This is a genomic window from Jeotgalibacillus campisalis, assembly GCF_000829515.1.
Classification (GTDB): domain Bacteria; phylum Bacillota; class Bacilli; order Bacillales; family Jeotgalibacillaceae; genus Jeotgalibacillus; species Jeotgalibacillus campisalis.
Map to the genome: position 1 here is coordinate 1 of NZ_JXRR01000011.1, position 57,671 is coordinate 57,671.

Consider the following 57,671-nt stretch of genomic DNA (forward strand, 5'->3'; position numbering starts at 1 on the left):
CTCAAGTGAACAAAGGGCGTTCACTTGTTCACCGCGTCTTATGCTTGTCGGGGCAAAGCGGTGCCTTGCGCTTTTCTAGGTTGCGGGGAAGTTGGGACCGTTGTTTTTCTTGTCGCCTTTTACTGATCCCGGTTTTTTATTTGTATTGACCTTATTACGATCAACCGTACCATCTTCGAACATGCCCTGAATTTGGCTATTGATCATTTCATCTGCAAATTCTTCCTTGTATTTTTGATCTTGGTTTTCTTTTTTCTTCATCATGATCCTCTCCATTCTTATAGGAATGTGTTCATTATTATCCTGTGAAGTTTAGATAAAATTATACAGAGACTCATGTGGAAAATAAAAAGTCAGGTTTGTTTAAAAATGGAATTGAAAAAGTGCATTCCGGTTAAGGAATACACTTTATCTGCCTTTATTAAGCTTGCTGAGCTTGTATTTGAAGATTAATTTTGATGTCTTCTCCTACGAGAACTCCGCCTGTTTCAAGCGCCTGGTTCCAAGTTAAGCCGTATTCTTTACGGTTTAATTTGCCGTTTACTGAAAATCCAACTTTTTCATTGCCCCATGGGTCTTTTCCTGAACCTTCATATTCAACCGTAAATGTTTCTTTTTTCGTGACATCTTTAATCGTGACATCGCCTGTCAGTTCATACTCGTTGTCACCAATATTTTTAACATCAGTTGATTTGAATGTAATGGAAGGGAAATTCTCAACATCAAAGAAATCAGCTGAGCGAAGGTGGTTGTCACGATCCTCGCTGCGTGTATCAATGCTATTAACATCGATAGTGAAACTGATTGAAGCTGTTGTCATATCATTGACATCTGCCTCTACTTCTGCAGAAAATTCTTGAAATGAACCTTTCACACGTGAAATCATCATATGTTTTACTGAAAAATCTACACCGGAATGCACACTGTCTACTACCCATTTTTTTGTCATAATAAGTTCCTCCTGTGAAGTTACAATAAGTAACTTAGTTAGTATTTGTAATCATTATAGTAGGTTGAAAATTCTCTGTCAACCTATTTTGAATAAATAATTCTCGAATTAGAGATAATTTTTTTCAACTGTCATGCACAGCATAGGTAATCATCGATTGGCTTGGAAACATGGATTAATTTTTGAAAAGTTTCGTATAAAAAGTTGAAAAGCAAACAGGATAGAGACGGCTTTTCACCCTTTATTTGAAGATCAGTTGGACTTTTATAAAAGAAATAAAACCAAATGGTCGATATAGAGTGAATTGCTTCAAATTAGGGTAATAAAGGGGAAGAGGGGATGATACTATGGATGAAAAAAAGTTACCTCAGCTGGATCATCGTGAAAATCCGCAAAGAAAAAATCCTCCTTTAAAAAGTAAAAATGAGCGCTTTTTTAAAAATAGAGCACCCTTTACTATGCTTCTAATCGTTTTCAGTGTCTGTGCTGTGACGGTTCTTTCCTTCTATATTTATGAAAGATGGCTGAACACCCAACTCCTTGAGTGGAAGTCCGAGGCTGAAAGCAAAGCGTTTAATTATAAGTGGGATGAAGCTGAAAAACAGCTGGAACAGGCTAATGAAACAAGACCTGGCGTAAAAGGGATTGAAGACAGCCTCGCAGCGGTAAGAGATGCTAAAGAATTTGAGAGCAGTGTCGAGGCTCTTTCAGAATTTCTTGAGGAAGATGACCTTTCTAACGCTGAAAACGAAATGAATGCGATTATTGAGAAAATCGAATCCAGTCAAAATGAATTATTTCTCTTATATAAAGATGATTTAAACGAGCTAAGAGATAAGAGTGTCGTTCTGGGTATTCAAAACGACATAGAGCATTCCCTGTCAATGCAGGCATTAGCTGGGAAACTGCTGGAAATCTCGAATTTAGAGAATGAAGAAGCCGAAGAGCTTAAAGTTCAGATTAAAGATGACATTGCAGAAGAAGCCATCATTAAAGCACAAGAAAAAATAGATACATATCAGTTTTCTGAAGCAATCAATATTGTAGAAATTGGACTGGGTTATACATCCGATCATGAGGATCTTCTATCTTTTAAACGTGATATAAATGAGGCCCGATTAGCCTATCAGACAGAAGAGTATGATCGGATGCAGGATGCGATGGAAGAAGCAGAAAGAGAAGAGCATTTTAATCGCACAGAAGCGGTCTCAATTAAAGAATGGGAGGTCATTACTTCAGAGCCTGGTATTATCAAACTGGTTGGGAAAGTGGAAAATAAAGGTTCCAGATTGATAAATGATGTACAGCTTACGTGGGCTATTTTTAATGATGAAGGGCAGTTAGTTTCACAAAGCACCGTCACAATCAATCCATCGACGCTGTTTGTGAATGAAGAAGGAGAGTTTAAGGACATCATCAAATTTAAAGGCGGAGAAACGAATGTAGAAATCACCAATATTACATGGGAAGTAGAATAGAGGGATAAAATGAGAATGAACTGGGCTGCATCTATATTTTTATCCGTTTTCATCGTGACTGGAGCAATCACCTCCATTGTGTGGATTAGGGATTACATGGAAGACCGTGCTCCAGAGCAAAAGTCATTTTTGGTAGATGAACAATCAGGCGCTTATGAGCAGTTGCTGGAAGAGTTAAACCAAAATAAAGTGGAGGCGATTTTTGACGCACAAAACAAAGTCGTTCAAATTGAAACGCCAATTGGATCGATCGGATCCGGTTTTTTATATAATCGAAAGGGAGATTTTATTACAAATGCTCATGTGGTTGCGAATGCAAACGAAGTGACTGTAGTAACGGCTCAGGCAAATCGCCACACTGGAAAAATAATAGGGATCAGTGAATCAGAAGATATAGCGGTAGTAAGGGTGGAGGAACTTGCAGGAAAAGAACCGTTGAAAATGGCAGAAGAAGCGCCAGATTTAGACGCTCCAGTACTTGCTTTAGGCAGTCCTTTGGGATTTCAAAATACCGTTATGATGGGTAAAATTAATGGAGTCGATCAAACATTTACGATTGATCCATTTGTTTATGACAATGTAGATCGAATTACCGCACCAATATCTCCTGGAAATAGCGGAGGCCCTTTATTGCACGGGGAATCTCTGAATGTTATAGGCATCACATCTGCAGAAGAGCCTCAGGAAGGACTGGGCTACAGCATTCCAATTTTGGATATTGTGGATCAAGTGGAAGAGTGGATTGAGAAGCCATTGGAGACGCTTCCAAGCTTTCCGCAATACGCGAAACAGCCGGAAGATCTTTACGTACCCTCAGCAGAAGAAGAAGCGCTTTATTTGGTCGAGTATTTTTACAATAGTCTGCAGTTCGGCGACTACGTTACCGCTTACTCCATGATGGGATCAGAATATAAAAAAGAAAATCATTATGAAGCATTCAGAGGTTTGTTTCATGATACTGCCGCACTTTCGCTAGAAGCGACTGAAACACTAGTGGTGAAAGAAAAAGTGGAAGTTAAAGCTGTGGTGGAAACAGAAGAGATTACAGAGGGGAAGCCAGTTAACCAGACCTATACGTACAGAATCCTGATTGGCCAGGAAGATGGACAATTGAAGATAAAAGATTTTATAAGAAACTGACTGGAAAGGACCACTTCATTTCCTGACGTTGCCAAAATACGTAGCCATTGATCTGAATGACGAAAAAACTCATTCTCAAAAAATATGCCCTCACTGCGACAAGTTTTCTTGTTTTAGTGAAGGCATTTTTCTATTCAATCTTCTATTATGAACAATCCATCCACTTATCAGCCCATTTTTGAACTTCATCGAGAATGGGTGTAAGAGAGATCCCTTTATCTGTCAATCGGTATTCAATAAGGACAGGCGTTTCAGGGTAGACTTCACGAACAATGATTCCTTGTTCCTCAAGCTCTTTTAAACGCTCTGTTAAAATTTTATTACTGATCTGAGGGATCGGCTCTGTAATTTGTGAAAAGCGTTTAGGACCGTTCGCAAGCACACGAATAATGATACCGTTCCATCTTTTTCCAAGAAGCTGGAAAGCTAATTCGAATTTTGGACAAATTGAGATCGTGGCCATACGCATTTCCTCCTTCGTTACACTAAACAGTAAACAAACTGCATTAGTTACTTAAAGTTACTTTGAACAATTATACAGGTTCTACATGTAAATAGCTACCCGAGAGATCGAACGGCAACGATCAGCGCTTTGCTTCATATAGCTTCACATTTGTATAAACGGCATTCAATAATGGAACATTCAGTTCATACTGCTGAGCTTTTTGCAGCAGATATCCCTGCAGATGGTCAGTTTCTGTCAGACTTGATTTTTCCATATCCCGCTGCATAGAAGACTTCATCCCATAATCCATTTCCAGCATTTTCTTAAATTGAACGGATGGCAGACCCTCTATAACGGGGGCATCTAATCTTAACATGACCGCGTAAATTTCCTCGAGGATCATTTGAATTGTCCTGCACCCTGATTCCTGCTCTCTTATGGGACCTATTGCTGAACGCATCAGAGTGGTAACACCAGACATGGCAGTAATAAACGAATATTTATGCCACATATCCTGAATGATCTTGCTGCTCATAGTTATATTCGCTTTAGTCCCGCCTAACACTTTTTCCAGCCGGTTGATTCGTTCGGTTTGCGCACCATTACGCTCCCCGAACTTCAACTCATGAATGGGGCTGGTTTGAACAATGGTGCCGTCTGAATTCAGTGTGGTCTCGATAAAACATAACCCGCCGATTACAGCATCATCACCAAAAACATGAGTAAGCTTAGTAATATGCTCAATGCCATTTAAAAGCGGAAGGATCACAGTTCCTTTTGCTGCATAAGGCTTGATGTCTTCCATAACGTCTTCAAGCTGGTAGGACTTTGTCGAAATAATGATCACATCAAAAGGGTCGCTTTCTTCTCCAGCCGTCAGTAATTTCGGTGTAATACTGACATCTCCGTGAACACTTTGGACATTTAAGCCCGTTCTCATTAATTGTTCCTTTCTTTTGCTTCGAACTAAAAAGGTTATATCTTCACCCTTCTCTGCTAATCTGGCACCAAAATATCCCCCGATTGCGCCTGCACCTGCCATCAATATGTTCATCCTATTCCCTCCATTTTTTGTTTTAATTTGTAACTACATCATAAAGGAACTTCTTCTATTAATCTAAAAAAACGTGAATCTTCTCCAAAAAGTGTTTATAAATACTGATCAATTGAAACCTTTTTAACTGAAGAAGCGTCTTATACATATAGAACATAATTGTTCTGGTAAATAGAAGTGTGAAAGTTAAAATTGAGTTTATAAGAAAAGGAGCATATTCCATGATTAAACGCTTGACTGGTTTAAGTATTGCCTTAATTTTATCACTGCAGCTGGGACTTTCCGGGGCGTCTGCTACAGACGGAAACGGAGAAGAGGGGATTAATGAAAAATTTGGACTTCCGATTCTTGTGCTCGGAGGAAGCTTATCAGATACTCAAAAAGAAGAAGTAAGAAAAATGCTAGGGGTAACCGATCCTGAAATGGCAGAAGAAGTCGTTGTGACAGGGGAAGATCTTGTGCGTTATATAGATGGAGAAGACCGCAATGCCCAAATGTATTCTTCAGCGAAGATTACACGAGAAGAAGAGGGCGAAGGACTTGTGATTGAACGGGTCAATCCTGAAAACATTACTCAGGTAACAGACACCATGTATGCCAATGCTCTTTTAACAGCAGGAATTGAAAATGCGACGGTCGAAGTGGCATCACCGATAAAAGTAAGCGGACACTCGGCTCTGACAGGAATTTATAAAGCCTATGAAGTGAGTGGAGAAGAGCTTGATACCGAACGCCTTGAAGTTGCCAATGATGAATTAAATCTGGCTACAGATCTTGCAAATGAAGAAGGAATTGAAGAAGAAAAAGTAAGTGAACTGCTTGCTGATATCAAACAGGCGATTGCCGATCAAAACCCTGCAACAAGGGAAGAGGTAGAAGCAATTGTTGAAGAGCAGCTTGCAAATTTAAATATTAACTTAAGTGAAGAAGACCGTCAGCGACTAACGGATTTATTTGAACAAATGAGAAACCTGAATATTAATTTTGATAATGTTTCTGAACAGCTCGGCAAGCTTTCTGATACCATCCAGGAAAAACTTGGAGACGTTGTAAACGATGAAGGGTTCTGGCAGGGAGTGAAGGATTTCTTCCAGGGTATTATAGACGCCATATCCGGTATTTTTGGAGGCAGCACGGAAGATGAATCCACTAATTAAGCACCTGAAGCAGCGGAGAGCAAAGCTCTCTGCATTTTCTGCTATTATCTAGTAAAAGTATTGTCAGGGAGGAAGTTAAATGGGTATCAACGCAGGAGATGTTATTTTTCAATTCCTTATGCTGATCTTCTTTGCAGGAATTATGTTCTTCTTTGTGTCGTTTTTAAGGGAAAAAAGGAGAAATAGAAGCCAAAATGATCAGCTCGACCGGATTGAAAAGATGCTGATGGATGAACGAAAGAACAAAAAATAAACCATGGGGGCCTATAAAGGTCCCTCTGGTTTATTTTTTTGATTTCTAGATTTTATAAATCATCAAATCCATTTGCATCAGAGGTTTTCGTATATTGCCGAGATTTTTGTTCAAAGAAATCTGTTTTTCCCTGGTCTACTTCCTGGTAAGCAATGATCCAGCGAAGCGGATTTTTTACCGGAGCGTCCGGAAAAACATCGCGGCCATGTCCCAGTTGATTACAGCGCTTATTTGCCATGTATTGAATATACTGCTCAAGCTCTGACATCGTAATGCCGTCAAATTGGTTTCCGATCACTTCCCTGCCCCAGGCAATTTCGAGTTCTGCTCCTTTTCGAAAGGTGCTTATAACAAATTCATGATGAGCGTCCGTTTTGATTTCAGGATGCTCATGCAGCAGCTCTTTATAGATTTTTTCAAAGAGCCCTACGTGAATCTGTTCGTCCCGATTAATGTAATTAATCATGGTTGAAGTCGAAACCATTTTTTGATTTCGGGCAAGATTGTAGAAAAATGCGAATCCCGAGTAAAAGAACAGCCCCTCCAAAATAACATCGTACACAATGGATTGTGCAAAATGAGAGACAGTCGGTTCTTCAGCAAACGCTTTATAGCCGTTCGTAACAAAGTCATTACGTTCCTGAAGGGTTGGTTCTGTTCTCCAGTAATCAAAAACTTCATTTTGCTGCTGCTGTGAAACGAGACTTGACAGGACATAGGAATAGGAGTGATTGTGAATCACTTCCTGCTGTGCAAGCATAATCATCAGCGCATTTAAAGAGGAATCTGTCAGATAATCTGCGACTTTCCCCGCATAATCCGATTGAATACTATCGAGCAGCGCAAGCAGGCCGATGATCTTTAAAAAGGCATGCTGCTCTGCATCAGAAAGCTTCGGAAATTGCTTGATGTCATTTCCCATATTAATTTCAAAAGGCGTCCAGAAATTAGAAAGCATGGTTTTGTACTTAGGATAAGCCCATGAATAGCGAACATCATCCCAGTTTAAAATATTAGAACTCTTCCCATTAATTAAGCCAGTTGACCGATTCGGTGCATCCGAATCAGTCAGGGCTCTTTTTTGAAGTGTAGTCATGAATCATTCCTCCTTAGCTTGAACAGCTTTCACAGTCCTCGATTGAATCCGTATCTGAAGTGGAACGCACGTAATAGGTTGTTTTTAAACCAGCGTTAAAAGCATGAAGATGCAGATCCAGTAGCTCTTTGGCTTTAATGTCATTTCGAACGTACAAGTTAAACGATACAGCCTGATCAATATGCCGCTGGCGCTTCGCATTCTGCTTGATGCTCCAGTGCTGATCGATCAAATAAACAGATTGATAGTACCAGGTAGTGTCTGGTCCAAGGTCAGGAGCTGTTACAGGAATCCGGTAATCCTTTTTCTCCTCGGAATAGTGCTTTCTGAAAATAGGATCAATACTTGCTGTTGATCCTGCAATAATCGATGTAGAGGAATTAGGTGCAACCGCCATGAGATAGGCGTTCCGTATGCCTGAAGTACTTATAGTGTCTTTAAGCTTTGTCCACCGTTCTGTTGTGTACGACCGTTTTTCAAAGTAAGCGCCCGTCTGCCAATCTGATCCTTTAAAGACAGGATAAGCTCCTTTTTCCTGAGCAATTTCCATACTTGCTTTTACTGTGAAGTAGGCAATGTCTTCATATAAATCCTCGCAATACGTTACAGCTTCTTCACTTTCCCACCGGATGCCTTTGCGAGCCAGAAGATGATGCCAGCCAAATGTGCCAAGTCCAATGCTTCGGTATTTGTGATTCGTCATGCGCGCTTGTAGGACGGGCAGGGTATTTTGATCAATAACGTTATCAAGCATGCGGACCTGAATAGGAATTAACCGTTCAAGAACATCCGCTAAAACGGTTCGGGCAAGTGAGATAGAAGATAAATTACAGACAACAAAGTCACCCGGTTTTTTTACGGTGATAATGGATCCGTCTTTTACAAACTCTTCTGTGACGGTTGTTGCACTCATATTTTGCATGATCTCTGTACACAGATTACTGCAGTAAATCATTCCCTCATGCGGGTTGGGATTCATGCGATTGACCGTGTCCCGGTAAAACATATAAGGTGTACCGGTTTCAAGCTGTGAGATCATAATGGATTTCATAATATCAATAGCCGGAACCGTTCGCCTTAAAAGAAGGGGATTTTTAGTACACTCCCTGTATTTTTCCCGGAAGCTTCCAGCACCTTTTTTCTCATCCCAGAAGTCCTCAAGCGCAAATCCCATCACTTTCTTTACTTCATGAGGATCAAATAGATGCCAGTCCTCGCGGCTTTCGACTGCTTCCATAAATAAATCGGGAATGCACACGCCTGTAAATAAATCATGCGTCCGCAAACGTTCATCCCCATTGTTTAAACGCGCATCTAAAAATGAAAAAATATCTTTATGCCATACGTCCAGGTAAACAGCAACTGCTCCCTTGCGCTGTCCTAATTGATCCACGCTGACAGCCGTGTTATTTAGCTGCTTCATCCACGGGATCACGCCTGAAGAAGTCCCTTTAAATCCTTTTATATCGCTTCCCCTAGAACGTATTTTACCTAAATAGATACCGAGTCCGCCGCCGTTTTTGCTGAGTGTGGCAACGTCTGTATTGGAATCATAGATGCTTCTCAAATCGTCTTCTACGGTATCAATAAAGCAGCTCGACAGCTGTCCGTGGCTTTTCCCTGCATTTGATAAAGTAGGTGTGGCAACTGTCATATATAAGTTCGATAAAGCCCAGTATGCTTCTTTGATCAGCGTTAAACGGTTTTCTTTTGATTCCTCTTTCATAAGTGTCATGGCAATGATCATAAACCGTTCCTGAGGAAGTTCAACTACTTCATGATCCTGTGACTTTGTTAAATACCTGTCCGCAAGCGTAACTAGGCCGATGTATGTAAACAGCAGATCTTTTGATGGGTCAATAAAGGAGCCGATTTCTTTTATTTCTTCCTTGCTGTATTCATGAAGCAGCTTATCTGAGTAAAGGCCTTTGGCTGTTAATGAAACGATCAAATTATGAAAAGATCCGTACGCATCAGATGCATCATAGCCCCTTGATTTTGCAGCTTGATCATATAACCGATCAAGGTAAAGACGGGCCGCAATATAGGTCCAGTCCGGTTCTTCTGCAGAGATTTGATCAAGGGAAGCCAGGATCATCAGCCCTGTTGCCTGATGAAGAGAATAATCAGGCTTGCTCTCAAGCTGCTGCTTTATTTTCTGCGCTGTCTGTTCTCCATTGACTTGAGAAAATTCGTTCGTCTTATCAAGGAAATACTCGACAAGCTGTGGTGTCTGCCATTGTTGTAATTGGTGGTAATTGATCGTTGTACTTGTTGTCATCATGCATCCTCCGTCCATTTTAACCATAAAAAAAACCACTCATGGGAGCGGAGGCAGGATGTGAATATAAAAGGGCACAAATACCCTGTCATAGTTCCTCATCCTACCTCCTCAACTCCCGAAGAAGATAGCACGTTACTGAATAGACAGGTCTCCTGACTCATGCTTCAAACAGTTTCTGATCCTTCCCGTAACATCAGTCACAGTGGTTTATCAGGCACTTTCAGCACTTACAGTTGCGGGGACAGTTCTGGTTTTACACCAGATTCCCTTTTAAGCCGTTTCGGCATCTATTCATATGGAATGTACTATATATAGTGTTCGATTTAGAAATAAATACTAAATATAGGGATTAGTATAAATCATTTCTTCGTTTCTGACAATCTAAAATCTGTTTTAATTCAGGGGAAATAATTGCTTTATCGACAAATATCAGCAACCCCTAGGGGAAATAAAAAATTTATTATGAAGAAATTATTGACCAAATGCAAAATGGAGCATAGACTATAATCAAACAATCAAACAATCAAACGAATGTTTGAATGAGGTGAGTGAAGAAGTGAAAGAATTTAATAAAAACACACAGGATACATGCGAAATATTTTTATATGATGAAAAGAAAGTGGAGGAAATTAAGCCAAGAGTCAGGGAAGTAGAAGGGGTGGAGCTTTTATTCAAGGCACTTTCGGATGCCACACGTTTAAAGATTGCTTATGCTCTGACTTTAGAAGAGGAGCTTTGTGTATGTGATGCAGCAGCAATTATCGGCTCCACTACTGCAACGGCTTCGCATCACTTGCGCCTGCTTCGTAATATGGGATTAGCAAAGCACCGCAAAAAAGGAAAAATGGTCTTTTATTCACTTGCAGATGAGCACGTTCATCAGCTGGTTTCCATTGCTTTAATTCATTCACAGGAGGAGTGAGAAGACATGCGGCAGCACTATCGACTAGAGGGATTAAGCTGCGCAAATTGTGCTGCAAAATTTGAAAGAAATTTACGAGAGCTTCCGTCCGTCGAGGATGTCCAGCTTAATTTTGGTGCATCAAAACTTATGGTTGAAGGAGAAGCAAGTGTCAAGGAGATAGAGCGGGCCGGGGCTTTTGATGACATAAAGATAAGGTTTGAACATGAAAAAGCAGCAGCTCCTGTCCCGTTTTGGAGGAATAAAGAAGTTCAGTCTATGGCGTATTCACTGCCTTTTTTAATTGGCGGCTGGATCGTTTTTCTTCAAAGCGGTGAAGAAAGCTACTGGGCTGTTTTATTATTTGCGCTGTCAATTGCAATAGGCGGGTGGCGTTTACTGCTTACAGGGTTAACGAATTTGTTTCGTTTTGAGTTTGATATGAAAACTCTGATGACCATTGCGATTATCGGCGCAGCAGTAATTGGTGAATGGGGAGAGGGAGCCGTTGTGGTTTTCCTGTTTGCCGTCAGTGAGGTTCTTGAACGATTTTCAATGGATAAAGCAAGAAATTCCATTCGTTCCTTAATGGACATTGCTCCACAGCAGGCAGCCGTTTTACGCAACGGGAAAGAACGGATGGTTCCGGTCGAAGAAGCAGAAATTGGGGAAATTATCGTGATTCGCCCCGGACAAAAAATCCCGCTCGATGGCACGGTTGAAAACGGTTCTTCGTTTGTAAATCAATCAGCGATCACAGGAGAATCCGTCGCCGTACAAAAGGCAGTGGGTGATGAAGTTTTTGCCGGCACACTTAACGAAGAAGGTGCGCTGAAGGTCCGGATCACAAAATGGGCAGAAGACACGACGCTTGCGAAAATTATTCATTTGGTTGAAGAAGCGCAAGCAGAAAAAGCACCGTCCCAGGCTTTTGTTGACCGTTTTGCCAAGTACTATACGCCAGCCATTATGATCATTGCTTTATTGGTTGCTGTTTTGCCGCCTTTAGCAGCAGGCGGAGTATGGTCTGAATGGATTTACAGAGGACTCGCTGTTCTTGTCGTTGGCTGTCCATGTGCACTCGTTATTTCCACCCCGGTAGCCATCGTAACGGCGATTGGTCATGCTGCAAAAAGAGGCGTGCTGATAAAAGGCGGTGTTCACCTAGAAACAGCTGGGAAAATTACCACGGTTGCGTTTGATAAAACCGGAACACTGACAAAAGGAACGCCAGAAGTTACAGAGGTTAAGACATTTTCTTATATGGATTCATCTACGCTTCTTTCGTACGCAGCAGCAATCGAACGCTATTCCCAGCATCCACTTGGCCGTGCGATCGTGGAAGCAGCAAAAGACCTTCCTTCAATCGACGCAGAACAATTTGAGTCCATCACTGGAAAAGGTGTTCAGGCAGTGGTTAACAAAGAGCTTTATTGGATCGGCCGGGCAGATGAAAGAATGAGTATAACAAAAGAAATGAACGAAACCATTGATGAATTCAGAAAAAATGGATCGACTGTTATGCTAATGGGACAGGGAGAGCAGATTTTAGGTGCTATTGCGGCTAAAGATACGATTCGCGAAGAAAGCAAGTCGATTGTTCAAAAGCTATACGAGGCAGGCGTGAAGAAAACGGTCATGCTGACAGGTGATCACGCGCTCTCTGCTTCATCAATAGGGAAAGCAGTTGGGATACAGCATATTGAAGCCGAACTCATGCCTCAGCAAAAGCTTGAAATCATAAGAAAAATCCAACAGGAAGATGGAAAAGTGGCGATGATTGGAGATGGGATTAACGATGCACCTGCTCTTGCAATGGCTGATGTAGGCATTGCAATGGGTGGCGCGGGAACAGATGCAGCACTTGAAACAGCTGATATTGCGCTCATGGCCGATGATCTTCATCAATTGCCTGAAACCATTAGTTTAAGCAAAAAGACGCTGAAAATTATTAAGCAGAATATTGCCTTTGCTCTCGGGCTGAAAGTACTGGCGCTGCTGCTTATTATTCCTGGCTGGCTGACCCTGTGGATGGCTATTTTTGCAGACATGGGTGCTACACTAATTGTCGTGTTGAACTCATTGCGCTTAATGAAAGGTAAATAATGTGAAGTGGCGGGAAAGGATACGGACGATATCCTTTCCCGCCTTTTTGCATTGGAGTAAAAGTAAACTAGGCATCCAGTACCCTATTAAAAGAAAATGGCTGTGATGAAGATGCCTGCTAGGATCAAAACAATGAGAAGCCCGGTGCCTTTCCAGCCCAGGCTTCCTGCTAAATCTGCAAGACCTGAACCATGAATGCTGCTTGAAGGATTTCTTTTTAATTCTTCCTGCCGCATTCTTTCTCTTCTTCTTTCAGGTGTTTCTTTTTCATTCTGCATTTCTAGACCTCATTTTCTAAAGATATGATTTTATCAGATGGATGACTTTTTAATAGTCATATTCAGACTTCATTCTCTGGATAAGAACATATTCCGCAAGTGAAAGAAGCTTTCAACTTGCAATGCGTTTCTCTTAATCTAGTATGCATTTGCGAAAAAAAGGCGGAAAAAGTTTACATCTATTTTTAAAATAATTTAATAATAAACTGATACCGCAGGCGTTTAGGAAGGGTTATAAAAAATATTAGGTTGCTATTGAAATAATTTTATGACATCGTATAATTAAGATTATAAAAAATTCAGAAAATAAAGTATATTGAAAAAACATTTGGAGGAGGAGAGGGATGAGGAAAGAACCTGTACTTCAAGTTGAAGACCTCCGTGTTTCATTTTTTACGGATGAGGGGGAAATACCGGCAGTAGATGGCATAGACTTCTATGTAAGAGAAGGCGAGGTGCTGGGAATTGTTGGAGAATCCGGCTGCGGGAAAAGTGTAACGTCGCTTTCTGTTATGGGCTTAATCCCAAAACCACCAGGTAAAATTACCGGAGGACAAATCAAGCTTAACGGAGAGGAACTGACAACCGCAACCGAAAAAAGAATGCGAACCATTCGGGGAAATGAAGTGGCAATGATCTTCCAGGAACCGATGACATCGTTAAATCCTCTATTTACCATAGGGAATCAATTGATGGATGCGACTTTAATACATAAAAAAGGAAATAAGAAACAAGCAAAACAAAGAGCGGTGGAAATGTTAAAACTCGTTGGACTGCCAAGAGCAGAAGAACTGATGAATGATTATCCGCACCAGCTGTCAGGCGGAATGAGACAGCGGGTTATGATCGCAATGGCACTCGTCTGTGAGCCGAAGCTTTTAATTGCGGATGAACCGACAACGGCTCTTGATGTGACGATTCAGGCGCAAATTCTGAAATTGATGAAAAACATCAATGCAGAGCTAAATACGGCCATTATGCTCATTACCCATGACCTTGGGGTAGTGGCAGAAACGTGTGAACGGGTTGTAGTCATGTATGCCGGGAAAATTGTGGAGAACGGTTTAGCTGTGGATATTTTTAAAGACCCTCAGCATCCCTATACAAAAGGGCTGATTCAATCTGTTCCAGATATGCGCTATAAAAAGCAGCGGCTCTACTCGATCCCCGGCAATGTGCCGCGGCCGGGATCCATTAAAAAAGGATGCCGCTTTGCCGCAAGATGTGATTTTGCTTTTGAAAGATGTATGCAGGAAGACCCTCCTCTTTACGACACGGGCGAAGGGCGATCTACAAGATGCTTCTTATTCGACCACAAGGAGGCAAAAGAAGATGACAACCAGAGAACCACTGTTACAAGTTGAAAACTTAAAAAAGCATTTTCCCGTCAGGGGTGGAGTGCTTGGCAGAACAATTGGAACCGTAAAAGCAGTGGAAGATGTTTCTTTCACGGTACATAAAGGTGAAACATTAGGCATCGTCGGAGAGTCCGGCTGCGGCAAATCAACTACCGGGCGCATGCTGCTAAGACTTATTGAGCCGACAGAAGGAAAAGTGTTTTTTGAAGGAAAAGAAGTAACCAAGTTGTCAAATAATGAACTGAGAAAAATGAGAAGAGATATGCAAATGGTATTTCAAGATCCTTTTGCCTCACTGAATCCCAGACATACCGTTGAGAAAATATTAGAAGAACCTTTAAAAGTTCATGGAATCGGCACCCCGGCTGAAAGAAAAAAAAGAGTGAAAGAACTTTTAGAGACAGTGGGATTAAGCAGTTATCATGCAAAAAGATATCCCCATCAATTTAGCGGAGGGCAGCGGCAGCGAATCGGCATCGCCAGAGCGCTGATGACCAAACCAAAACTTATTATTGCCGACGAACCTGTTTCTGCACTTGACGTTTCCATTCAATCGCAGGTGCTGAATCTGATGCAAGATCTTCAAAAAGATTTTGGATTAACCTACATCGTAATTGCCCATGACCTTGGAGTTGTACGGCATATCAGCGATCGTGTAGGTGTCATGTATTTAGGCAAAATGGCTGAAATTACGTCCAGCGAAAAACTGTATGACCATCCGCTGCATCCGTATACGCAGGCGCTTTTATCTGCCGTTCCGATACCCGATCCTTTATATGAAAAAAATTCAGTTGTTTTAGAGGGAGATATTCCAAGCCCAGCTGATCCACCATCAGGCTGCACGTTTCACACAAGGTGCCCATTCAAAATGGATATGTGTGAAAAGCTTGTCCCGCAGCTTCAAGAACATGAAGAAGGACATTACGTTGCCTGTCACCTTTACTCAAAAGGAAAGCAGTCAGCGAGTCAAAATAAAGAAATGGTTGGAGGGGTAGTATGAATAAGAAAACATGGTTATTATTTTTTGTGCTTTTACTAACAGTTTCAACTGCTTTATTCGGTTGTGCAAGTGACGAAGGGGACGACACTGGCGGAGAAGGAACTGATGGCAATGATTCAGAAGAAAACAGCCAGGATACTCTCGTTTTTGGGCGCGGAGGCGACTCAGTCGGTCTGGATCCAATCACGGTGACAGATGGAGAGTCCTTTAAAGTAACAAAAAATGTGTTTGAAACCCTCATCGAATTTGGGCGTGAGGATACAGAAATTAATCCTGGCCTTGCTACTGATTGGGAGGTTTCTGAAGATGGGCTGACGTATACGTTTACCCTGCAAGAAGGCGTCACCTTCCATGATGGAGAAGAATTTAACGCTGATGCAGTTGTCTACAACTTTGAGCGCTGGGCATCAGGTACGGAGGACAAGTTTTATTATTACAAATCAATGTTTGGCGGATTCGGCGACGATGAAGGCCATGTTATTGAATCCGTGACAGCTGCAGACGATATGACGGTTGAAATTAAGCTTAAACGTCCGCAGGCGCCATTCTTGAAAAATCTTGCTATGAGTCCATTTGGTATTGCAAGTCCTAAAGCAGTAGATGAAATGGGAGACGAGGGTTTCAATGAAAACCCGGTAGGAACAGGACCATTTAAGTTTGTTGAGTGGAGACGAAATGACAGAATCGTGCTTGAGAAAAATGAAGACTACTGGCAGGAAGGCCTGCCTAAACTAAATCAAATTATTTTCCGTTCCATTCCTGAAAATTCAGCCCGTTTAAATGCGTTGCAAAGCAATGAAATTGATCTTGCAGATGGCGTGAACCCAAGTGATGCTGCGATGGTTGAAGAAAATGCAGATTTGCAATTGTTTGAACGTCCTTCCATGAATGTCGGATATCTTGGATTAACCACTACACGTGAACCGTTCGACGATCCAAAAGTGCGCCAGGCGATGAATCACGCGATCGACCGCCAAGCCATTGTGGATGCATTTTTTGAAGGCCGTGCAGAGGTAGCGAAAAATGCAATGCCACCTGTTATTGCAGGGTACAATGATGAAATCGAAGGCTATGAATATGATCCTGAAAAAGCAAAACAACTGCTAGAAGAAGCTGGATTGGGAGACGGTTTTGAAATGGATCTTTGGGCCATGCCAGTTCCACGCCCTTATATGCCTGATGGACAAAAAGTGGCGGAGGCCATTCAAAACAATTTGGCTGACGTAGGCATCACAGCAGAAATCGTGAACTACGAATGGGCAACCTATCTTGAAAAAGCACGTTTGGGTGAAGCGGATGCATTCCTTTTAGGCTGGACCGGGGATAATGGAGACGCGGATAATTTCCTTTACGTATTGCTTGATCAGGATAATATCGGAAGCAACAATTACACGTACTACGAAAACCAGGAGCTCCATGATCTATTAATTGAAGCGCAGTCTGAAGTTGATGAGGATACTCGTAATCAGCTGTATATGGACGCCCAGGAGATCATTCATGAAGACGCTCCATGGGTTCCACTGGCACACTCCACGCCTTTAATGGCCGGAAGCTCAACATTAAAAGACTTTGTTGCACATCCGACAGGATCGGATAATCTGATGGATGTTTATTTTGAATAACTAAGACGGTACGAGGGGGAGGTGGACATTCGCCTTTCCCTTTTTTTACATGAAGCGCGATCAGCAGATTATTGAACAGGGGTGAAGAAAATGCTCCAATATATAGGCAGAAGGCTATTGCAATTATTTCCAGTGCTCCTTGGGATGACGTTTATTGTATTTTTAATCATCCGAGCAATCCCAGGAGATCCAGCGATCGTCATACTCGGTCAGCAGGCATCAAAGGAAGCAGTGGCTGCATTGAGGGAAACATTAGGCTTAAACAATCCATGGTACATACAGTATTTCGAATACCTGAAAAACCTGGCCACCGGGGATCTTGGTAGTTCTTTGCGCACCAGAACACCTGTCAACGAAGAAATCTGGCCTTATTTGGCTGCCACATTTGAACTATCTTTCTTTGCAATTATAATTGCTATATTCATAGGAGTTAATGCAGGCATTATCTCTGCCTGGTTTCAAAACTCCTGGTTTGACTACGCGGCAATGATATTAGCGCTTGTCGGTGTTTCAATCCCGATTTTTTGGCTTGGTCTTATGATGCAGTATCAGTTTTCCCTGCAGTGGGACTGGTTCCCGACGACAGGCCGTGAAAATGTTCGTGATCCTGTTAATGCGATAACGAATTTATTTATACTTGATACCATCATACAAGGAAGATTTGACCAAACACTTGAGGTTCTCCGTCATTTGATTATGCCTGGAGTTGCCCTTGCAACAATCCCAATGGCCATTATTGCCAGAATGACCCGCTCGAGCATGCTTGAGGTGATGAAATCGGATTACATCCGGACCGCTCGTGCAAAGGGTGAAAAAATGTTTTGGGTCGTATACAAACACTCTTTGAAAAATGCTGTGATTCCTGTTTTAACGGTAATTGGTCTTCAAACAGGCCTGCTGCTTGGAGGAGCTATTTTAACAGAGACGATTTTCGGTCTTCCGGGTATTGGACGGTATATTTACGAAGCGATTTCCTCTCGTGATTATCCGGTTATTCAATCAGGCATTCTTGTGGTGGCATTTATTTTCGTCATGATCAACCTGATTGTGGATATTTTGTATTCGATTATCGATCCAAGAATAAGATATAGCTGAGAAGGACTGTTTAATAGAGGAGTGAGAACATGGCAGAGCCGGCAAAACTTCCGGAACAAGATTGGGAAGAACAGCAGGAAGAGACGCTTTCACCTTGGAAAGAGGGATGGAGAAAGTTCAAAAAAAATAAAATTGCACTTGCAGGGCTAAGTATCGTCACGTTTTTTATCATTCTGGCACTAACGTCTCCATGGATTGCACCACAAGGCATTGATGAACAAAATCTATCAATCAGACTTCAGCCTCCATCTTCTGAATTCTGGTTTGGGACGGATGATTTTGGACGCGATGTTTTTTCGAGAGTGATCCATGGAGCAAGACTTTCATTAACAGTAGGATTTCTGGCGGTTGTAGGGTCTGCTGTGGTAGGGAGTTTACTTGGGATTTTGGCGGGTTATTACGGGAAATGGGTGGATACCATTATTTCAAGACTGTTTGATATCCTCCTTGCTTTTCCGAGTATTCTTCTTGCTATCGCTGTTGTGGCGATTCTTGGGCCATCACTGCAAAATGCATTGATCGCGATAGCCATTATTAATATTCCAAACTTTGGACGATTGATCCGTTCCCGGGTACTGAGCGTAAAAGAAGAAGAATATATTATGGCCGCAAGAGCCGTAGGAATGAAAGATTCACGGATTTTATTTTCCCATGTGCTTCCGAACTCCATGACGCCTATCATTGTGCAGGGATCTTTAGCTGTGGCTACTGCCATTTTGGAAGCAGCTGCGCTTGGCTTCCTTGGTCTTGGTGCACGTGCACCGCAGCCTGAATGGGGGGCAATGCTGTCCGCTTCAAGGGCGCTGCTTGTGCAGGCGCCATGGACCCTGGTTTTTCCAGGTCTTGCGATTATGCTTGTCGTGCTTGGTTTTAATTTGCTGGGGGATGGGTTGCGGGATGCGTTTGATCCAAAGATGAAGACTTAAGTATAGAAGAGCTGGCAAGCGCTCGCATTCTTCGTTGCTCATTCCGTGCCGTCCCATGAAAAAATCCACTGGATTAGTCCAGTGGATTTTGTTGTGGATCGGGTGTTTGTTCTTTTTTTAATAGGTCACGGATTTCACGGAGGAGCTCGGTTTGGGGGTCTGGAACAGGGACTGGCTTCTCTTCTTCTTTTTTGCTTTTAAATCGGTTAAGTAGTTTGATAAATAGAAAGATAGCAAAGGCAATAATAATGAAATCAATGACAGCTTGGATAAAAAGACCGTACGTAATCACAGCGTCGTCAACTGGAAATGACATATTTTCAAATGAGATTCCGCCGAGCAAAATGCCCATAATAGGGGTAATGATGTTGTCGACAAGTGCTGTGACAATTTTACCGAACGCTGCGCCAATAACCACGGCAATGGCTAGTTCCATCACGTTGCCTCTCATAGCAAATTTCTTAAATTCCTTCAGCATGATATTCACCTCCTGAAATAAAAATAAAACCATCTGAATCCAATCAGACGGTTCTAGATGAACGAATCAACGATTCAATTTCTTTAATATACGCAATTGTCTTTTCGTTATATGTCTGAGGCTGATCAATATTGCATACATGTCCTGCTTTTTTGATGGTGATTAGACCAAGAGTTGAATCGCGGCGCACAAGTTCTTCTACCGGTGCCCGGAACAAATAATCTTCTTCTCCCATGATAAACATAGTAGGAAGTCCGTTTGTTTCGATTTGCAGACGATCCAGGTAGGGGTTAATCACTTTTGTAAGTGAAAACCAGCGGATAAATTCTTTTTGGCACATTTTTTTAGCTGAATTCACAAAAGCAAGACGAGATTCTTCATGAGAACGGTTTGGCATGATGATCCATGCAAAAAGCTTATATAGAAGCATATATGGCACAAATTGTTTTGTTGTGCGTCCGATCCACAGCAAAAGCTTTGTGCGGATGTCGAGCTTGATAATCGCTCCGCTGAGTACTAATGAACTAACATACTCAGGATGATGAGTGGATAATGTCTGAACCACAATCGTTCCAAGCGAAACGCCGACGAAATGTGATTTTTTTATGGATAGATGGTCAAGAACATCAATTACTTCTTTAGAAACTTCTATAAAGCTGTCGCCTTTTTTCCAGCGGCCTCGCTCTGACTGTCCGTGTCCTCTTAAATCGACTACCAGCACGTTAAAATGCTTTCTGAATTCCTTAATTTGTTTGAACCAGATGCTGGAACTTCCTCCGGCACCATGAATGAATGTAACCCAAGGCAGAGCAGAATCGGATGTATATGAACGGTAATGTAACAATTCGAGTAGCTCCTTTAATAGTAATCCTATTAATCTAACCATGTTTAATAGGTAGATTACAAGATAGAATATGAACTTGAACAAAAATTCATAGAAAGGACAAAAGTCAGGGACACGATATGTGCATATACTTTTCCAGGCTTAATCCTTTTTTAATTCAAAGTAATCCGCAGCATGCAGGCTGCAGCCTGGATTAAACAGGGCTGAGCAGGCAGGACATACGGAATGGCACTGAAGATAGTCATTTATCGTTAATTCTGTACCACAGGCTCCGCAAAATATAGCCTTCTCATTAAATAAAGATGCCGGCCAAACGGAGTGGTTTCCGCAACCCTTTAAATCATGACAGCTTTTACAAGGATAATAGGTATCGCAGCAATAAAACTTAATTGCAATAATATCTTTTTTTGTATGGTAGTGGACACAGCGGGTTTCCTGATCCAGGACTTCACCCATAATCTTTTTGCCGTGACTGTACATAGTCAAAATACCCTCTTTCTTACTACTATAATCTTAATCGTAACACATTCTGATAGAGAAGCGTTTCATTAGTCTATTATAACAGTATGGTTATCCCTTATAGTGATGGTATGATGGCGTTATCAAGATAGAGAAAAGAGGGAATAAAATGCTGGTTTTGGCAATGATTGAACGGCTGGGGATCATCGTAACGGTGGCATTTATTTTAACTAGACTGCCTTTTTTCAGAAGGTTATTTGATCCTCAGTCCACCATCAATGCAGGGCAGCGTCTTTTGCTCGTTGTAATTTTCGGATGCTTTGGCATCATTGGAACATATACAGGGATTATTGTAAACCCGGTCGAAGATTCGATGGATCGGTGGACAAGAGTACTCAGTGAGGATGAAGCAATCGCCAACTCGAGAGTTCTTGGTGTGGTCGTGGCAGGCCTTCTTGGCGGCTGGAAGATCGGGGCAGGAGCGGGAATCATAGCCGGTGTGCACAGAATTTTTCTTGGAGGCTTTACTGGGATAGCCTGCGGGATCGCAACGATTGCAGCAGGGTTTATCGCCGGCTTGATTTCATCAAAACAAAAAAAGAATAGAATTGTTACCCCTCAAGTAGCTTTTTTAGTAGGAGGATTTGCTGAAGCCATCCAAATGCTGATTATTTTAGGCGTTGCAAAGCCTTTTGACCGGGCTTTTGCGCTTGTTCAGGATATTGGGGTACCCATGATTATAGCGAACGCAATAGGGACAGCCATATTCGTTTTAATCATTCGAAGCGTAATTCAGGAGGAGGAGCGGATGGGAGCAGTTCAATCACAAAAAGCGCTCCGCATTGCCAATCTCACTCTTACTCATATGAGAAAAGGGCTGACACCCGTTTCAGCAGCAGAAGTATCGTCTATTCTATATCAGGAAATTCCTTCACTTGCAGTGGCGATTACCGATCGAAAGCAAATTCTTTCCCATATTGGGGACGGTGCTGATCATCATCAAAGCGGACTCGAAATACGCACCGAAGCCACTAAATACGTTATCGCAACCGGAAAAGGACAGACCGTGGGCCGTGATGCCATCGGCTGTAATGAAGCAAGCTGCAATCTTCAGGCTGCAGTGATTGCTCCTTTGAATCGACAGGACCAGACAATTGGGACGCTGAAAGTTTATTTTTCTTCTCAACGGATGATTTCCCCTATCATGCTTGAACTTATTTGGGGATTATCCACACTGCTAAGTCATCAGCTTGAAATTTCAGAGGTTGAAAAGCACCGGGCACTGGCAAAAGAAGCAGAGATCAAGGCTCTGCAAGCACAAGTAAGTCCGCATTTTCTATTTAATGCACTCAATACAATCGTCTCCTTGATCAGGACGAATCCGGACAAGGCACGGAAGCTGCTCATCTCATTATCCTCCTTCTTCAGGCAAAATTTAGCCGGAGCTACAAAAAACTTTTCGACACTCAGGGAGGAAGTCGATCATGTGAAAGCCTATTTAGCGATAGAAGAAGCAAGATTTTGTGATAGGCTGACGGTCTATTATGAACTAGAAGAGGGAACGATGAGCAGTAAAGTTCCTTCCATGACCCTGCAGCCTCTTGTTGAAAATGCAATTAAGCATGGCTTGAAACACAAATCCTCTGATGGGAAACTGATTCTGTCGAGTACCCGTATAGTGGATCAAGTCCATATTACTGTAAGCGACAATGGAACCGGCATTGGGCAGGATCGGCTTGAAACTCTTTTATCCTCTCCTGTTGCCTCCGTAAGCGGAACGGGGATTGGACTTCATAATGTTCATACCCGCCTGATCAAAATGATTGGAGAAGAATCGGGTCTTCAGTTGAAATCAACGATAGGAGAAGGGACAGCTGTTTCGTTTAAAATAAAGGTGAATGAAGAGATGGAGGAGGTGTAAAAGTGGAGCTGCGGACAATCATCATTGACGACGAGCCACTTAGCCGGCAGGAATTGGTTCACCTGCTAAAAGAACATCCCGAAGTAGCTGTCATTGGAGAAGCCAATTCAGCTGAAAAAGGATTAGGGCTAATTTTAAAAGAAGAACCAGATGCTGTTTTTTTAGATATTGAAATGACAGGAATGAGCGGAATTGATTTAGCAGAAACACTTCAAAAGCTGAAGAATCCGCCTTTAATTATTTTCGCAACGGCCTACCCAAACTATGCGGTTAAGGCGTTTAGACTAGACGCAGTTGACTATTTATTAAAGCCTTTTGATGACATTCAAGTGGCTCAAACCGTAAAAAAGCTTTTGCTAAAAAAGCAGTCAGCCATCCCTCCTGCAACGAAAGCAGCTCATGGAAAGCTCGCGGTGCAGGGGGAGGACCGGATTTACTATTTAGAGCCGGAAACGATTCTCTATATTTACCGTGAGGGACGCGATACGTTTATTGTGACGGAGAAAGAGAAGCTTTCCTCCAAAACACCCTTAAAAGAATTCGAGCAAAAATTAAACGGTTATACATTCTTCAGAGTACACAAAGGATACCTCGTAAATATCAGCAAAGTGGAAGAACTGGTTTCCTGGAGTACAAGCGTCTATCAGCTGAAATTAAAAAACAGCAGTGATCATATTCCGGTCAGCCGAAACTATGTGAAAGAACTGAGGGAAAGACTGGAGCTTTAAGAAGAAGTTACTTTGTTGAAGTCATGCAATTAATATCTTAATAATGCCAAATAAATTGACAACCTTTTTTTATTCAAGTTGAGCTGCTTCTTCTTTTATAAAACAATATTTTCCAAATGATAATAGCAATTATAATGAAAGAAATAGTTAGCAAGGCTTTTCCTGCAGTAGAAAACTCAAGGTAATAATTGTTCATAAAAATGGCAATAACAACAGAGACTACAACAAGAAATTTTAAAAGAGATAAACTCTTTTCAGTTGCACTTTTCATTCAACAACTCACCGCCAATTCTAAAAACCTTTGTCAATTAATGACTAGTGCTTTTTATAATCTTGAAGATAATTCACTAAATACGTTGAACATATAAATATTTTTTTACAAAATATACTATTAATAACCAAATTACCCTGCGTTTAGACTGTTAAACTATGTGTCTAAAGTTTTGCCTTAAAAAAGACAATTAAGTATAGTTATTTGTTGAAAAAGGAATTTTCATCGCTGAAAAATCACCTATTATGGGTGCAAGGTCTTGGCCAAGGTCAAACATTTGAATCTATACGAAGATTTTTATGAAGTACAAAAGAATAGGTTCATTGTAGTGGAAGGCGTCGACTCCAGCGGGATGAAGCGGGAAGGGTGAGACACTACAGATGCGAAAGCATCAAGGTGGCTCACCTCCCGCCCCGCTAAAAAGTGTACGCCTGAAACGGAAATGAACCGGTCCCCTTTAAAATAAATAACAAGAGTAACAACTTCTGAAGATCAAATCTCCACCTGATTTTTATTCACTTTATACATTAAATTTAAAAAGAAAAATGACTTTCCCTTTGTGATAAGTCAATTTTCTTTTTTTATACCTTAGCGAAAGAATAGGTTCATAGAAGCGGAAGGCGTCGACTCCTGCGGGACGCAGCGGGAAGGGTGAGACAGAGAAGATGCGCAAGCATCGAACGGCTCACCTCCCGCCCCGCGGAAAGCGTACGCCTGAAGCAGAAATGAACCGGTCCTCATACAGAATGTATGTAAAACAAGCGGCTAGTTCTTTGAATGGGCATTTTTTAACCAACTATATGAACATCTTAACCTTCATTTTCGTCACGTTGACCAAGGATCAGCCCAAAAACAGAAAAAAGAACGTATGATGTAAGCGGATACACTATTATGAGGAGGAAAATAAATGGTTACCTTTCTCGCAGCAATCGTCATACTGATTATAGGTTATTTTACGTACGGCAAGTTTGTGGAAAAAGTATTTGGCGTGAAAAATGAACGTCTTACACCAGCGTATTCTCATGCAGACGGCGTTGATTATGTTCCAATGGATACGAAACGAAATTCCATGATTCAGCTTTTAAATATAGCAGGAGTTGGACCCATTTTCGGTCCAATCATGGGAGCTCTTTACGGCCCGGTCGCTTTTATCTGGATTGTGTTCGGCTGTATTTTTGCAGGAGCTGTTCATGATTACCTTACCGGGATGATCTCCATTCGAAACCGGGGCGCTCATTTGCCGGAGCTTGCAGGAAAGTTTTTAGGAAAAGCGTTTAAACATGTTGTCAATGCGTTTTCGATTTTATTATTGCTTCTTGTCGGAACGGTTTTTGTCACAGCACCCGCAGCGCTGATCGCAGACTTAACACCAGCGTGGATTTCAATGGGTGTTATAATTGGAGCCATTTTTATTTACTATATTGCCGCTACGATGTTGCCAGTTGATAAGATTATCGGACGTCTCTACCCGATTTTTGGTGCGCTGCTTGTCGTTAGTGCACTTGGAGTAGGTGGGGCACTAGTTGTTCAGGGGCATCCGATTCCGGAAATCACACTTCAAAATATGCATCCGGGCGGACTGGCTGTCTTTCCATTATTGTTTTTAACGATTTCGTGCGGAGCGCTTTCAGGCTTCCATGCAACTCAATCACCAATCATTTCAAGAACGACTCAACAAGAAAACCAGGGACGCAAGATTTTTTATGGCATGATGATTTTAGAAGGAATTATTGCGATGATCTGGGCAGCTGCAGGAATGGCGCTTTTCAGCGGTGAAAACCTCAATGAAATTCTTGCTGCCGGCGGACCTGCTGCAATCGTTCGCGAAGTCTCTATCACCACACTTGGTGCAATTGGAGGAACACTTGCTATTATTGGTGTCATCGTCCTGCCTATTACGTCAGGGGACACAGCTTTCCGAAGCGCAAGAATGATCATTGCCGATTACATCAAGGTTGGGCAAAAGAAAATTATGAGCAGAATCTGGATTGCTCTGCCATTATTCGTGTTATCAATTGCTCTCACTCAAATCGATTTTAATATCCTGTGGAGATATTTCTCCTGGGCAAATCAATCAACGGCGATGATTGCACTATGGGTCGGCGCTATGTATCTGGCTCTTCAGCGGAAAAACTACTGGATTGCCATCCTGCCTGCAATGTTTATCACCATGGCAACCTTTACCTATATTTTAAATGCGGAAATTGGATTAAGGCTTCCGATTGAAGTAGCCTATGGTGGAGCAGCCTTAATTACCATCGCTTCTGCTGTCGCGTTCTTTATGACAGTGCGTGCCAGACTTGCAGCGAGTGATTCAGGTCTTCATCCGATCGTTGTTGATGAAGACTTAAACAAAACAGCTTAAAGTAAACTCAAGAAACCTTCCGCTTACGGGAGGTTTCTTCTTATCTAAAAAAGGAAATAGTAAAGAAGGGAACTCTTAGAATTATTTATATAAGAGCTGCCTATTATTCATTGTTTTGTTTCAGAATGTTCTATATATTAAAAGAGAGAAACAAAGAGGGATGTGACGGATTTTATGACCATCCTCGATGGACTGTTTATCCTGGTAAGCTTCATTTGGATAAGTGAATTTTTACTATTTCGAAACCGGGGAGTAGGAAAGGGAGACTCGCTGGAAACACGCAGTTTCTTGCTTATTTTCACCGCATTGTTTTTTACGATCATAGCAGCCTTAACTCTGCAGGAATTCAGAGAAATTGTTTCCTTAGTCGTTCCAATGAAGGCAGCAGGAATCATCCTTTTCTCAATCGGAGTTTTCTTAAGGTTTTGGGGAATTACGCATTTAAAGGCGCAGTTCACCAGACATGTGACGGTTAGAGAAGGAGATGAAATTGTAAGCAGCGGCCCCTATAAAAGGCTTCGTCATCCCCTGTATACAGGCCTTCTGTTTATCGCAGTCGGCATGGCGCTTTATTTTACCAGCCTGATTGCAGCTGTGATCGGTGGATTGTTAACAGGCTGGATGCTGTTAAAACGCCTCAGGTACGAAGAAAAGCTGCTTATCGGAAAATTTGGAACAGATTATGAAGAATGGATGAGCCATCGGGCTCGGTTGCTTCCATTTATATATTGAAAAGAGTAGGGGTGGAATGATGGAAAAGAAAAAAGCATTAGTCATTGGTGCAGGATTAGCAGGTATGTCTGCGGCAATCCGTCTTCATGCGGACGGATACCAGGTGCAGGTGCTTGAGAAAAACAGCAATGTAGGAGGCAAGCTTAACCAGCGCAAAGGCAAAGGGTTCACTTTCGATACAGGACCTTCCATTCTGACAATGCCCTGGGTGCTTGAACAGCTTTTTTCAAGTGTCCACCGAAGGGTAGAGGATTACATACCAATTGAGAGAATTGAGCCGCAATGGCGGACATTTTTTGAAGATGGCGTTCAGCTTGATGTGACCAGCGATCTTCCAAATTTGATCAGTGAAATGAAGAAAGTTGAAAACGGTTCGGCCAAAAGCATAACGGAATTAATCAATTATGCTGAAAATATGTACGAGCTATGCATGAAGAGCTTTTATAAGTACAGCCTGGCAGACCTGAAAGATTTAAAGAAGCACCATACCTTAAAAGATCTACTCGCTATGGATCCGATGAGTACAGTGGCAGAGGGTACAAAAAAGCGATTGAACAACCCGCATCTTGAGCAGCTTTTTAACTTCTTTGTCATGTATGTAGGCTCAAACCCTTATCAGGCACCTGCTATTTTAAATCAGCTGATTTATGTGCAGCTTGGACTTGGTATTCATTATGTGACAGGTGGAATGTACAATATTGCCGTTGGAATGAAAAGACTGATGGACGAGCTGCGCGTTGATGTGAAGGTAAATGCACCGGTGGATCATTTAGTGCTTGACGGAAAAGCTGTTACAGGCGCAGTAACAGAGGATGGCACTTATTACAAAGCAGATGTTGTCGTTTCAAATCTGGAAGCGATACCTGCCTACCGAAACCTTGTACCAAAAAATCAGGCGAAAAAAGAAGCGAAAAAATTAAACAAGACGTTTATGCCAAGTGTTTCTGGCCTTGTCCTTCTTCTTGGTGTGGACCGCAAATTTGAAAATCTTAAGCATCACAATTTCTTTTTCTCAGAAAATCCGGAAAAAGAATTCCATGATATTTTTGAAAAAGGAATACCATCCGATGATCCTACTGTTTATATCGGAATCTCTGCACGCTCTGACGATACACAGGCACCTCCAGGCAAAGACAATCTATTTGTCTTAACACATGTACCGCCTTTAAAAGAAGGGGACCACGGAAGGTTCGATTGGGACCAGTACAGAGAAATTGTGTTAGATAAACTGGAACGAATGGGCATGACAGGACTACGTGAATCCATTGAGTTTGAATACCGCTTCACACCGGAGGATCTGGAGGAACTATACGGACCGAACGGCGGATCGATTTATGGTGTAGCATCAGACCGCAAGAAAAACAGCGGCTTTAAGATACCTGCTAAAAGCGAACTTTACGAAAACCTTTATTTTGTAGGCGGCTCTACCCATCCGGGTGGCGGCGTACCGATGGTTACATTGTCAGGACAGCTAACAGCCGATCTGATTCGTCAAAATCAGCCAGTGGAAGTATAAAAAAAACGCCGGTCTTTTTCTAATGAAAAAGCCGGCGTTTTTTTATTTGTTTTTACTTTTAGGACTTGGTACATCTTTTCTTAATAATTTGAATAAGGTGTACACCATCAGGATAAGAATCACGGTAAATGGCAGGGCGGATATGAGTGATGCCGTTTGTAAGCCTTCAAGACCGCTTGCGATCAGAAGGACGGCTGCGATTGCCCCCATTAGGACACCCCAGATAATTCTGACAGTCAGCGGAGGATTGAGACTTCCGTCTGTTGTCATACTGCTGATGATATACGTTGCTGAGTCAGCTGATGTAACCAGAAAGGTTAGAATCAGCAGAATCGATAAGGTAGATAAAATAAAACTTAGCGGAAGCTCATCAAATGTTACAAACAGCGCACTCGTGACATCATTGTTTACCGCCTGTGCAATAGACGTTCCTTCAAATAAGTCAAAGTGCAGAGCAGTTCCACCAAATACGGCGATCCAAAGTAAGGCGATTACAGGCGGAATAATAAGCACGCCTACAACAAATTCTCTAATGGTTCTTCCTCGTGAAACCCTTGCAACGAAAGCTCCGACAAATGGAGACCATGCGATGGCCCAGGCCCAGTAGAAAATGGTCCAGTCAGTTACCCATTCTCCCCCTTGGTAAGGTTGAAGACGAAGACTATAACGAATGAAATTTTGCAAGTAATCACCCAGTCCAAGTGTAAACGTCTCGAGAATAAAGACTGTAGGACCAAAAATAAATACAAACAGCATAAGCAAAAGGGCTGTCCCCAAATTAATATTGCTCAGCCACTTAATTCCCTTATCAATACCAGTGGAGGTGGAAATTAAGAATAATGCAGTCAAAATGATAATAATGACGACTTGGACAGTAGAGTTATTCGGCAGTCCGAATACATTATTTAAACCACCGTTAATCTGGAGAATTCCGAGGCCAAGTGAGGTTGCCACCCCCATTATCGTAGCAATGACGGCTAGGATGTCAATCGTCTGATTCAACGGTTTTTTATGCCGCCCTTCTTTAATGATAGGTGATAAAGTCGTTGAAATCAGGCCATTTTCCTTCTTGCGGAATTGAAAATAAGCAATGATGAGTCCTACTACTGCGAAAACAGACCACTGACTGACTCCCCAGTGAAAGAAGGAATAGCCCATCGATAATCTGGCGCCTTCTTCAGTTAATGGTTCCGTATCCGCATAGGGAGAAATGAAGAAGTGACTCATCGGTTCTGCTACTCCCCAAAAGACAAGACCGACACCAAAGCCAGCAGAAAAAAGCATTCCGATCCAGGTGAAAAATGGATACTCCGGCCGCTCTTCATCCCCGCCAAGCCGTACTTTTCCGTAGCGGCTAAACGCCAGAAATAGTAAGAAAAGAACAAAGAAGAAGACTGCCAGCAAATAAAGCCAGCCAAAAGATTGCGTAGTAAAAGCGAAGACTTGATTAGCCCCTGATTCAAAAAGTGAGGGGGCGATGGCTCCAAATAATACTAATACGGCAATGACTGATGCTGAAACGATGAAGACTAAATTAAATGATTTACCCTTACCCTCTGAATTTTTTTTCATGATTACTCCTTTCAAAAATTTTTGTATGTAAGAGATAGATTACCTCTGTATACCCTTCCCTTATGACCTTAGTACTAAACAGAAATACTTTCAGAATATTTTTTCAAGGGGGTGGAGGGCAATTATCCGAATAAATCGAAAAATTAATTGCATAAAAGGATGCCATTTCGTATAATGAAAAAAACAAATGGAAAGGGTGAGGTGCTATGAGTAAACAATTTAACTTGTTCATTGGAAACTCGTGTACACAACCCGTCCGGCTTAAAGTCGGTCCATATTAGGACAGCTCCTGCTAATTAAGTAAGCTGAAGTCCACGGGTTTGTGTACGCGATTGTACATGGATCCGTGGTTTTTTATGCATAAAATTAGGAGGAAGAAAATTGACTAGAACAAAAAATGAATCTTTAGTACGTATAGGATGGAATAAAGAATGGCAGGAAAAGGCCGAGGCCTACCCAGAACTTGTTCCAGGAAGAATTGTAGTGGAACATAAGCGTCTTTACAGAATAGAAACGTCAAAAGGATTGCTGATTGGGGAAGTATCGGGTAAATTCCGTCATGCGGCTGAGGAAAGAGAAGATTATCCTGCCGTAGGAGACTGGGTCATGCTGACACCGTTTCAAGGTGAGGAGAAAGCAATCATTCATGCCATCCTGCCACGAGTCTCCAAGTTTTCTCGGAAAATGGCGGGAGAGACGAGTGGAGAACAAATTGTCGCAGTTAATATAGACACAGTTTTTCTGGTTATGGCGTTAAACCAGGACTTTAACCTGAGACGACTCGAACGCTACTTGCTTTCTACCTGGGAAAGTGGTGCGAATCCTGTGGTTGTCTTGTCAAAATCTGACCTCTGTGAAGAAGAGGAAATACTTGATAAAGTGCAGCAGGCAGAAACAGCAGCATTAGGGGTGCCGATTATTGCCTGCAGTACGGTCAATGGACACGGTGCAGGCGGGCTGCTGGAACATGTTAATGAAGGTGCAACTGTGGCAGTCATGGGCTCATCAGGAGTCGGCAAGTCCTCCATTATAAATTTCCTGCTGCAGGAAGATAGAATGGTGACGCACGAAATTCGAGAAGGCGATGATAGAGGAAAACATACGACCACACATCGTGAATTACTCAAACTTCCATCGGGTGGAGTTATGATCGACACACCTGGAATGAGAGAGCTTCAGCTTTGGGAATCTGAAGGAGGGCTTGAGCAAGGCTTTCGCGACATTGAAACGCTTGCCTTGAATTGTCAGTTCAGAGACTGCAAGCACGAAAACGAACCGGGCTGCGCAGTTGCTGAAGCGATTGAAGACGGGACGCTGGATGCAAGTCGTCTGGCGAGCTACAGAAAGCTGCAGAAAGAACTGGCTTATATGGAGCGGAAATCAAACAAGCGGGAACAGCTTCTTGAAAAGAAAAAGTGGAAGAAAATCAGTCAGTCTCAGAAAAATATGAGGAAATAAGGAAGCAATAGGTTAGATCTTAAAAAAGTCCTCTTTTAATAAAAATTACTAAAACTTTATTGATATTTTTATATGTTGAAAGGGCTTCCTGATATATGGAAGTCCTTTTTGTTGGAAGTAATAACTGCTGCAATTATCTCAACCGCTAGTGAATAATAGGTTAATATTTCTCCTAGTCTAGTTAATCTATTTTGTTAAAGAATAAATTCAAAACTATTTGTTCTGGCACAATTTATTGCATATTTTAGATCCAATTGAAAAAGCAATTCATCCATTATTTGACGGTAATAAAATTATGAAACGGATTCATCTGTACGTATTATCTTTTGTATATCTTCTTTCTTGATCTATTCTGTAGCATGTTGAATCTGATTAGATGGTATAAGGGCAAATACTTCACTAACCTGCGTAATTTTATTTTAATAGAATAGGTTCATTGTAGTGGAAGGCGTCGACTCCAGCGGGATGAAGTGGGAAGGGTGAGACCATGCAGATGCGACAGCATCAAAAGGGCTCACCTCCCGCCCCGCGGAAAGCGTACGCCTGAAACGGAAATGAACCGGTCCCATTACCGAAAAATTTTCCTGGGTTTTATATCTATTGCTTTTACTATGAGTAGATTAAATTTTAGGCCTTAATTAAAAAAGAAACGGAAGCAGATACTAAAATGGGGACTATGAACAAAATCTCCTTAAAATCCGTCTTAATTATTCTATTAATAATCTTTTAAAAGAGTTTAATTAATACTTGCAATCGCTTTCAATCTATTTTATAATTCTAAACAAGACAACACCCGAAACGTTTTGGAGGTTTAAAATGGCAACGATTAAAGACATTGCTAAAAAAGCAGGTGTTTCCATCACAACCGTTTCGCGAGCGCTAAACGGGTACTCGGATGTAAATGAAGACACAAGGAAAAAAATTGTTGAAACTGCTAAGCTATTAAACTATTCACCTAATACCATCGCCCGCAGTCTGGTGATGAAAAAATCAAAAACGATCGGCTTGCTTGTATCAGGTTTTATTAGAGAGAATGCAAAAGACAATTTTACGATTGAAGTCATGACCGGAGTGAATGACTATGCTTCCCAAACGGCGTATGACATTGTACTTTTCACAACAAATTCGTCCAAGCAGCGTGAAAAAACCTATACGCAGCTATGCAAGGAACGAAAAGTAGATGGTGTCATTATCCAGGGAATCAGGACAGACGATCCTTATTTGGATGAAGTCATTGAAGGAGAGATTCCGTGCGTACTTGTAGACATTCCGAAAATCGGCAAGCACGCGGGCTACGTATCTACCGATAATTATGCTGGAGCATGGGAAGTGGGCGAATATTTAGCCGGACTTGGCCACACCTCGATTGGCATGGTTAATGGACATGAATTTGCTTTTGTGAGTCAGGAAAGATTAAAAGGCTTTAAAGATTCTCTGATCCAAAAAGACATTAAACTGTCAGATGATCGAATCAGCAATGGAGATTTTACCGAAGAGAGCGGAGGCCGTGCCGCACTTCAACTGCTTGAAGACAATCCCTCCACTACGGCTATCTTTTGCGCCAGTGATTTGATGGCAATCGGGGCAATGACGGCACTAAAAAGTAGGGGGTATCGTATCCCTGAAGATATATCCATTGTGGGCTACGATAATATATTATTATCAAGATATGTCCAGCCAGGTCTAACGACTATTTCACAGGATACATATGGTCTGGGCTATGAAGCAGCTAAACTGCTGATTGATATGCTGGATCATGAAGGAGAGCCCAGAAAAACAATTGTGTTACATGAATTAATGGAACGTGACTCAAGTGCGAAAGTATAGCGACAACCGATAAATGTTGCCGAATATCAATCTTGAGTTTCTTTTTTGAAAAAATCCGAAACGTTTCGGATGATTGGAGCTGCTGACATGAACTACAGAGTAATTAAAGAAGATGATTTATTTTTATTGAGTGATGAAAAAGGAGATATAGTTGGAAATCATCCATACGAGCTTGGTTTATATACTAAGGATACGCGATTTCTCAGCACAATGAAGCTGCTTGTTAATGGAGAATCACCGATCGCGCTACATTCGGACGGGGGAGAAAATTACCGCTCATCCATTCTTTTGACCAATCCCCATCAGGAAAATGAAGCGGGACTCTTACTATGGAGAGAATCGATTCAATTTGAACGGACGAGATTTATATCTGAAGGTGTTTTGTATGAAAAAGTGAAAGCAACCTCTTACTTCCCTAAGAAGGCGGCCTTTAGAATCGCAATGGAAATGGATGCCGATTTCCTTGATATGTTTATTGTCAGAGGCTTTCAAAACGGGAAAACAGGAAGCCGTGGAGAAACAGCGATGGGCGATCAGGAGATGACGTTTACCTACAACGGAAGTGATCAGATTGAAAGAACGACCGTTGTTAAATGGGACCAGCCAGAGCAGGAACTGCGCAGCGGCTACGTCGGTTTTGATTGGGAGCTGCAGCATGGAGAGTCAAAAGAAGTAACCTTCAAGATTGAAGCACTGCATGATCAGGAGAAAAGCAAAATGCAGGATGAAAACGACGCGCTAAACAGCCTGAAGAAGTCGTATGAAGAGTGGAACGGATCTCTTCCAAGGATAGAAACTGATGTAAAGCAGCTTGAAAAGCTTGTACAGCGGGGGACAGATGACCTCAGAGTGCTTCTGACTGATGTAGGTTTCGGTTCATTCCCTGTAGCAGGGCTACCTTGGTTTGGCGTTCCATTCGGAAGGGACAGCCTCATTGCCGCCCTTCAGCTGCTGCCATTTAATGCTGCGGTTGCAAAAGGGACGTTGTTAACAATGGCGCATTATCAAGGAACAAAAGTGGATGCCTGGAGAGATGAACAGCCGGGGAAAATCATGCATGAAATTCGTTACGGTGAATTAGCGAATACAGATCAAATCCCATTTGCTCCGTACTATGGAAGCGTAGATTCTACGCCGCTTTTCCTCATGCTGCTTGTTGAGTATGTGAACTGGACAGGGGATGTGTCGCTTGTTAAAGAGCTTCGTTCCACTATTGACCGTGCCATAGACTGGATCGATGAATATGGGGACCGTGACGGCGATTTGTTTGTAGAGTACCATCAGGAAGCGTCGAAAGGAATTGCCAATCAGGGCTGGAAGGATTCAGGCGATTCGGTAGTTCACCGCAATGGTGATTATGCAGTCTCACCGATTGCGTTAAGTGAAGTACAGGGATATGTGTACCAGGCTAAAAAAGGAATCGCTCAGATTTTTACTCAACTCGGTGAAACAGAAAAAGCAAATCACCTGGATCTAACAGCAGAGAAACTGAAGAAGAAGTTCAATGAAGCTTTTTGGATGGACGATGTTCAATTTTATGCCATTGCATTAGATGAAAATAAAAATCAGGTAGGAACCATTACCTCTAACCCGGGTCATCTTCTTCAATCGGGTATTTTATCGGATGATCGTGCCAAAAAAGTCGCTCAAGTACTTGTAAATGAAAAAATGTTTTCTGGCTTCGGCATTCGGACAATGGCAATTGGCGAGGCCGGCTACAATCCGATGAGCTATCACGATGGCAGTGTCTGGCCGCATGATAACAGCATGATTCTGCTTGGTATGGCGAAATCGAACTTGCCTGAAGAAATGAGTCAAGTCGTTCAGGGATTGCTTGATGCTTCCCACCATTTTGAATATAACCGTCTGCCTGAATTGTTCTGCGGTTATGATCAATCATTAAATACCGTGGTGCCGTACCCGGTGGCTTGCTCGCCTCAAGCATGGGCGGCAGGAACCCCGCTTACTTTTGTGCAGTCACTGCTTGGGATTTTCCCGGCAGGTTTAAATAAAAAAATTGTACTTAGTCCGTCACTGCTTCCGTCCATGGATGAATTGCATATAACGGGTCTGAGACTGGGTGATGGCATCTTGTCTGTTTCACTTATACGCATCGAGGGCAAGACCGAAGTCAATGTAAAGGAAAACACAACAGGGTGGGAGATTAGTCAACAGCTCGAAACACCAGCTTTATAATCAAAAAATCTATTGGGAACGGCTGCCGTTTCCAATAGATTAAAAAAAGGGGAGAACGAACATGGAAAAGAAATGGATCTCATCAGTCAGTTTGTCTTTATTGCTTGCAGGAAGTGTTTTAGCAGGATGCAGTACAGATAATGGAGGAGAAGGCAGTGGAGGAGACAGCGGCGATAAAACGACGGTCACACTTGCCGGCTGGGGAGGAAACCCTACTGAACAAGCTCTTCTTGAAGAAACGCTTGCCGATTTTGAAGAACAAAATCCGGATATTGATGTAAAGCTTGAAGTCATTGCGGATCAATATATGGATGTCATGAAGACTCGTCTGATTGGCGGAGAAGGCCCGGATGTCTTTTATCTTGATGCCTTTGAAGCTCCTGCAATGATTGAAACTGGCGTCATAGAGCCTCTTGATGAATATGTGACAGATGAATTTGAGGTAGAGGACTTTGAAGAGCCGCTGCTTGATGCCTTTAAACAGGATGATGTAACGTATGGTTTCCCAAAAGACTACTCCACTTTAGCTCTTTTCTACAATAAAACAATGTTTGAAGAAGCAGGCGTGGAAGTGCCAACAACATGGGAAGAAATGATGGAAGTATCGAAAGCGCTTACCAAAGATGGCGTCTACGGCTTTGGTGTAGCACCAGAGCTTGCACGCCAATATTATATTGCTGAATCACTTGGCGGCAGTGTAGTAGAAGACAATAAAGCAAACTTCGGCAGTGAAGAAGTCATTGAAGCACTTCAGCCGGTCATCGATCAGCACAACGTAGATAAAACCTCCGCTCAGCCATCGGAAGTTGGAGCATCTTCCGGCGGTGATATGTTTGGTCAGCAGCGTGCTGCGATGGTTCTTGAAGGCAACTGGAATATTCCTTATCTTGCAGAAACCTTCCCTGATTTAGAATACGGTACAGCTGAAGTTCCGACTGTAAATGGGGAAAAGGGAACAATGGCGTATACCGTTGCTTATGTAATGAATGCTGCATCTGAGAAAAAAGAAGCGTCATGGAAATTGATTGAGTATTTAACTGGTAAAGAAGGCATGGAAACGTGGACAAGTAAAGGGTTTGCACTGCCAACACGTAAATCAGTAGCAGAAAAGCTTGGCTACGCGGACGATGAGCTTCGCGGTTCGCTAGTAGCTGGTGCAGAATATGCTACGGTTTGGGCTAACGGAACCAACCTTCCAATCATTACAAATAACTTTAACAATCAATTTATTAGTGCGTTCTTAGGAGATCGTCCTTTAGATGAGGCATTAAAAGAGGCCGAAGAGCAGGCAAATAGTGAAATCGGTTCAGAGGAGTAACAAATAAATTTTAAAAGATAAAGCTGACGAAGGAATCCGTCAGCTTTATTCTTGAACCCGGGAGTGACATAAGATGAACCGAAAATACAGCAAACGTTCGTTACAAGAAGCGGGACAGGGATACTTTTTTATGTCCCCTACCATTTTTGTTTTACTGATCTTCATATTGGGACCTATTTTCTATGCGATTTTTCTTTCGTTTAACAATGTCCGGCTGCTGGGAGAAACCTCCTTTGATTTCGTTGGATTAGCCAATTATGAGCGTGTGTTTGATGACAGAAGAGCAGGCATTGCTTTATGGAATACGTTTAAATACGTGATCATCGTGGTGCCTTGTCAAACCATTTTGGCCATCGTTCTGGCTGCTACATTAAATGCTGGTATGAAGGGAGAAAAGTTTTTCAGAATCATTTATTTCCTTCCAACTTTAACATCATCTGCCGTCCTTACGCTGATTTTTATGTGGATGTACAACAGAGAAGGTCTTGTAAATTTCGGGTTAGAAAAAATCGGCTTGCCGACCTATGATTTTATCGGCGACCCGAATGTAGCTCTGACAGCCATAATGATCATGAATATTTGGGCCACAGCACCATTTTTTATGGTAATCTATCTGGCAGCCCTTCAGGATATACCAGATTCTCTTTATGAAGCGGCAGAATTGGACGGAGCAGGACCGATCAGGAAATTCTGGTCCATTACGGTTCCCCATCTCAAACCCATTACATCATTTGTAGTGATAATGAGTGTAATTGGAACCTTTCAATTATTTGATCAATCGTATATTTTTTCAGGCGGCTCAGGCGGACCGGATAATTCAACGCTTACCGTCGTGCTGTTAATTTACCAGTATGCATTTAAATCAATGGACACAATGGGCTATGCAGCCGCAATCGCATTTGTTCTTGCCATTGTTATCCTGGTTTCAACACTCATTCAGCGAAAGCTTTCAAAAGAAGAAAATCTCTATTAGGCAGGTGGACGTAAAGTGAAGAAAAAATTGAGCATTGGAAAGATCTTTTTATACATTATTTTGTGCACCTATGCAGTTGTGACACTTATTCCATTTTTATGGGCGCTGTCCTCTTCCTTTAAGCCGCTGTCGGAAATCGTAAGTGGAGCGATTAATTTTATTCCCCAGAACTTCACGTTGGATAATTATCGCCAAATTTTTATTGAGCAGGAATTGTTCCCTCGCTGGATGTTTAACAGTGTATTTATAGCAACAGTAGGAACAGGTCTTAATATCTTGTTTAACTCAATGGCAGGCTACGCGCTTGCGCGGCTGGCGTTTCCTGGGAAGAAAGGTCTCTTCATCATTATTTTGGCTGTATTAATGATTCCAGCACAAGTAACGATGATCCCTAACTATTTAATTTTGCGTGAATTTGGCTGGTTAAACAGCTACCAGGGAATGATTGTTCCTTCTATGATTAATGCGACGTTTATTTTTATGATGAGACAATTCTTTGTCAACTTTCCAAAAGAGCTTGAAGAAGCTGCAGCCATTGATGGACTCAGCCGGATTGGCACGTTTTTCAAAGTGGTGCTGCCTCTTGCAAAGCCGGCTCTGGCTGCACAGGCGATCTTTGTTTTCATGGGCTTCTGGAACGACTTCATGCGTCCGTTGATCATTATGACAGATTCAAGTATGTACACACTTCCACTTGGATTGAATACGTTTAAAGGTCAGTTCGTCAGCTACTGGAATTATATTATGGCCGCTTCTATGGTCTTCACACTGCCGGTGCTGCTGATTTATGCCTTTTTTAATAAATACTTCATTAAGGGCTTGTCTCTTACTGGAGGAAAGTAAGACATCGATTCATTTACAAAACATTAATAGGATTATTAATATATCAGCGTTTACAAACCTTTAATGACTCAAGTTGGTTCAAATTATTAATTATTACTACAATGAATTTAACAGACTTAAAGCATCAGCATTCTGCTGCTGCTTTTTTTTTTGGAATTAATTGCAGATTATAGTTTTGATTCATTTAATTATTGTTATGCTCCAACCTTCACAACTTCATTACTATAAAAATCTAACATATTACTTCCCCACCTCTAAGAAGAAATGCAGATATTAAATAAAAAGAGAAGATGTTTTAAAGGTTAAACACGTAAAACAAAAAATGTTATTACAACTTAGAGATAAGTATTTAGATAAAGAATGGTAAGAGAAAAAAGCAGATGAAAAAGTAAATTTATATAGAATATCAAAGTAAATTGATGGAAAATAGAAATAAGGAAGTGAATCACGCTGATTCCCCTGAGTATATTTATAAAGGACAAGCTAAAGACATAATATTTAAAGAAAAGTTAGAAATATGCTTTGAAAATCTGTTCTCCCGACATTGAATTTGATGAAAAAAAACTTGCAATGAAATTATTCATCAATGATGAATATCATTTCCACGAAGAAGGAATTTGAAACAGACGAATATATTAAAAAGAAGTTCTTCAAAAAATAATCTTAATAGTTAGTTTGTTATTTAAGTTTAAAATTCTAAAAATTAATGACTAGGTAGTAGTTGATATCAAGATTGGGGAGTATGAAAATGAGCGAAGAGATGGAAAAACAATTGAGAAAACTAGCAATCACAAAACAACTTAATTTTCTTTTAGGGTCAGGAGTGTCAGTACCAGCTATTCCATTAATGGGAAAATTTCATGATATAAGTGGCAAGTCGGCTAATGAGCAGTTGCTGGAACGAGTTCAGGAAGTTAGTAATAAATTATTAACAAAAAGCAAGTGTGAACTAGCTGATAAAGATATGTATACAGTTTTGGAAAACTATCAAAAATTTATAGAGAGCGTTGTTTCAATATTGAATTTGTCAAACTCTCGCCAGATATCTAAAAATGTAAATATATTTACGACTAATTATGATTTATATATTGAAAAAGCAACTGATCATATTTTAAAAAAATATAAGTTAGTATTTAATGATGGATCTAGTGGGTACTTTGATCGCTATTTAGACAGTTCAAATTATAATCGAATGGTTTCTTATAAGGGGTTAAATGATAATTATATCAATGAAATCCCATCTTTAACATTGATAAAGCCACATGGATCAATAAATTGGGAAAAACAAGATGAAAACATTTTAATAAAAAATGAAGTAGTTGATGATCCAGTTATTGTTAAACCAGACGGTTATGAAGCATCAACCACTTTTGAAAGTAATCACTTTCATGAAATGTTACGTATTTTTCAAATGGAGTTAGATAAAGCACAATCCGTTTTATTTGTTATAGGATTTTCTTTTCAAGATAAACATATTGCAAAAATGGTTAAACGAGCAGTACAGAACCCAGAACTAATGGTATATGTATTCGGGTACACTGATAGTGATAGGCAAATTTACTTGAATAATCTGAATTTTGAAAACGAGAGGTTCAACTTCAAAGTATTGACACCTGAAAATTTCGATGATGAGTATAAGAATAAGAATATTGACGGTGACCAAAGTGAATGGTTTAGCTTTACTCTACCGAATCTAACAAATATATTAAATAGCACTAAATTGGAGGATTCCAAAGATGACAAAGCACAGTAAGAGATTAGGTGTGATTGTAGGGGTGGAAGGTAATGTATCTCAGGTTGGTATGTACCATATGTCTAATGATGCAGAGTTTATATGGTATGGAGATATCTTAACAGGACCAAAGGTTGGTGCATTTTTAACTATTAATCAAAATGAAGTGAAAATTATTGCAACAGTTTCTACAGAAAAAATTATAGATCAGCAAAATACAATTAAAAGTACCGAATTCGATAATCGATATACTAAGAATTCTATTAATCGTATAATCACTCTAAAAGTAAAAGGAGTAATTAGTGAAGGTGAATTTCAAGTTACTAGTAAATATGTTCCTATGATTGGTAATGAAGTTACTTTAACCACGCATGAAGAGCTTAAAATTATATATGGAGTTGAAATAACAAAATTAACAATTACTATTGGAGAGTCAATCTTAGAAGGACAACCAATTCAACTCTCCATTAATAAATTTTTTGCGTCACATATAGGGATTTTTGGGAATACTGGTAGCGGAAAATCGAATACATTACATAAGCTATTTTTAGAACTTTTTAGATCTAATTATTATCAACAAATTATTCAGAAGTCGCAGTTTTTTATCATCGATTTTAATGGAGAATATATAGGGGAAGGCATGTTTGGTGTGGATGAATCACATAAAGAAATATTTAGAGTTAATACTAGGAACGAAGGTCAGGGACGTAAATTGCCTATAAAAAAAGATTATTTATTCGATCCTGACATTTTAGCAATATTGTTCGACGCCCGTCCTGCAACTCAAATACCGTTCTTACGAACAGCACTAAAAACTTTTAATGAAAAAATAAATGATGGGGATAGCTTTGCGGGTATTGAAATAGGGTTATTACTATCAATCATTAAAGGAGCTAAAAGCGTCAGTGATGACGCACTGGATAACTGGATGGCTGCTGCTGAAAGTGTAGGTATTGAAAAAGAATATTTTAGTGGGCTTGAAAGTAATTTCACAAAAAATTCATTTGGTAATTTAGTAGTGACGTCAGGAAAGGGAAAAGTGATTCTTAAAGAAGGACAAATAACACCCGATGGAAAAAGAGAGCTTAAAATTGATGAATTGAAGGTGAAACTTTGTAACATATTTACTGATGCTACCCCAATTCAAAAACTTAACTACTTTCTGCAATTTCAGAGAGTTTACGTTTCTGCATGGAAATCGGCTAATATTGAACATATTAACCCGTTATTTAATCGAATAAAAACATCGTTTGATAGTCTGGAAAAAGTTATTGAAGTTCACGAAGATGTTTCTGGGAGATACAAGACAATGAATATCATCTCTCTTGTAGATGCAAATCAAGCCATCACTCGTTTGATTCCTATGCTAGTATCAAAAATGATATATGATGATCAACGATTTAATGTTGCAGGTCAAAACATTGATCGAACAAAACATTTGATTATTGATGAAGCCCATAACATTTTAAATGCTGCCTATAGGAATAACGGTGATGATTGGCAGGATTATCGTCTATCTGTATTTGAAGAGATTATCAAAGAAGGTAGAAAGTTTGGTTATTATTTGACACTTTCAAGTCAACGACCTGCTGATATTTCACCAACTATATTATCACAAACACATAACTATCTTATTCATCGTTTGGTTAATGAGAAAGATTTGCGAATGTTAGAGAATACAATGCCAACACTAGATAAAAGCTCGTATCAAATGATTCCTAGTTTAGGAAAAGGTGAAGTAATTATAACTGGGAATGCAATGCAAGTTCCGGTATTTGTCAAAGTACCAAAGGAAAAAAACATACGTCCTAATAGTGATGATGTCTTGCTTACAAAGTTATGGAGAAATACATCTGATTCCACTGAGCCTATTGCCTAGCAATTATGGGATTTATGAGTTAGAGAATTCAATTACTCAGAAATAGTTTTATTGAACTAACATCCGCCATTTTAGAGAGGATCTGTATGATGAGTAAAAATCAAGAATATCAGGATAATATCGAGCAAAGATGCTTGGATTTTGTAAAGAATGATATGAATGAGAAAGATTGTTTTGGATTATCCAATAATCAGTACGTTGAATTGAAAAATTGGTTAAATGAATCTAAGCTTAATTTCAATAATAATAAATTTCCGGATTTTGTTTTTAATGACGGCTTTATAGAACATTTTTCAGTTACTTCATCATTAGAAAATAGAAAAGGTGCAAAGCAGAAAAGGGAATCGACTGTTTTCAAAAAGAATAGTGAAAATAATTTTTTTAGTAATCTTGATAATATTGAAGAAGACATACTGTTAAGTCGTTCGCATGGTCGCCTATTTGAAGAACATACATATTTTAATATTGTAAACTCAATAAAAAAGAATTGGGTAAAGCATATAGAAAGTTACGATAAAAATATATCCACATCTAAACATGGAATTTTCCTAATTGAATATATAGATATTAATATCCAAACAGCGGTTGCTAGAGAAAATGAGCCAGCAGAGATTTTTGAGACATATAGAATAAGTGTTGATAAGCATTTGTTAAATTGGATATATACATACAAAGAAAAAATAGATAATTTAATTTTTGTTAATCTTCTATTACCCTCTATTGAGGTAATAAGAATAGATAATATTCCAGAGCTTATAGTGGGAATTTCAAATGTTATTTATGCACCTACTTTAGGGATGGAAACTCACAAGTATGTAGGTTTTAAAATTATGAAGGATAATATTTAATAGCAAACTTGAAATAAAATAAAAATGAGGCTGATACAGAATGATGTTTAAATTGAGTTTTTTTTATCGTAAATATAAGGTGAACGGAGCGGAAGGTGGCGACTCCTGCAGGATGTGACGGCAAGCTGAGACTCTTCAAGGCAAAGCCTGGAGGAGGCTCAGCGCCGTCCCTGCGGAAAGCGTCCACCTGAAGCGCAGAGAACCGGTTAGAAAAGGTTGATACATATTTGTCCAACCTCATTTTTATTGTAAGTATCAATTCAAAGAATTTATGAATCTATTAATATAAGTATTCAACTAACATCTATCAGTTTGGTTCTAATTGTTTCAAAAAATATCAAATACAATCTGGTTAAATAAATTTTCATCCATATAACAATTCCGAAAAACCATTATATAAATGGACTTCGATGTATTAAATCCACCTAGATTTATTAAGTACTGGTTCTCAAAAGATGAGACCACAGGCAGAGAAAAATTAGAATGGCAAAGAAAAGAAAAAATTAAAAACTGTCCGGAAGTGATTAAATCACTTCCGGGCAGTCTTTTTTTACCTTGTCACTTTTTCAGGATATTTTTCTTTCCAGGCACCAAAGCCGCCCTCTAGATGAATAACCTCTTTAAAGCCGAGTGACAGCATGACACTTGCCGCAATGGCAGATCTGGCGCCGGATTGACAATGAATTAAAACAGGCTTCTCTTCATCGAGCTTCTTGCCTTCTTCACGCAAATGGCCAAGCATTTTATGCTGGACCCCTTCCATATGACCTTCCTGCCATTCGGAATCATTACGGACATCAATTATCTGTACCGCCTCTTTTTCTTTTTCCTGCTCAAACTTTTCCTTGCTTACGGTTTCATAAGAAGCAGTTGCTATCGAATCTATTGAATTAGGATCGATAAGCATGACAATTTGATCTAAATGAATGGATTGTAGGGCTATGATCGCTTCTTCTGCGTCAGAAGGCTTAACGATTAAAGCAATTTTTTCTTCATAATCCACCAGCCAGCCGGCCCAGTTTGGCAGCAATTTTCCAAGCGGAATATTAATTGAACCAGGAACGAGTCCTTTTTCCGCTTCTTTTGCGGGGCGAGTGTCCAATAAGAAATGGCCGCTTTGTGCTGCCCACTTTACAATTTCTTCTTCATTAGAAAACCACTTGCCATCCGTTTCTTCTATAATCGCTGGACCGAGCTTATTAACTTTCTTCATTTGGGCAAAATAAGATGGAGCTTCCGGCTGGTCCTGAAGAAGTTCCTCGATAAATGCTTGTTCATCCGTTTCTTTTAGTGCCCAATTGGTTTGTTTTTCATAACCGATAGTCGATTGAGGAACAGCACCTAATGACTTTCCACAGGCACTTCCTGCACCGTGTCCCGGCCAGATTATCATATGATCAGGAAATTCCTTAAAGCGCTGAATGGATTTAAACATACTCTCTGCACCTGATCTTGCCGTGCCTTGTGCACCAGCTGATTTTTCCAGAAGATCCGGGCGTCCGACATCTCCAACGAATACAAAGTCCCCTGTGAATATTCCCATTGGCTGTTCAGCTCCTCCGCCAACATCCGTGAGAATAAAAGAGATGCTTTCAGGTGTATGACCCGGAGTATGAAGGACGTCGAATTGAACATTTCCAATCATAAACGTGTCATTGTCTTTAAGCTTCGTAACATGCAGCTGATCGGTGTAGCCGTATTTCCAATCTTCATCTCCTTCATCAGAAAGATAAAGTGCAGCATCATGTTTCACGGCGAGCTGACGGGCGCCTGATACGAAATCTGCGTGAATGTGGGTCTCAGCAGCTGCTGTAACACGAAGGCCCTCTTTGTCTGCATCTTGAAGAATCATATCAAGATGACGGGGAGGATCGATTAAAATCGCTTCACCTGTGCGCTGACATCCAACTAAATAAGAATACTGAGCAAGTTTTTCATCAAAGTAAGAACGTAAAAACATAAGATCTGCCTCCTTAACAGTATGATTGCAAGGTATAATACCCTGCGGGGTATAACTCAACTTAATCATTATATTGCCGATTAATCAAACCTTTTGTTTCTGAGTCAATAGTGTTTACAATTTAAAGGTTACGTAATACAATCACATAAGTTATTTATTAATCCGATAAGAATGGGTGGTTATTATGATGAAAAAATGGATGGGTATTTCAACAATCGTTCTTGCAGGGCTTCTTGGGGCTTGTGGATCTGACGATGCAGGAGAAGAAAATCAGGGAGCAGAAAACGACGGTTCTGCTGAAAATCTTCTTGCTCAAATACAAGAAGAAGGGACCATCACGGTAGGAACAGAAGGTACTTATGCGCCTTTTACCTTTCATGATGATACAGATAAACTGACAGGGTATGACGTGGAAGTGATGAATGAAATTGCTGAACGCATGGGTGTGGAAGCAGAATACAAAGAAACTCAATGGGACTCGATGTTTGAAGGATTAAATTCCTCTCGTTTTGATGTAATCGCCAATCAGGTTGGAGTGAACGAAGAAAGACTGGAAACCTATGATTTTTCAACTCCTTATACATACTCAGGAGCTGTCGTCGTTGTACCGGAAGATAATTCAAGCGTTTCTGCTATTGAAGATATAGAAGGCATGAGCTCAGCTCAATCCCTAACAAGCAACTACGCAGAGATTGCGACGGAGTATGGTGCTGAACTTGTTCAGGTTGAGGGACTTGCTCAAGCAATTGAATTAATTAAAACAGGCCGTGCAGAAGTAACGGTTAATGATAAGCTGGCTATTTTGGATTTCCAAAAACAGCAGCCAAATGCAGGAATTAAAATTGCGGCAGAAGAAGAAAATGCTTCAGAAAACGCCTTTATGTTCCGTCAGGGAAATGAAGAATTAATAGAAGAATTCAACAAGCACTTAGAAGACATGCAGGAAGACGGCACTCTTGCTGAAATTTCAGAAGAATGGTTTGGTGAAGATGTATCTCAATAATCTTTTAGGAGCAGCGGATCCAATTGTTGATTGGGAGTTATTCCAATCGTCACTTTGGCCAATGATTCAAGGCGGAATTCAATATACGATTCCGCTTACTCTTATTTCATTTACAATCGGAATCATTATTGCTTTACTAACGGCATTAGCCCGTTTATCGAATAGTAAAATACTCGCAGGCATTGCAAGGGTATATGTATCGGCTATCCGGGGAACCCCTCTGCTTGTTCAGTTATCCATTATCTTCTTTGGTCTTGCGAGCATCGGGCTGGTCATTGATCCATTTCCGAGTGCGGTTATTGCCTTTTCGCTGAACGTTGGGGCATACGCTTCAGAAATTATCCGTGCCTCTATTCTCTCTGTGCCTAAAGGGCAGTGGGAAGCAGGGCATGCAATAGGAATGACACATAAACAGGCACTGACGCGTATCATTCTGCCTCAGGCCACACGTGTTTCGATTCCGCCGCTTTCAAACTCTTTTATCAGTTTAGTAAAAGATACTTCGCTTGCTTCTACGATTTTAGTAACTGAATTGTTCAGAAAGTCACAGGAAATTGCTGCTAGAACGTACGAGTTCATGCAGCTTTACATTACAGCTGCAATTCTTTACTGGATTGTTTGTTTCACCTTGTCTGTTATTCAGGGCAGAATTGAAAAACGACTCGATCGTTATGTTGCGAAGTAAGGAGGGAACCCTATGCTAGTTTCTGTACAAAATCTTCATAAATCATTTGGTGATCTGGATGTTTTAAAAGGAATTGACCTTTCCATTGAAAAAGGAAGTGTTGTAGCGGTCATTGGTCCCTCCGGATCAGGAAAAACGACTATGCTTCGCTGCTTAAATGCACTTGAAATGCCGAATAAAGGAACCATACAATTTGAGCAGGATCTTAGGATCAGCTTCGATAAAATGCCATCAAAAAAAGAAATACTGCAGCTGCGGAGAAAATCTGGCATGGTTTTTCAATCGTATAATTTATTCCCGCATAAAACCGCAATTCAAAATGTGATGGAAGGTCCGATCGTGGTTCAGAAAAAGGAAAAAGCAGTTGTTCAAAAGCTTGCTGAGAATCTATTGAAAAAGGTTGGATTAGAGGAAAAAATGCATCTGTATCCACATCAGCTTTCAGGCGGACAGCAGCAGCGGGTCGGCATTGCAAGGGCTTTGGCTATTGAACCTGAACTCATGCTTTTTGACGAACCTACTTCAGCGCTCGATCCTGAAATTGTAGGAGAGGTTCTGACCGTTATTCGGGATCTTGCAAACGAAGGCTGGACGATGGCGATTGTGACGCACGAATTGAAATTTGCTGAAGAGGTTGCAGATCATATTGTTTTCATAGATGGAGGATATATCGTTGAACAGGGACCTCCTGCTGAAATTCTGAAGAATCCAAAGGAACCGCGCACTAAACAATTTTTAAACAGATTGTTGAATCCTTCATAATAGAGTAATGGATGATAGACCCCTGCATGAATTATGGAATGCCCTCACAATGAAAATCATAGTGAAGGCGTTCTTTTTTTCATGCAGAAATTATTTCCTCCTGCTTTTTAAAAGCCCCCTCCAGCTAAAAACCTGCTTGATCAGCGAGAATGACCGAGTGTTTTTTGGGAGATTTCTCTATTACTACTTCAATATTAAGTCGTGCAATCCTGGCCGTTTTTTGACACAATAAAGGAATAAAGTACAGAGGAGAGGGATGAAAATGCCAAAAGCCATTTTTTTTGACTTAGACGATACACTTTTATGGGATAAGAAAAGCATTGAAGAAGCACTGATGTTAACGGCTCAGCAGGCGATGGAGATCTATCAAGTGGATGCAGAGCGCCTTATTGCGGATGTTAGAGAAATTGCACCAGCCGTATATTCGTCACTGTCGACCCACTCGTTTACTCAATTGATCGGCATTAATCCCTTTGAAGGACTATGGGGAGAATTTGGTGACCCCATTCATCATATGTTCAGAGAAATGGGAGACATCATGCCAGAGTACAGAAAACAAGTCTGGACAAAAGCGTTAAAAAAACAGGAAGTATTTAATAAAGAATTCGGCTATGAATTAGCCCAGCGATTTATTGAAAACAGGAAAAGAACGCCTGTCGTGTATGAAGAAACCTTTGCGGTGCTGGATGAGTTCAAAGAACAAGGGATGCGGATGCTGCTGCTTACAAACGGCGCACCTTCTTTGCAGTTGGAAAAACTGAAGCTGACGCCTGAGCTTGTCCCTTATTTTGAGCACATTGTAATTTCAGGAAACGTTGGATTTGGAAAGCCGAATGCGGAAATTTTTAATCACAGTCTGAGATTGATGGACCTTCTTGCAGAGGATGTCTGGATGGTTGGGGACAATAAAAAAACGGATATTCTTGGAGCAAACCGGGCAAACATTCAAAGTGTATGGATTCAGCATGATGATTTGGATGAAAAAAGAAGTGAAAAAGACGGGAATCCAGATACCACCATCAATCGATTAAAGCAATTACTGACTCTGGTAAAAAATAATTAGTAATTTTTAAGCATAATTTCGAAACTTTATGTGTATCTTTCCGTAGAATAGGGGAAATGTTTAATAAACATACATATACAGGAGGTCGTAAAATTGAAAAGAACCGCAGAAATCGTTTTAAGTGTAATTGGTGTCATCTTAAATATTCTCTTAATTTTAGGCGTATTTGTTTTTAATACTTTCTTATCAGACGAACAGCTTAGAAGTGAGCTGGAGGCTGAAATGGCGAATGACCCGGATCTTGCAGCAAATGGGGCGGATATAACAGGCATTTTTGATTTCCTCAATGGATTAGGTGTGTTTTTCAACATTGTAATTATCATCAGTACGATTTTGAGCATCGTAGCGATTGTCGTAGTGCGTGGCAACCGTAAACCGAAACTTGCAGGAGGGCTTCTGATAGGAAGTGCCGTTTTAGTTTTCCTTGGTACCTTTTTGATTGGCTGGCTGCCGGCGCTGCTTTTCCTTATTGCCGGAATTATGTGCTTTGCCCGCAAACCAAAGGTCCAGGACCAGCATATGCATGACCAGCGTGACGATGAGTTAAGACCCTTATAAAATGAGTAAAGGCTGTCCCAAATTAGCGGGGCAGCCTTTTTTTCATGTAGCCTTAATTTGAGAGCAAGTGGAGCACTTCGTTCCGCCGGGCAGTTTATGCTTATAACAGCATGTATGCCTGACCCGCATTCCGTTCTCCACCACTCTTTTTGATTTAACGTCAGCTAAATAAGCAAATGGATTGAGTGTTTCTTCGCCAAAGAATGATTCGCGGGTCAGTTCATTCCATTGTAAAGCCCAATCATCACGCCCAAGCTCCGACAGGGAGGGGGCAAGTCCTTCGTAAAACCACTTTAAATAGATAAAAACATTTTCCCATAAAATTATTTCATGTATTTTGCATGCGTCGGATATCGTTGCCACTAAAGGTTTAAGCCAATCATGAAAAAGCATTTTAACTGCTTCATCCCATTGTTCAGAAGTCAGGCGTACGGGAGAAACGGTAATTTGTGAAGCCTGAAGTTTTAAATAAAAGTACAGGGGGTCATCGCTTTTTACCAGGTGAAGGGAAGATGCCTGTAAGTCCCACACTTCTCCTTCCTTATAAAAAGCCAATAACGCACCCAGGTAAGCAAAAGCAGCGCGTTTCATAATAAGAGAACCGGTGACATTCAGCTTGGGCGCCTGCTGAACTGCCTGGATCGCTTCAAAGTCGCGAGTGGCTGCTTGCGCATTGCTCCAGGATGAAAGGGTCCAGTTCCGTCCGTCAGGTTCACCAAAGGAGATCGCAATGTTTTCACTAATAAAGTGCTTTAATTCATCCTGTGTCAAGATTTATTGCCCCTTTCTTTAAACAGTAAGTAGATAAAATAAGGCGCGCCAATTGCAGCTGTGAATACACCAGCCGGAACTTCGAGGGGAGCAGCAATTAAACGTCCAATCAAATCTGCCAGCATAACGAGAGCAGCGCCAATAATGGCGGACATGGGAAGCAGGGCACCGTAAGAAGAGCCAATCAATTTGCGGGCTAAATGGGGCGCCATTAAGCCGACGAACCCTATGCCTCCTGCAAACGCGACAGACCCGCCAACAAGCCCTGTGCTGAGCAATAGGATGAGAATACGCTGCTTGGTCAGCTTCGAACCCATCGCCTTTGTGACGTCATCTCCAAGCTCAAGCAGGTTAACATGCCTCGCCATGAACAAGCTTAGTATAAACAGCACCAGGACCCAAGGGAAAAGAATCCACACATGGCTCCAGGTTGAGCCGTTGACCGATCCTGTAATCCATATGTTTGCCTGGCTTGCCCGGTAAATAGGACCAATGAGCATTAAAAGGGTAGTGCATGCATTCATAAACATAGAAAGCCCGATTCCAATAAGCACAAGCCTGACGGGAGCAAGCCCGTTTTTCCATGAAAATAAATAAACAAGAATGGCTGCAAGAAAAGCACCCGTAAACGCGGAGACAGGAAGCCATTGGATAGAGACCATCAAGGCTCCATTCGAATCACTGAAAAGGACAAGGAACCCCACTACAAACACGCTCGCACCGCCTGAGATTCCAATAATATCAGGACTTGCCAGGGGGTTGCGAACCATACCTTGTAAAAGAGCACCTGCAACGGCAAGAGCTATTCCGACAAGAAGGGCAATCAGGATCCTGGGCAAACGGAAATCCACCACAATTAATTGGTTCAGCGGCTCTCCGGCGCCAAAAAATACTGATAAAATTTCAACTGGGGTGATCCATACCTCCCCAAGCCCCAGACTGAAAATAAAGATACCGATTGCAGCTAACAACGCAAAGATTGTTCGTAAAAATGTACTTTTATCGAATAAAAAAGAAATAACGTTTTTACCGATTCGGACGGGAACAAATCGCTTCATGAGGCAGTCCCCACCTTTCGTGCAATATAAATAAAGATTGGCGTTCCAATGATGGCGGTCATCACGCCTACCGGAATTTCCTGGGGCATAATCACGTATCGCGCAAGGATATCAGCTGCAAGCAGCAGGTTCGCCCCAAGAAAAGCAGACATGGGAAGGAGCCAGCGGTGATCGATCCCGATCCACTTTCTGGCCAGGTGGGGAATCATGATGCCGATAAATCCAATGGGTCCGGCAATCGCAACAGATCCGCCTGCCAGTAAAACCACAATCACACCAATCCATAGCTTTAACATTCCGGTTTTTATTCCGAGACCGCTTGCTACATCGTCTCCCATCGCCAGTACATTAAAGGATGGAGCAAGTAACAATGAAAGAATAAAACCGCCGGCAATATAAGGCAGAGAGGTCCAAAGAAGCGCAATGTCTCTGCCTTGGACAGAACCGGCAAGCCAAAAAAGGACCTGTTCTAAAGCAGATTCATTTAAAACGAGAAGTCCTTGAGTAAGAGAACCAAACAAAGCGCTCATCGCAGCCCCAGCAAGTGTCAGCTGCAAAGGAGACAGGCCTTTTCTGTCTAATGATCCAAGTCCGAAGACTGTAATGATGGCTACTGCAGCTCCGAAAAAAGCCAAAACAGCAAACGCCTGCAGTGAATTAATTTGAAAGATGGTTACACCGATTACAACCGCAAGACCAGCGCCTGCATTGACACCAAATATACTTGGAGAAGCAAGCGGATTTTTGGTGAGGGTCTGCATCAACACACCAGCTACAGCAAGAGCTGCCCCGACGACCGCTGCAATCAGCGCACGGGGAATTCGGACTGACTGTATAACCAGATGGGCTGTTGAGCCGTCAAATTGAGTAAGGGTATGGTAAATTTGGGTAAAGGATGTTTGCTGGTAACCGAATCTGACACTTGCTGTTATAAGCAGCAGCATAAGCAGAAACGATCCTGTCAGCGATATAATGGAAAAAGATGTTGTTTTTTTCATACATATATTCCCTTCTACTAAAACAGTCGTCCTCATTATATCGAACTTTCCATGCATTGAAAACGGTTTTCAATTAGTTGTTGACATCATCGTTGAGGTAAATTATGATAATGATGTGTTTGAGAACGATTATCATTATCCTTGGAGGAAAAAAACATGAAACGAAACGCATTACTCTTTTTATTAATAGGCTTGTTTGCATTAATAGCAGCAGGCTGCAGTTCATCTGATTCGGAACAAAGCAACGATTCTTCTGACGGCTCTGGAGACACTGAAACGAAAGAAACCTATACAGTTGAGCATGCAATGGGAGAAGCAACAATTGAAGGAACACCGGAAAAAGTGGTTATTTTAACAAATGAAGGAACAGAGGCACTTTTATCAATGGGTGTAACACCTGCAGGCGCAGTTCAGTCCTGGACAGGAGATCCTTGGTATGAGCATATCAGTGAGGATATGGCGGATGTTGAAGTAGTGGGAACAGAAAGCGAAGTAAATGTAGAAGCGATTGCAGCATTGGAGCCGGATTTAATTATCGGAACAAAGCTGCGTCAGGAAGCTGTTTATGAGCAGCTGGAAGCGATAGCCCCTACCGTTATGTCCGAAACGCTAAAGGGTGACTGGCAGGAAAATTTCGAACTTTATGCCCAAGCTCTTAATAAACAAGAAGAAGGCAGCCAGGTAATGGATGAGTTTAATCAGCGGATAGAAGAGTTAAGCGGTGAGCTTGGTGAACACCTTGAAAAAGAAATTTCTATGGTTCGCTTTATGGCCGGAGATACAAGGATCTACCATAAAGATTCTTTTTCTGGGATTATCCTGAATCAGCTTGGCTTTGCGCGTCCTGAGGAACAGGATATCGATGATTTCTCAGAAAATGGCGTAACAAAAGAACGAGTAGGAGCAATGGAAGGAGATGTTCTTTTCTACTTTACGTATGAATCCGGTGATGGTGAGGGAGTAAAAGTAGAAGAAGACTGGCTGAATGACCCTCTTTTCCAAAATCTTGAGGTCGTTCAAGAAGGCAATATCCATGAAGTAAGTGATACCATTTGGAATACAGCAGGCGGTGTAAAAGCAGCCAATTTGATGCTTGATGATATCAAGGATTACTTTTTAAACTAATGCTTTAGATTGGCATGCAGGGTATGAAAACCGGGGAGTTTATCTTCCTGGTTTTTTAGTATGCAAACCAGTCCAATTCGCACACAACTGTAAAAAACATGTTTTAAATACATATCTCGTGGAAAATAAGGGAATATAGAAAGTAAAGGAGCTGACTACAATGAATCAACATGAATTAAAAGACAAAGTTTTGTCCCTATTGGAACAAAATAAAATTGGTACACTTTCAACTGTAAAGAATAATAAACCACATTCAAGGTACATGACTTTCTTTAATGATGGTTTAGTACTGCATACTCCAACGAATCGTGAGACGCATAAAGCAGAAGAAGTGGATGAGAATCCATTTGTTCATATCCTTCTTGGTTATGATGGTGAAGGATATGGAGACAGTTATTTAGAAATTGAAGGAACAGCTGTGATCAGAGATTCTGCTGATTTAAAAGAAAAACTTTGGAGCGACCGCTTTTCAAACTGGTTTGAAGGTCCGGACGATCCTGAATACATCGTGCTTGAAATTGAACCGACGACGATTCGTTTGATGAATTCAAATGAAGAACCACAAACACTTGAAGTAAATATTTAAAAAAAGAAACCTGCCGCTATTTTTTAACGGCAGGATTCTTTTTTTTAGATGCTGATGCTTTCAGCCGTATATAAAAGGCAATCGAAATAAGGATAAACAAGATAACCGCTATGCCCGTCCAAAACAGAAGATCCACGATAAATGATGCTGTAGTTTCCATACGATCTTTCCTTTCAAAGGTGAAGGGTGGATTTTTCACATAACATTATTATAATAGAAGTACTAAGTGGATAAAAGGACAGGAGAGTGCAGCCATGGAGTGGACATTACATACGTTCGAAGAATTAACGGTGCAACAGCTATATGAAATTTTAATGGCCCGAAACGCTATATTTGTTGTGGAACAGGAATGTGCGTATCAGGAAATCGATGGTCACGACCCAAAGAGCGCGCATCTGACATTGAAGGATGGTGAGGAGCTCGTGGCATATGCCAGGCTTTTGCCAGCGGGCGTGAAGTATCCCTCCCCTTCAATTGGACGCATTATTGTCAACCCTGCATACAGGGGCAGCGGCCAGGGAAGAAAGCTTCTTGAAAAGTCGCTGGATATCATGGTGAATGACTGGGGAGCTGAAGAAATCAAACTCCAGGCCCAAGTGTACCTAAGAGATTTTTATCACTCGTTTGGCTTTGAAGAAACGTCAGCTGAGTACCTCGATGATGGCATTCCTCATGTCGATATGCGGATGAGCGTTAAGAAAAAAGCCATTAAAGGAAGTGAGTAAGATGGAAGGGAAGAAACTTGTTTTGATCATTACTGCTTTAGTCATCGTGATGGCCATTGTGATTTTTATTCTTGTCAGCAATTTTGAGCCAAGTGGAATGGATCCGGAGGACACGGCCAGTAATGTCTACTCTTCAGAGTCTTTCGTTTCCCTTACGTGAATGCACGGGAGTGATTGGAAAACTGCTCTTACAAAAATCAGATGCGATTTCTGTTAAGAAACCGCATCTGATTTTTCGCTTATTTTTGAACTACTTCATAATTTTCGTGTGAAACGACCGTAAAATTTGTGCCGTAATCGAGTAACAAAGCATCGTCTTCAGAAATATTAACAATTACAGAACGCTCAAGAATTTTTGTGACTTCTCCTGTAATTTCAAATCCGTGACGAGTAAATCGCACAAATTGTCCTACATTTGCCATTGTCATCTTAACACCCCGTATTCCATAGTGAAATAAACTGTTCTTATTCATTTTTACCTATTTTACAGCAGTTTAGGAAAGAATGAAACTTTTGCCTCTTCTATTCAGACTAAAGTGGCAAGTGGCCGTCTTCGATGCAACCAGTATGTATACTAGTTCTTTGTATTTTACTATAAATCTTCATAAATAGGGTGAAATTTCAGTGATTTATACATTTTCTCGCAACAATCGCTTTATTATGATGTGAATAGGGTGTTTGATACAATAGTCCGTATGAAATTGATTCATGGAGGTTTATATGGAAAAGAAAAAAGTCCGCAATTATTTTATTATTTTATCAGCGTTCGTCCTGGTGATGATCGCAGCTGCCTTTACGATTCAGGTTTATCCGGGCGGCTATGGATATGACTACAATGAACGATCGAATGAGCTTGTGATCGAACAGGGAATGTTCTTCAAAGAATACAAAACCGTTCAAATGGGAGCAGAAGAGGGGCTGCGTTATGCTCTTTTTCAAGACAGAACGGATTTAGCGATTCAAACCTGGAGCTATCTTTTATTAATCCCGGTCTTTTCAATGTTTTTTCTAAAGCGAGTTCTTTCAGCATATAAGGGACGGGCGGAAAAACGTTTTACGATTACAGACTATTTAAATGTATTTGCGTTGGTGGTTGCTTTTGCACTGATTGTGATTTTGTTGATGATGCTGAACGGCCATCTGCAATATTTATCTCAAGTATTTAACAGTGTTCAATGATTCATTGATATGATGGTGTTAGCCTATTAATGGATAGACTGAAAAGAAGTACCAAGTAACAAAATTGTGTGTGTTTAAGAAAGGGGCATAGCTGAGATGAGAAAAAGCTCATGGGTTGGTGCTGGAGTTTTTGCTCTGGGAATCAGTTTTTTTACATCTGTTTATTTTATAGGTGACCGCTCCGATACAGAGAATAAAGAATTATACGATTTTACGTCCAATGGTCTCGAATTAAACATAGTAACAAACGGTCAAACGTTTGAAAAAGGGGATGAGATCGTAGTAGAAGCGACCCTGACCAACGAATTGGGAGCACCTGTCACGTATAATACGAAGTGCGGAGAAGCACTCACGATCGAAGTTCGGTCTATCACACTTGACCACACACTCATTACACAAACAGAGAAACCAGCTTGCGGGGAAGACGAGGAAATCGATCGGATGATCCCGAATGAGCAATTGTCGACGGCCTCAGCGTTCAATCTCGCCATTCCTTTAAGTGAACAGGAAACGACACTTGCGCCAGCAGGAGACTATATAGTTGAAATTACGTTTTCACCCACAGCGCAGCCTGCATTTGAATCTCAAATCCCCATTACAATTAACCAGCAGAATGACAAACTGGTCGATCCATCAGAGGCCAAGCAACAGGCACTAGAAAGTGAAAAGGCCAAGTCCTGGTTTTCAGTATATGGAGATACAGAAAAGTACCTGATTTCCGAAGAGTTACCTTATTTAGAGAATGGGGAATGGGTATTTAAATGGCACGCAATGAATGCAGATCAGGCATTGAGGGATGATGATGATGAATTAATGCTCTATGAAAAAGCCGTAAAAAGTGAATGATTTTTTACAATATCATTATGAATTTTCAGTTTTTTCATGCTAAACTGGATGTATTATACAAAATAAGCAGGTGAAGCAATGAGCAGAGGAAGAAGAAAAGCATCATTGGAAGGTCCCGTTAATGTCCTTTTTCTTTTCTTTTACATCAGTTATTGGTGGTTTGTTCTCCAGCAGATTTTCGAAGGAAGGCTCATCTTTATTTATGTAAGTATTATCCCGTTTTTGCTTATGTTATATCTCCAATCCCTTACCATTACTTTAATGGAGAAAAAGAGGGAGAAGAAACTTTTGATCTCTGTTGAGCGAAGCATTGAAAGGGGTCGCCAGCGGGTCAAAATATAATGGATCATACATATAAAACCCTTTGCCAAAGATAATGGTTTCTGATGTTTCAATCAGTCAGTACTATTACTTGAGCAGAGGGTTTTTTATAGGCATGTGCTTGTTAATTCTTCATTTCACCCCGATGATTCCCTTGGGGGGGCTGCAAGGTGAGAATAAATAGTCCCAGTGCTGCACCGATGCCGATTAATGCCTGAATCGACCAATCTCCATACAGCAAGCCAAAAAACAGCTCAAACGCTCCAAAAAAAATCATGGCCAGAACGGCACCATATCGCAGCAGCTGGTCCATCAATACAATCTCCTCTCAGAACAGTAGTACCTATTTAAACAAGTCGCGGATCTGTTTGTCGTTTTAAATTGGTTTAATAGTTATACTATGTTCAACTATGCCCGATTGATTCACCCATACTGACTGCTGGCTGCTTTTATGTAAAAAAAAGAAGCTGAAAAATCAGCTTCTCTGGTTCATATAGTTTTTCATTTCTTTTTTGTGCTTTTCATCCCGAATGACAATAATCGCATGAACAAGTCCAGGTATGAATCCCAGAATGGTCAGCAGAATATTGAGCAGAAATGAACCAAATCTCCCTGTGAATAAAACGGCTGCAGGAGGGAGGAAAATAGCGAGTATATATAACATGAATGTCAACTGCCTTTCGTCTTTTTACTTTTGTTCCCTCCTTTTGCTTATCTTAAACGAAAAGGTTTGGCCAGGACAAAAGTGGAAAGGCGGGAGACTTCTATTTGATTGCGGTTGATCATGCTGAGTGGTTCTGTGCCTGCCTGATGGGAATTAGCCAGTATATGCCATAGTCCGTTGGAAGGCAAATGAAATTTAACAGGGTGGTGGTGTGCGTTGTGAATAACCACATATTCTTCGTACTGACCCTTGTCGCGTGAAGCCT

The 57,671-nt window shown here is 41.0% G+C and carries 57 protein-coding genes and 1 riboswitch (1 of these 58 running past the window's edge); of the genes, 36 read left to right on the plus strand and 21 right to left on the minus strand.

Features of this window, described 5'->3' with window-relative positions; translation table 11 throughout:
* Positions 1 to 75: 75 nt before the first annotated feature.
* Together KR50_RS05840 and KR50_RS05845 are read right to left on the minus strand one after the other, a co-directional pair.
* Positions 76 to 261: a hypothetical protein gene (locus KR50_RS05840; RefSeq protein ID WP_041056096.1), complete on the minus strand. Its 186-nt coding sequence runs from the start codon at positions 259 to 261 to the stop codon at positions 76 to 78.
* Positions 262 to 421: 160 nt separating this feature from the next.
* A complete protein-coding gene (locus KR50_RS05845) occupies positions 422 to 949 on the minus strand; it encodes a YceI family protein (RefSeq protein WP_041056098.1) in 528 nt (175 codons plus the stop codon).
* A gap of 347 nt (positions 950 to 1,296) precedes the next feature.
* On the opposite strand from KR50_RS05845, the gene KR50_RS05850 reads away from it, so the two are divergent.
* Positions 1,297 to 2,427 (plus strand): hypothetical protein, encoded by a 1,131-nt coding sequence (locus tag KR50_RS05850; protein ID WP_041056100.1) that lies wholly within the window; start codon positions 1,297 to 1,299, stop codon positions 2,425 to 2,427.
* Positions 2,428 to 2,436: 9 nt separating this feature from the next.
* A complete protein-coding gene (locus KR50_RS05855; protein ID WP_052476828.1) occupies positions 2,437 to 3,567 on the plus strand; it encodes a S1C family serine protease in 1,131 nt (376 codons plus the stop codon).
* Positions 3,568 to 3,712: 145 nt separating this feature from the next.
* Here the strand turns inward: KR50_RS05855 and KR50_RS05860 are convergent, their stop codons facing one another.
* The gene (locus KR50_RS05860) at positions 3,713 to 4,030 is read right to left on the minus strand and encodes a winged helix-turn-helix transcriptional regulator (protein ID WP_041056102.1); all 318 of its coding nucleotides are present in this window, start codon (positions 4,028 to 4,030) and stop codon (positions 3,713 to 3,715) included.
* Between the two features lie 121 nt (positions 4,031 to 4,151).
* Entirely contained in the window at positions 4,152 to 5,066 is a 915-nt protein-coding gene (locus KR50_RS05865; protein WP_041056104.1) for a ketopantoate reductase family protein, read from the minus strand.
* A gap of 221 nt (positions 5,067 to 5,287) precedes the next feature.
* Here KR50_RS05865 and KR50_RS05870 point away from each other — a divergent pair, with 221 nt between their 5' ends.
* Positions 5,288 to 6,223: a DUF1002 domain-containing protein gene (locus tag KR50_RS05870; RefSeq protein ID WP_041056106.1), complete on the plus strand. Its 936-nt coding sequence runs from the start codon at positions 5,288 to 5,290 to the stop codon at positions 6,221 to 6,223.
* A 79-nt stretch (positions 6,224 to 6,302) separates the two neighbouring features.
* Entirely contained in the window at positions 6,303 to 6,476 is a 174-nt protein-coding gene (locus KR50_RS18445; RefSeq protein WP_156969476.1) for a hypothetical protein, read from the plus strand.
* Positions 6,477 to 6,528: 52 nt separating this feature from the next.
* Here KR50_RS18445 and KR50_RS05875 read toward each other — a convergent pair whose 3' ends face one another.
* Together KR50_RS05875 and KR50_RS05880 are read right to left on the minus strand one after the other, a co-directional pair.
* On the minus strand, positions 6,529 to 7,572 hold the full coding sequence (locus KR50_RS05875) for a ribonucleotide-diphosphate reductase subunit beta (RefSeq protein WP_041056107.1): 1,044 nt from the start codon (positions 7,570 to 7,572) through the stop codon (positions 6,529 to 6,531).
* A gap of 13 nt (positions 7,573 to 7,585) precedes the next feature.
* Positions 7,586 to 9,853 carry a ribonucleoside-diphosphate reductase subunit alpha gene (locus KR50_RS05880; RefSeq protein ID WP_232304249.1) on the minus strand — a complete coding sequence of 756 codons (2,268 nt, stop codon included), beginning with the start codon at positions 9,851 to 9,853 and terminating at the stop codon, positions 7,586 to 7,588.
* Positions 9,854 to 9,981: 128 nt separating this feature from the next.
* Positions 9,982 to 10,162, minus strand: a riboswitch (cobalamin riboswitch).
* Between the two features lie 250 nt (positions 10,163 to 10,412).
* Between KR50_RS05880 and KR50_RS05885 the strand changes: the two genes are divergently transcribed.
* Together KR50_RS05885 and KR50_RS05890 are read left to right on the plus strand one after the other, a co-directional pair.
* The gene (locus KR50_RS05885) at positions 10,413 to 10,778 is read left to right on the plus strand and encodes an ArsR/SmtB family transcription factor (RefSeq protein WP_041056109.1); all 366 of its coding nucleotides are present in this window, start codon (positions 10,413 to 10,415) and stop codon (positions 10,776 to 10,778) included.
* Positions 10,779 to 10,784: 6 nt separating this feature from the next.
* Positions 10,785 to 12,863 carry a heavy metal translocating P-type ATPase gene (locus KR50_RS05890; RefSeq protein ID WP_041056111.1) on the plus strand — a complete coding sequence of 693 codons (2,079 nt, stop codon included), beginning with the start codon at positions 10,785 to 10,787 and terminating at the stop codon, positions 12,861 to 12,863.
* Positions 12,864 to 12,949: 86 nt separating this feature from the next.
* Here KR50_RS05890 and KR50_RS05895 read toward each other — a convergent pair whose 3' ends face one another.
* Complete coding sequence (locus KR50_RS05895; RefSeq protein WP_041056112.1) at positions 12,950 to 13,141, minus strand: DUF6366 family protein; 192 nt, start codon at positions 13,139 to 13,141, stop codon at positions 12,950 to 12,952.
* A gap of 344 nt (positions 13,142 to 13,485) precedes the next feature.
* Between KR50_RS05895 and KR50_RS05900 the strand changes: the two genes are divergently transcribed.
* From KR50_RS05900 to KR50_RS05920, 5 genes are all read left to right on the plus strand, one after another.
* Entirely contained in the window at positions 13,486 to 14,505 is a 1,020-nt protein-coding gene (locus KR50_RS05900; RefSeq protein WP_041056113.1) for an ABC transporter ATP-binding protein, read from the plus strand.
* Positions 14,474 to 15,499: an ABC transporter ATP-binding protein gene (locus tag KR50_RS05905; protein ID WP_052476831.1), complete on the plus strand. Its 1,026-nt coding sequence runs from the start codon at positions 14,474 to 14,476 to the stop codon at positions 15,497 to 15,499. The genes KR50_RS05900 and KR50_RS05905 overlap by 32 nt, the downstream gene beginning before the upstream one ends.
* Positions 15,496 to 17,121, plus strand: coding sequence for an ABC transporter substrate-binding protein (locus KR50_RS05910; protein WP_041056114.1), 1,626 nt, complete (start codon positions 15,496 to 15,498; stop codon positions 17,119 to 17,121). Before KR50_RS05905 ends, KR50_RS05910 begins: the two co-directional genes overlap by 4 nt.
* 90 nt (positions 17,122 to 17,211) lie before the next feature.
* Positions 17,212 to 18,216: an ABC transporter permease gene (locus tag KR50_RS05915; RefSeq protein ID WP_041056116.1), complete on the plus strand. Its 1,005-nt coding sequence runs from the start codon at positions 17,212 to 17,214 to the stop codon at positions 18,214 to 18,216.
* 29 nt (positions 18,217 to 18,245) lie between these two features.
* The gene (locus tag KR50_RS05920; RefSeq protein ID WP_041056117.1) at positions 18,246 to 19,142 is read left to right on the plus strand and encodes an ABC transporter permease; all 897 of its coding nucleotides are present in this window, start codon (positions 18,246 to 18,248) and stop codon (positions 19,140 to 19,142) included.
* A 73-nt stretch (positions 19,143 to 19,215) separates the two neighbouring features.
* On the opposite strand, the gene mscL is transcribed toward KR50_RS05920, so the two are convergent.
* The 3 genes from mscL to KR50_RS05935 all read right to left on the minus strand — a co-directional run bounded on the left by mscL (position 19,216) and on the right by KR50_RS05935 (position 20,944).
* Positions 19,216 to 19,629: a large conductance mechanosensitive channel protein MscL gene (mscL, locus tag KR50_RS05925; RefSeq protein ID WP_269746063.1), complete on the minus strand. Its 414-nt coding sequence runs from the start codon at positions 19,627 to 19,629 to the stop codon at positions 19,216 to 19,218.
* 34 nt (positions 19,630 to 19,663) lie between these two features.
* Positions 19,664 to 20,464: an alpha/beta fold hydrolase gene (locus KR50_RS05930; RefSeq protein WP_041056121.1), complete on the minus strand. Its 801-nt coding sequence runs from the start codon at positions 20,462 to 20,464 to the stop codon at positions 19,664 to 19,666.
* A gap of 141 nt (positions 20,465 to 20,605) precedes the next feature.
* On the minus strand, positions 20,606 to 20,944 hold the full coding sequence (locus KR50_RS05935) for a CHY zinc finger protein (RefSeq protein ID WP_041056123.1): 339 nt from the start codon (positions 20,942 to 20,944) through the stop codon (positions 20,606 to 20,608).
* A gap of 148 nt (positions 20,945 to 21,092) precedes the next feature.
* Here KR50_RS05935 and KR50_RS05940 point away from each other — a divergent pair, with 148 nt between their 5' ends.
* Both KR50_RS05940 and KR50_RS05945 read left to right on the plus strand, forming a co-directional pair.
* Entirely contained in the window at positions 21,093 to 22,844 is a 1,752-nt protein-coding gene (locus KR50_RS05940; protein WP_041056125.1) for a sensor histidine kinase, read from the plus strand.
* Positions 22,845 to 22,846: 2 nt separating this feature from the next.
* Positions 22,847 to 23,572, plus strand: a complete 726-nt coding sequence (locus KR50_RS05945) for a LytR/AlgR family response regulator transcription factor (protein ID WP_041056128.1) — start codon at positions 22,847 to 22,849, stop codon at positions 23,570 to 23,572.
* 73 nt (positions 23,573 to 23,645) lie between these two features.
* Here the strand turns inward: KR50_RS05945 and KR50_RS05950 are convergent, their stop codons facing one another.
* The gene (locus KR50_RS05950) at positions 23,646 to 23,843 is read right to left on the minus strand and encodes a hypothetical protein (RefSeq protein WP_041056131.1); all 198 of its coding nucleotides are present in this window, start codon (positions 23,841 to 23,843) and stop codon (positions 23,646 to 23,648) included.
* A gap of 907 nt (positions 23,844 to 24,750) precedes the next feature.
* Between KR50_RS05950 and KR50_RS05955 the strand changes: the two genes are divergently transcribed.
* The 3 genes from KR50_RS05955 (at position 24,751) to KR50_RS05965 (ending at position 28,456) form a co-directional block, all read left to right on the plus strand.
* The gene (locus KR50_RS05955) at positions 24,751 to 26,208 is read left to right on the plus strand and encodes a carbon starvation CstA family protein (RefSeq protein WP_041056134.1); all 1,458 of its coding nucleotides are present in this window, start codon (positions 24,751 to 24,753) and stop codon (positions 26,206 to 26,208) included.
* Positions 26,209 to 26,382: 174 nt separating this feature from the next.
* Positions 26,383 to 26,940, plus strand: coding sequence for a methyltransferase family protein (locus tag KR50_RS05960; RefSeq protein ID WP_041056137.1), 558 nt, complete (start codon positions 26,383 to 26,385; stop codon positions 26,938 to 26,940).
* 19 nt (positions 26,941 to 26,959) lie between these two features.
* Positions 26,960 to 28,456: a phytoene desaturase family protein gene (locus KR50_RS05965; RefSeq protein ID WP_041056139.1), complete on the plus strand. Its 1,497-nt coding sequence runs from the start codon at positions 26,960 to 26,962 to the stop codon at positions 28,454 to 28,456.
* Positions 28,457 to 28,498: 42 nt separating this feature from the next.
* On the opposite strand, the gene KR50_RS05970 is transcribed toward KR50_RS05965, so the two are convergent.
* Positions 28,499 to 30,028 carry a glycine betaine uptake BCCT transporter gene (locus tag KR50_RS05970; protein ID WP_041056142.1) on the minus strand — a complete coding sequence of 510 codons (1,530 nt, stop codon included), beginning with the start codon at positions 30,026 to 30,028 and terminating at the stop codon, positions 28,499 to 28,501.
* Between the two features lie 381 nt (positions 30,029 to 30,409).
* Between KR50_RS05970 and rsgA the strand changes: the two genes are divergently transcribed.
* From rsgA to KR50_RS06015, 9 genes are all read left to right on the plus strand, one after another.
* Positions 30,410 to 31,486 carry a ribosome small subunit-dependent GTPase A gene (gene rsgA, locus KR50_RS05975; protein WP_041056145.1) on the plus strand — a complete coding sequence of 359 codons (1,077 nt, stop codon included), beginning with the start codon at positions 30,410 to 30,412 and terminating at the stop codon, positions 31,484 to 31,486.
* A gap of 816 nt (positions 31,487 to 32,302) precedes the next feature.
* Positions 32,303 to 33,313 carry a LacI family DNA-binding transcriptional regulator gene (locus KR50_RS05980; protein WP_041056149.1) on the plus strand — a complete coding sequence of 337 codons (1,011 nt, stop codon included), beginning with the start codon at positions 32,303 to 32,305 and terminating at the stop codon, positions 33,311 to 33,313.
* An 87-nt stretch (positions 33,314 to 33,400) separates the two neighbouring features.
* Positions 33,401 to 35,509, plus strand: coding sequence for an amylo-alpha-1,6-glucosidase (locus tag KR50_RS05985; RefSeq protein WP_041056294.1), 2,109 nt, complete (start codon positions 33,401 to 33,403; stop codon positions 35,507 to 35,509).
* Between the two features lie 61 nt (positions 35,510 to 35,570).
* Positions 35,571 to 36,827, plus strand: coding sequence for an ABC transporter substrate-binding protein (locus tag KR50_RS05990; protein WP_041056151.1), 1,257 nt, complete (start codon positions 35,571 to 35,573; stop codon positions 36,825 to 36,827).
* Between the two features lie 73 nt (positions 36,828 to 36,900).
* Positions 36,901 to 37,800, plus strand: coding sequence for a carbohydrate ABC transporter permease (locus KR50_RS05995; RefSeq protein WP_041056153.1), 900 nt, complete (start codon positions 36,901 to 36,903; stop codon positions 37,798 to 37,800).
* A 15-nt stretch (positions 37,801 to 37,815) separates the two neighbouring features.
* Entirely contained in the window at positions 37,816 to 38,643 is an 828-nt protein-coding gene (locus tag KR50_RS06000; protein WP_041056156.1) for a carbohydrate ABC transporter permease, read from the plus strand.
* 748 nt (positions 38,644 to 39,391) lie between these two features.
* The gene (locus tag KR50_RS06005; RefSeq protein WP_041056159.1) at positions 39,392 to 40,396 is read left to right on the plus strand and encodes an SIR2 family protein; all 1,005 of its coding nucleotides are present in this window, start codon (positions 39,392 to 39,394) and stop codon (positions 40,394 to 40,396) included.
* Positions 40,380 to 42,254, plus strand: a complete 1,875-nt coding sequence (locus KR50_RS06010; protein ID WP_041056161.1) for an ATP-binding protein — start codon at positions 40,380 to 40,382, stop codon at positions 42,252 to 42,254. Before KR50_RS06005 ends, KR50_RS06010 begins: the two co-directional genes overlap by 17 nt.
* An 89-nt stretch (positions 42,255 to 42,343) precedes the next feature.
* On the plus strand, positions 42,344 to 43,102 hold the full coding sequence (locus tag KR50_RS06015; protein WP_156969478.1) for a hypothetical protein: 759 nt from the start codon (positions 42,344 to 42,346) through the stop codon (positions 43,100 to 43,102).
* A 550-nt stretch (positions 43,103 to 43,652) separates the two neighbouring features.
* Here KR50_RS06015 and KR50_RS06025 read toward each other — a convergent pair.
* Positions 43,653 to 45,062 carry an MBL fold metallo-hydrolase gene (locus tag KR50_RS06025; RefSeq protein WP_041056166.1) on the minus strand — a complete coding sequence of 470 codons (1,410 nt, stop codon included), beginning with the start codon at positions 45,060 to 45,062 and terminating at the stop codon, positions 43,653 to 43,655.
* Positions 45,063 to 45,249: 187 nt separating this feature from the next.
* Here KR50_RS06025 and KR50_RS06030 point away from each other — a divergent pair, with 187 nt between their 5' ends.
* From KR50_RS06030 to KR50_RS06050, 5 genes are all read left to right on the plus strand, one after another.
* Positions 45,250 to 46,065: an amino acid ABC transporter substrate-binding protein gene (locus tag KR50_RS06030; RefSeq protein WP_041056167.1), complete on the plus strand. Its 816-nt coding sequence runs from the start codon at positions 45,250 to 45,252 to the stop codon at positions 46,063 to 46,065.
* A complete protein-coding gene (locus KR50_RS06035; protein WP_041056296.1) occupies positions 46,052 to 46,750 on the plus strand; it encodes an amino acid ABC transporter permease in 699 nt (232 codons plus the stop codon). Before KR50_RS06030 ends, KR50_RS06035 begins: the two co-directional genes overlap by 14 nt.
* Before the next feature lie 12 nt (positions 46,751 to 46,762).
* The gene (locus KR50_RS06040) at positions 46,763 to 47,512 is read left to right on the plus strand and encodes an amino acid ABC transporter ATP-binding protein (protein WP_041056170.1); all 750 of its coding nucleotides are present in this window, start codon (positions 46,763 to 46,765) and stop codon (positions 47,510 to 47,512) included.
* Positions 47,513 to 47,774: 262 nt separating this feature from the next.
* Complete coding sequence (locus KR50_RS06045; protein ID WP_041056172.1) at positions 47,775 to 48,575, plus strand: HAD family hydrolase; 801 nt, start codon at positions 47,775 to 47,777, stop codon at positions 48,573 to 48,575.
* A gap of 93 nt (positions 48,576 to 48,668) precedes the next feature.
* Positions 48,669 to 49,133, plus strand: a complete 465-nt coding sequence (locus KR50_RS06050) for a DUF4064 domain-containing protein (protein ID WP_052476833.1) — start codon at positions 48,669 to 48,671, stop codon at positions 49,131 to 49,133.
* Positions 49,134 to 49,175: 42 nt separating this feature from the next.
* Here KR50_RS06050 and KR50_RS06055 read toward each other — a convergent pair whose 3' ends face one another.
* From KR50_RS06055 to KR50_RS06065, 3 genes are read right to left on the minus strand one after another with little or no spacing between them, the layout of a single operon-like run.
* On the minus strand, positions 49,176 to 49,904 hold the full coding sequence (locus tag KR50_RS06055) for a (2Fe-2S)-binding protein (RefSeq protein ID WP_041056175.1): 729 nt from the start codon (positions 49,902 to 49,904) through the stop codon (positions 49,176 to 49,178).
* The gene (locus tag KR50_RS06060) at positions 49,901 to 50,962 is read right to left on the minus strand and encodes a FecCD family ABC transporter permease (RefSeq protein WP_041056176.1); all 1,062 of its coding nucleotides are present in this window, start codon (positions 50,960 to 50,962) and stop codon (positions 49,901 to 49,903) included. Before KR50_RS06060 ends, KR50_RS06055 begins: the two co-directional genes overlap by 4 nt.
* The gene (locus KR50_RS06065; protein WP_052476834.1) at positions 50,959 to 51,960 is read right to left on the minus strand and encodes a FecCD family ABC transporter permease; all 1,002 of its coding nucleotides are present in this window, start codon (positions 51,958 to 51,960) and stop codon (positions 50,959 to 50,961) included. Before KR50_RS06065 ends, KR50_RS06060 begins: the two co-directional genes overlap by 4 nt.
* A gap of 156 nt (positions 51,961 to 52,116) precedes the next feature.
* On the opposite strand from KR50_RS06065, the gene KR50_RS06070 reads away from it, so the two are divergent.
* Both KR50_RS06070 and KR50_RS06075 read left to right on the plus strand, forming a co-directional pair.
* Positions 52,117 to 53,085 carry an ABC transporter substrate-binding protein gene (locus tag KR50_RS06070; protein ID WP_041056179.1) on the plus strand — a complete coding sequence of 323 codons (969 nt, stop codon included), beginning with the start codon at positions 52,117 to 52,119 and terminating at the stop codon, positions 53,083 to 53,085.
* A gap of 160 nt (positions 53,086 to 53,245) precedes the next feature.
* Complete coding sequence (locus KR50_RS06075) at positions 53,246 to 53,671, plus strand: pyridoxamine 5'-phosphate oxidase family protein (RefSeq protein ID WP_041056180.1); 426 nt, start codon at positions 53,246 to 53,248, stop codon at positions 53,669 to 53,671.
* 16 nt (positions 53,672 to 53,687) lie between these two features.
* On the opposite strand, the gene KR50_RS18450 is transcribed toward KR50_RS06075, so the two are convergent.
* Complete coding sequence (locus KR50_RS18450) at positions 53,688 to 53,831, minus strand: hypothetical protein (RefSeq protein WP_156969479.1); 144 nt, start codon at positions 53,829 to 53,831, stop codon at positions 53,688 to 53,690.
* A 94-nt stretch (positions 53,832 to 53,925) separates the two neighbouring features.
* On the opposite strand from KR50_RS18450, the gene KR50_RS06080 reads away from it, so the two are divergent.
* Both KR50_RS06080 and KR50_RS18455 read left to right on the plus strand, forming a co-directional pair.
* Positions 53,926 to 54,396, plus strand: a complete 471-nt coding sequence (locus KR50_RS06080) for a GNAT family N-acetyltransferase (RefSeq protein ID WP_041056181.1) — start codon at positions 53,926 to 53,928, stop codon at positions 54,394 to 54,396.
* Between the two features lies 1 nt (position 54,397).
* A complete protein-coding gene (locus KR50_RS18455) occupies positions 54,398 to 54,556 on the plus strand; it encodes a hypothetical protein (protein ID WP_156969480.1) in 159 nt (52 codons plus the stop codon).
* A 79-nt stretch (positions 54,557 to 54,635) separates the two neighbouring features.
* Here the strand turns inward: KR50_RS18455 and KR50_RS06085 are convergent, their stop codons facing one another.
* Entirely contained in the window at positions 54,636 to 54,824 is a 189-nt protein-coding gene (locus KR50_RS06085) for a DUF2187 family protein (RefSeq protein ID WP_052476835.1), read from the minus strand.
* Between the two features lie 292 nt (positions 54,825 to 55,116).
* Between KR50_RS06085 and KR50_RS06090 the strand changes: the two genes are divergently transcribed.
* Positions 55,117 to 55,575: a hypothetical protein gene (locus KR50_RS06090; protein WP_041056184.1), complete on the plus strand. Its 459-nt coding sequence runs from the start codon at positions 55,117 to 55,119 to the stop codon at positions 55,573 to 55,575.
* Positions 55,576 to 55,671: 96 nt separating this feature from the next.
* Positions 55,672 to 56,421: a hypothetical protein gene (locus tag KR50_RS06095; protein ID WP_041056187.1), complete on the plus strand. Its 750-nt coding sequence runs from the start codon at positions 55,672 to 55,674 to the stop codon at positions 56,419 to 56,421.
* 445 nt (positions 56,422 to 56,866) lie between these two features.
* On the opposite strand, the gene KR50_RS06105 is transcribed toward KR50_RS06095, so the two are convergent.
* The 3 genes from KR50_RS06105 to pulA all read right to left on the minus strand — a co-directional run.
* Positions 56,867 to 57,055, minus strand: a complete 189-nt coding sequence (locus KR50_RS06105; protein WP_041056194.1) for a hypothetical protein — start codon at positions 57,053 to 57,055, stop codon at positions 56,867 to 56,869.
* Positions 57,056 to 57,217: 162 nt separating this feature from the next.
* On the minus strand, positions 57,218 to 57,406 hold the full coding sequence (locus KR50_RS06110) for a YqaE/Pmp3 family membrane protein (protein ID WP_041056306.1): 189 nt from the start codon (positions 57,404 to 57,406) through the stop codon (positions 57,218 to 57,220).
* Between the two features lie 47 nt (positions 57,407 to 57,453).
* Positions 57,454 to 57,671, minus strand: partial view of a type I pullulanase gene (gene pulA / locus KR50_RS06115; RefSeq protein ID WP_041056197.1) — the 3' portion only. Its footprint extends 2,341 nt past the window's final position; the window shows 218 of its 2,559 coding nt (coding positions 2,342-2,559); its start codon lies off the right edge, out of view; its stop codon occupies positions 57,454 to 57,456.

Bases quoted from the DNA above. Each gene is read 5' to 3' on its own strand.
- KR50_RS06085 (WP_052476835.1), bottom strand. From the start codon at position 54,824: ATGACAATGGCAAATGTAGGACAATTTGTGCGATTTACTCGTCACGGA.
- KR50_RS06105 (WP_041056194.1), bottom strand. From the start codon at position 57,055: ATGGACCAGCTGCTGCGATATGGTGCCGTTCTGGCCATGATTTTTTTT.
- KR50_RS05980 (WP_041056149.1), top strand. From the start codon at position 32,303: ATGGCAACGATTAAAGACATTGCTAAAAAAGCAGGTGTTTCCATCACA.
- KR50_RS05940 (WP_041056125.1), top strand. From the start codon at position 21,093: ATGCTGGTTTTGGCAATGATTGAACGGCTGGGGATCATCGTAACGGTG.
- KR50_RS06095 (WP_041056187.1), top strand. From the start codon at position 55,672: ATGAGAAAAAGCTCATGGGTTGGTGCTGGAGTTTTTGCTCTGGGAATC.
- KR50_RS05915 (WP_041056116.1), top strand. From the start codon at position 17,212: ATGCTCCAATATATAGGCAGAAGGCTATTGCAATTATTTCCAGTGCTC.
- KR50_RS06075 (WP_041056180.1), top strand. From the start codon at position 53,246: ATGAATCAACATGAATTAAAAGACAAAGTTTTGTCCCTATTGGAACAA.
- KR50_RS18455 (WP_156969480.1), top strand. From the start codon at position 54,398: ATGGAAGGGAAGAAACTTGTTTTGATCATTACTGCTTTAGTCATCGTG.
- KR50_RS06065 (WP_052476834.1), bottom strand. From the start codon at position 51,960: ATGAAAAAAACAACATCTTTTTCCATTATATCGCTGACAGGATCGTTT.
- KR50_RS06045 (WP_041056172.1), top strand. From the start codon at position 47,775: ATGCCAAAAGCCATTTTTTTTGACTTAGACGATACACTTTTATGGGAT.
- KR50_RS05995 (WP_041056153.1), top strand. From the start codon at position 36,901: ATGAACCGAAAATACAGCAAACGTTCGTTACAAGAAGCGGGACAGGGA.
- KR50_RS05950 (WP_041056131.1), bottom strand. From the start codon at position 23,843: ATGAAAAGTGCAACTGAAAAGAGTTTATCTCTTTTAAAATTTCTTGTT.
- KR50_RS05840 (WP_041056096.1), bottom strand. From the start codon at position 261: ATGAAGAAAAAAGAAAACCAAGATCAAAAATACAAGGAAGAATTTGCA.
- KR50_RS06070 (WP_041056179.1), top strand. From the start codon at position 52,117: ATGAAACGAAACGCATTACTCTTTTTATTAATAGGCTTGTTTGCATTA.
- KR50_RS05955 (WP_041056134.1), top strand. From the start codon at position 24,751: ATGGTTACCTTTCTCGCAGCAATCGTCATACTGATTATAGGTTATTTT.
- KR50_RS05905 (WP_052476831.1), top strand. From the start codon at position 14,474: ATGACAACCAGAGAACCACTGTTACAAGTTGAAAACTTAAAAAAGCAT.
- KR50_RS05850 (WP_041056100.1), top strand. From the start codon at position 1,297: ATGGATGAAAAAAAGTTACCTCAGCTGGATCATCGTGAAAATCCGCAA.
- KR50_RS06060 (WP_041056176.1), bottom strand. From the start codon at position 50,962: ATGAAGCGATTTGTTCCCGTCCGAATCGGTAAAAACGTTATTTCTTTT.
- KR50_RS05875 (WP_041056107.1), bottom strand. From the start codon at position 7,572: ATGACTACACTTCAAAAAAGAGCCCTGACTGATTCGGATGCACCGAAT.
- KR50_RS05855 (WP_052476828.1), top strand. From the start codon at position 2,437: ATGAGAATGAACTGGGCTGCATCTATATTTTTATCCGTTTTCATCGTG.
- KR50_RS05920 (WP_041056117.1), top strand. From the start codon at position 18,246: ATGGCAGAGCCGGCAAAACTTCCGGAACAAGATTGGGAAGAACAGCAG.
- KR50_RS05935 (WP_041056123.1), bottom strand. From the start codon at position 20,944: ATGTACAGTCACGGCAAAAAGATTATGGGTGAAGTCCTGGATCAGGAA.
- KR50_RS18445 (WP_156969476.1), top strand. From the start codon at position 6,303: ATGGGTATCAACGCAGGAGATGTTATTTTTCAATTCCTTATGCTGATC.
- KR50_RS06005 (WP_041056159.1), top strand. From the start codon at position 39,392: ATGAGCGAAGAGATGGAAAAACAATTGAGAAAACTAGCAATCACAAAA.
- KR50_RS06035 (WP_041056296.1), top strand. From the start codon at position 46,052: ATGTATCTCAATAATCTTTTAGGAGCAGCGGATCCAATTGTTGATTGG.
- KR50_RS05890 (WP_041056111.1), top strand. From the start codon at position 10,785: ATGCGGCAGCACTATCGACTAGAGGGATTAAGCTGCGCAAATTGTGCT.
- KR50_RS06080 (WP_041056181.1), top strand. From the start codon at position 53,926: ATGGAGTGGACATTACATACGTTCGAAGAATTAACGGTGCAACAGCTA.
- KR50_RS05985 (WP_041056294.1), top strand. From the start codon at position 33,401: ATGAACTACAGAGTAATTAAAGAAGATGATTTATTTTTATTGAGTGAT.
- KR50_RS05860 (WP_041056102.1), bottom strand. From the start codon at position 4,030: ATGGCCACGATCTCAATTTGTCCAAAATTCGAATTAGCTTTCCAGCTT.
- KR50_RS05865 (WP_041056104.1), bottom strand. From the start codon at position 5,066: ATGAACATATTGATGGCAGGTGCAGGCGCAATCGGGGGATATTTTGGT.
- KR50_RS05845 (WP_041056098.1), bottom strand. From the start codon at position 949: ATGACAAAAAAATGGGTAGTAGACAGTGTGCATTCCGGTGTAGATTTT.
- KR50_RS05895 (WP_041056112.1), bottom strand. From the start codon at position 13,141: ATGCAGAATGAAAAAGAAACACCTGAAAGAAGAAGAGAAAGAATGCGG.
- KR50_RS06015 (WP_156969478.1), top strand. From the start codon at position 42,344: ATGAGTAAAAATCAAGAATATCAGGATAATATCGAGCAAAGATGCTTG.
- KR50_RS18450 (WP_156969479.1), bottom strand. From the start codon at position 53,831: ATGGAAACTACAGCATCATTTATCGTGGATCTTCTGTTTTGGACGGGC.
- KR50_RS05910 (WP_041056114.1), top strand. From the start codon at position 15,496: ATGAATAAGAAAACATGGTTATTATTTTTTGTGCTTTTACTAACAGTT.
- KR50_RS06010 (WP_041056161.1), top strand. From the start codon at position 40,380: ATGACAAAGCACAGTAAGAGATTAGGTGTGATTGTAGGGGTGGAAGGT.
- KR50_RS05900 (WP_041056113.1), top strand. From the start codon at position 13,486: ATGAGGAAAGAACCTGTACTTCAAGTTGAAGACCTCCGTGTTTCATTT.
- KR50_RS05990 (WP_041056151.1), top strand. From the start codon at position 35,571: ATGGAAAAGAAATGGATCTCATCAGTCAGTTTGTCTTTATTGCTTGCA.
- KR50_RS06040 (WP_041056170.1), top strand. From the start codon at position 46,763: ATGCTAGTTTCTGTACAAAATCTTCATAAATCATTTGGTGATCTGGAT.
- KR50_RS05960 (WP_041056137.1), top strand. From the start codon at position 26,383: ATGACCATCCTCGATGGACTGTTTATCCTGGTAAGCTTCATTTGGATA.
- KR50_RS05965 (WP_041056139.1), top strand. From the start codon at position 26,960: ATGGAAAAGAAAAAAGCATTAGTCATTGGTGCAGGATTAGCAGGTATG.
- KR50_RS06030 (WP_041056167.1), top strand. From the start codon at position 45,250: ATGAAAAAATGGATGGGTATTTCAACAATCGTTCTTGCAGGGCTTCTT.
- KR50_RS05880 (WP_232304249.1), bottom strand. From the start codon at position 9,853: ATGACAACAAGTACAACGATCAATTACCACCAATTACAACAATGGCAG.
- KR50_RS06090 (WP_041056184.1), top strand. From the start codon at position 55,117: ATGGAAAAGAAAAAAGTCCGCAATTATTTTATTATTTTATCAGCGTTC.
- KR50_RS06110 (WP_041056306.1), bottom strand. From the start codon at position 57,406: ATGTTATATATACTCGCTATTTTCCTCCCTCCTGCAGCCGTTTTATTC.
- KR50_RS06025 (WP_041056166.1), bottom strand. From the start codon at position 45,062: ATGTTTTTACGTTCTTACTTTGATGAAAAACTTGCTCAGTATTCTTAT.
- KR50_RS05970 (WP_041056142.1), bottom strand. From the start codon at position 30,028: ATGAAAAAAAATTCAGAGGGTAAGGGTAAATCATTTAATTTAGTCTTC.
- KR50_RS05870 (WP_041056106.1), top strand. From the start codon at position 5,288: ATGATTAAACGCTTGACTGGTTTAAGTATTGCCTTAATTTTATCACTG.